The following is a 57671-nucleotide window of genomic DNA, read 5'->3' on the forward strand; positions in this document are numbered from 1 at the left end:
GGGGGACCCTGTGGGAGAGTAGGACACCGCCGGACTTCCTTTAACGAAATGGCCACCCAACGCTGGGTGGCCATTTCGCATTTACGGGCACATTCTCCCGGGGAGGACGATCATGTCGACCGACGATTCCAGCGAGCGCAGGAGTAACGACGGGCGCTCGAGCGACCGTGGATTCGACCGTGGTCGGTCTGCGCGCGGCGACGGTTCGCCGTCTCGCGGAGAGCGGCCTCCCCGCCGTGACGGCGATAGCGCCGGACGTCCTCGGCGCGACGGCGACCGTCCGTTCCGTCGTGACGGCGATCGACCCGTCCGCCGAGATGGCGAGTCGCGTCCGTTCCGTCGTGACGGCGAGCGTCCCGTGCGTCGTGACGGCGACCGACCTGTCCGTCGTGACGGGGAGGCGCGTCCGTACCGGAACGACGGTGACCGCCCGTTCCGGCGTGACGGCGACCGTCCTGTGCGTCGTGACGGCGACCGACCTGTGCGTCGTGACGGGGAGGCGCGTCCGTACCGGAACGACGGTGACCGCCCGTTCCGTCGTGACGGCGACCGTCCTGTGCGTCGTGACGGCGACCGACCTGTGCGTCGTGACGGCGACCGTCCCGTGCGTCGTGATGGCGACCGTCCTGTCCGTCGTGACGGCGACCGTCCTGTCCGTCGTGACGGCGACCGTCCTGTCCGTCGTGACGGCGACCGACCTGTCCATCGTGACGGGGAGGCGCGTCCGTACCGGAACGACGGTGACCGTCCGTTCCGTCGTGACGGCGACCGTCCCGCGCGTCGTGACGGCGACCGTCCCGCGCGTCGTGACGGCGGTGAGCGTGGCTTCGGCGGCGGCGATCGGCGTCCGTCGCGCGACAGCCGCCCCGGCGCGGGAGCGCCCCGCCGCTTCGACCGGGACGATGCGCGCGCGACCCGCCCGCCGCAGGACCGGCGCGAACGTGGCCCCGAGCTGCCCGACGACATCACGGCCTTCGACCTGCCCGGCGCGGCGCGCAACGAGCTCAAGACCCTGAGCAAGGACAACGCCGACAACGTCGCCCGGCATCTGGCGATGGCGGCCCGCCTCATCGACGAGGACCCCGCGCTCGCCCACCAGCACGCCCTCGCCGCTTCGCGCAGCGCGGGTCGCGTGGGCGTCGTCCGGGAGACCGTCGCGATCACCGCCTACGCGGTGGGCGACTTCGCGCTCGCCCTGCGCGAGCTGCGCACGCACCGCCGCATCACGGGCTCCGACGAGCAGCTGCCGCTGATCGTCGACAGCGAACGCGGCGTCGGTCGTGCCGACCGCGCACTCGAGGAAGGCCGGGCGGTCGACCGTTCGACTCTGTCGGTGCCCGTGCGCGTCCAGCTGGCGATCGCCATGTCGGGTGCCCGCCTCGACCTCGGGCAGACGGATCGTGCCCTGCAGGAGCTGGAGATCCCCGAGGCCGATCCCGACCGCGCGTTCGAATGGAGCCCCGCTCTCTTCTCCGCGCGTGCGGCCGTCCTCGAGGAGTTGGGGCGCGACGCGGAGGCCGCGGAGTGGCAACGGCGCGCGGACATCGCCGCAGAGGCGCTGGACGCCGCTGCCGGAGTGGCCGATCGCGAGGTCATCGTCGTCGAGGAGATCGACCTGATCGATGACGACGGCGGAGTGGACGTGGCATCCGGTGTCATTCCCGTCGACGACGTCGACGACGACGACGCCTCGGAGGCGTCCGATGACACGGCCGGCGCCGAGCCCGACGAGCACTCCGCTGCGACGGACCCGGGCTCTGCCACCTCCGACGAGGAAGCATCCGCGTCGGACGAGGACGTCGTCCCGGATGACGAGGGGACCGCGTCGGACGACGAGGCCGAGGGGTCGCGATGATCTTCCGCCGCGCGGCCGCGCAGCCCACCCCGTTGGACGGGGTGGACGTCGTGCTCTCCGACCTCGACGGCGTGGTCTACGCGGGCCCGGGTGCACTCCCGCACGCGGTCGACAGCCTCAACCGCGCCCAGGCCGCGGGGCTCCGTCTCGGGTACATCACGAACAACGCTTCGCGCACCGACGCGTCGGTGGCGGAGCACCTGAGTTCGCTCGGGTTGAGCGTCGCGGCCGAGGACGTGACCACGAGCCCGCAGGCCGCGATGCGGCTGATGAAGGACCTCGTCCCGGCGGGCTCGACGCTCCTCGTCATCGGCGGGGAGGGACTCGTCGTCGAGGTGGAGAAGGCGGGCTTCGTCGTCACCCGCAGCGCCGACGATTCCCCGGCCGCGGTCGTGCAGGGCTTCGCGCCCGAGGTGGGGTGGAAGCACCTCGCCGAGGCCGCCTACGCGCTGGCGACGCCGGTGGAAGAGGGCGGCATCCCCTGGGTGGCCACGAACACCGACTGGACCATTCCTCAGGCGCGGGGCATCGCCCCGGGCAACGGCACGCTCGTGTCGGCCGTCCACACGGCGGTGGGGCGCCTGGCGACCATCGCCGGCAAGCCGGAACGCCCCATCTTCGACGAAGCCGTGGCCCGCACGGGCGCGACGTCGCCGCTGTTCATCGGCGACCGTCTCGACACGGACATCCAGGGCGCGCGCGTCGCCGAGATGCCCTCGGTCCTCGTGCTGACCGGCATCGACCGGCCCAAGCAGGTGCTGGCGGCACCGCCCTCCCAGCGCCCTGATTACATCGTCGAAGACCTGCGTCAGCTGTTCGAGCCGTACCCGGCCACCGTCGTCAAGGGTGACCGCACGCGGGTCGGCGACGCGGTCGTCGAGATCGACGGCGTCGACCTGCGCATCGTGTCGACCGGCGACCGTCAGATCGACCTCCTGCGCGCGGGAGCAGCCGCCATCTGGAACTCGGGCCGGGCTATCTTCGGGTTCCGCGTGCCGGAGCAGCTGTACGCGGACCCGTTCCGGGTGCGCTGACGTCGGTAGCATGGCATCCATGTCGGACGATGCCGCCCCGGATGCCCCGACCGATCTGATCGATCGGCTGCGCCTCATCGAGGAGCAGCCGCTGGACGTGCGCGCGGACGCCTACGCCGCCGTGCACGACGAACTGGCGCAGCGCCTCGCGTCGGCCCCCACCGACTCGTCGGCCGCGTCGCGCCCGTGACGACCCGCCTCGATGCGGCACTCGCCGCCCGCGGACTCGCCCGTTCGCGCTCGCACGCGGCGCAGCTCATCGCCTCGGGCGTCGTGAGCGTCGACGGGCGGCCGGTGGTCAAGCCGTCGACGCCGGTCGTGGACGACAACGAGATCTCCGTCGCCGGCGCCGACCATTACGTCAGCCGCGCGGCGCACAAGCTGATCGCGGGACTCGACGCCTTCCCGATCGAGGTGGAGGGGCGCACCGCCCTGGACCTCGGGGCATCGACGGGCGGGTTCACGCAGGTGCTGCGCGAGCGCGGTGCCCGACCGGTCATGGCGGTCGATGTCGGCCACGGGCAGTTGTCCACCGTTCTGGCCGGCGACCCCGACGTCGTGTCGGTCGAGGGGTATAACGTGCGGTTCATGACCGCCGACTCCCTTGCCGCCGCGACGGGAGTCGACGAGCGCCCGCGCGTGGTGACCGGCGATCTGTCGTTCATCTCCCTGCACCACGTGCTCCCGGCCGTCGCGGACACCGCGGCCCCCGACGCCGACGTGGTCCTGTTGATCAAACCGCAGTTCGAAGTGGGTCGCACGGCGGTGAAGGGCGGGCTGGTCACCGACCCCGCCCTGCGCTCCGACGCGGTGCACGGCGTGCTGTGGGCGGCGTGGGACACGGGACTGCGCACGGCCGGCCTGATCGCGTCGCCCCTCGTCGGAACGCACGGCAACCAGGAGTATGTCGCGTGGTTCTCGGCCGTCCGGGGCGGTGACCCCTCAGAATGGGAGAGCACCGTGACCGAACTGACCGGAAGCCGATGACCCCCAGCGATCGCCGAATCCTCCTCGTCGTGCACGCCCGTCGTGACGACACCGTCCAAGCCGCCGAACGCATCCTCACCGCCGTGCGCGCGGCGGGGGCGACCCCCGTCGTCTCGGCGGAGGACCGACCCGAACTGGCCGAGCGGCTCTCGCTCGAGGGCGTCGAGACTCTCGGCGTCGACGTCGACATCGCCGACGTGGAACTCGCGATCGTCCTCGGCGGCGACGGCACCATCTTGCGCGCCGCCGAGACCGTGCGCGGAGGGCGGGCGCCCATCCTCGGCATCAACATGGGGCACGTCGGGTTCCTCGCCGAGATCGAGCGCGACGACATGGACGACGCCGTCCGCCGCGTGATCGCGCGGGACTACACCGTCGAGGAACGTCTCGCCCTCGCCGTGCGGGTGCTGGATGCCGACGACAGCGTCATCTTCGAGACCTGGGCACTGAACGAGGCCACTGTCGAGAAGGCCAGCCGGGAGCGCATGCTCGAGGTGGTCATGGAGGTCGACGGCCGACCGCTGTCGTCATTCGGATGCGACGGGGTCGTCGTCGCGTCGCCCACCGGATCGACCGCGTACAACTTCTCGGCCGGGGGGCCGGTCATCTGGCCCACCGTCGAAGCCATCGCCGTGGTGCCGCTGTCAGCGCACGCGCTCTTCGCTCGCCCCCTCGTGGTGAGCCCAGACGCCACGGTCGCCGTCGAGGTGCTCGAGCGCACGAGCGGAAGCGGCATCCTGTGGTGCGACGGTCGTCGCTCTCACGAGCTGCCGCCCGGGGCGCGAGTCGTCGTGCGGCGATCGTCGCGGCCGGTGCGTCTCGCCCGCCTGCACCCGGCGGCCTTCACGGATCGACTGGTCCGCAAGTTCCGCCTTCCCGTCACCGGGTGGCGCGGCGCCACCGGAGGTGCGGCGTGATCGAGGAGATGCGGCTCAAAGACCTCGGCGTGATCGCCGACGCGACCCTGCCCATCGGGCGTGGGTTCACGGCGATCACGGGGGAGACCGGCGCGGGCAAGACGATGGTGGTCACGGGTCTCGGACTGCTGCTGGGGCAGCGGGCGGACTCGGGCGCGGTGCGCTCGGGCGCCGCTCAGGCCGCGGTCGAGGGCGTGTGGCTCGTACCGGAGGACGGCCCCGTGGCCGCTCGCGTGCGCGAGGCGGGCGGCGACGTCGAGCCGGTCGGCGAGGGGGCGGCGGAGCTGTACCTCGGGCGCACCGTGTCGAGCGAGGGCCGGGGTCGCGCCACCGTGGGCGGCCGGACCGCTCCCGCGGGAGTGCTCGCCGACCTCGCCGACGATCTCGTCGTGGTGCACGGGCAATCCGACCAGTTGCGGCTGCGGTCGGCCTCGGCGCAGCGCGATGCGCTCGACCGCTTCGGCGGAGACACCGTGACCGCGGCCCGGACGGCCTATCGCGCCGCGTGGGACGCCTGGCGCACCCTCGACGCCGAGCTGTCGGCGCTGACCGGCGACCGCGATGACCGGGCTCGCGAAGCCGAGCAGCTGCGTGCCGCGATTGCGGAGATCGAGGCGGCCGCTCCTCTCCCCGGCGAGGAGGACGAGCTCGCGCGCCGCGCCGAGCGCCTCGCGAACGCCGAGGAACTGCGCGTCGCCGCGGTGACCGCGCACGCGGCGCTGTCGAACGAGGACGGCGCGCCCGACGTCGTGTCACTCCTGGCGGAGGCCCGTCGCGCCCTCGAACGCATCTCCGGAAGCGACGCCGCCCTGGCGGCGATCGGCGAGCAGGTCGCCGATCTGGGGTACCGCGCGACCGATGCCTCCGTCGCGCTGTCGGGCTATCTCGCCGACCTCGACGAGTCCGGTCCCCACGAGCTCGCGGCGGTCGACGAGCGCCGCGGCGTGCTCGCGGCGCTGGCGCGCACCCACGGCTCCGTGGACGCCGCGATCGAGCTTCTGGCGACGGGATCGGCCCGCCTCGTCGAACTGGACGACGACGGCGATCGCGTCGAGCGTCTCACCGCTCAGCGCGACGCCGCCGCCTGCGAACTCGACGCGGCCGCCGACGCCCTGACCGCGGCCCGCCGGGACGCGGCGGAGCGGCTCGGTGCGGCGGTGACCGAGGAGCTGCACGCCCTCGCCCTTCCCGATGCGCGCTTGACCGTCGACGTGGCTGCCGCCGCACCCGCGGCGCACGGCCGCGACGACGTCTCGATCCTCCTCGCTCCGCACCCCGGAGCCGACCCGCGGCCGGTGTCGCGCGGGGCGTCGGGAGGAGAGCTCAGCCGTGTGATGCTCGCCATCGAGGTGGTCATCGCCGGCGTCGACCCGGTGCCGACGTTCGTCTTCGACGAAGTGGATGCCGGGATCGGCGGCGCCGCGGCCATCGAGGTCGGACGACGTCTGGCGCGCCTGGCCGAATCCTCGCAGGTGATCGCGGTCACGCACCTCGCGCAGGTCGCCGCGTTCGCGGGCAACCACCTCACCGTCGTCAAGGGGAACGACGGCGCGGTCACGGCATCCAGCGTCCGTCGGCTCGACGGAGCGGAGCGCGAAGCGGAGATGGCGCGGCTGCTGTCGGGACTCTCCGACTCGGATGCCGCTCTGACGCACGCGCGGGAACTGCTCGAGACCGGCCGGACGCGCTGATCCGAGTGCTTCGACCCCCGATCGACACGCGGGCGTGACGTGGATGTCGGAAGGGGCTGCCAGACTCTGAGGCGAACCCCCACACCCGACTGATAGGATCGAAGCCCGTGATGCAGACTTCGGACGCGGGACATTCAGACAGCACGACCTTCACGACGAAGCACATCTTCGTGACCGGAGGGGTCGTCTCCTCCCTGGGTAAAGGCCTGACGGCGGCAAGCCTCGGCAACCTCCTCACGGCCCGCGGACTCCGCGTGGTCATGCAGAAGCTCGATCCTTATCTCAACGTGGATCCGGGCACCATGAACCCGTTCCAGCACGGCGAGGTCTTCGTGACCGACGACGGCGCGGAGACCGATCTCGACATCGGCCACTACGAGCGTTTCCTCGACATCGAGCTCAGCCAGGCGGCCAACGTCACGACGGGCCAGATCTACTCGCAGGTCATCGCGCGCGAGCGTCGCGGCGAGTACCTCGGCGACACCGTGCAGGTCATCCCGCACATCACCGACGAGATCAAGCGCCGCATGCGCCTGCAGGCGAGCGAGAGCCCGCAGCCCGACGTCATCATCACCGAGATCGGCGGCACGGTCGGCGACATCGAGTCGCAGCCGTTCATCGAGTCGGCGCGGCAGATCCGTCACGAGCTCGGTCGCAAGAACGTCTTCTTCGTGCACGTCTCGCTCGTTCCCTTCATGGGCGCCTCGGGCGAGCAGAAGACCAAGCCGACGCAGCACTCCGTCGCGACCCTGCGCTCCATCGGCATCCAGCCCGACGCCCTCGTGCTGCGCAGCGACCGACCCGTCACCGAGTCGAACAAGCGCAAGATCGCACTCATGTGCGACGTCGACGAGGACGCGGTCGTCAACGCCATCGATGTGCCGAGCATCTACGACATCCCGTCGATGATGCACGACCAGGGTCTCGACGCGTACATCGTCGACGCTCTCGAGATCTCCAAGGCCGCCGACGTGGACTGGTCGCGCTGGAACCGCGTGCTGCAGGCGGTGCACAACCCCAAGCACGAGGTCACGATCGGTCTCGTCGGGAAGTACATCGACCTCCCCGACGCGTACCTGTCGGTCACCGAGGCCATCAAGGCCGGTGGCTTCGGGCAGGAGACCCACGTCAAGATCACGTGGATCCCGTCCGACCTGTGCGAGACGCCCGAGGGGGCGGCCAAGGCCCTCGGAGCCGTCGACGGCATCATCGTGCCGGGCGGGTTCGGCATCCGCGGCATCGAGGGCAAGCTCGGTGCGCTGCGCTTCGCTCGCGAGCAGGGCATCCCCACTCTCGGCATCTGCCTCGGCCTGCAATGCATGGTCATCGAGTACGCGCGTACCGTCGCCGGTCTCGAGGGCGCGTCGTCGAGCGAATTCGATCCCGACACCGCTCACCCCGTCGTGGCGACGATGGCCGAGCAGGTCGACATCCTCCAGAGCGGCGACCTGGGCGGCACGATGCGTCTGGGGCTGTACCCGGCCGCCCTCGCGGAGGGCTCGCTCGCCGCGGAGGTCTACGGAGCGAACAGCATCTCGGAGCGCCACCGCCACCGCTACGAGGTCAACAACGCCTACCGTCAGCAGCTCAGCGACGCGGGCCTGGTGTTCTCGGGACTCAACCCCGACCTCGACCTCGTGGAGTTCGTCGAGCTTCCGCGCGACGTGCACCCGTACTACATCGCCACGCAGGCGCATCCCGAGCTGCGCTCGCGTCCGACCGAGCCGCACCCGCTGTTCCGCGGGCTCGTCGGCGCGGCCCTCGAGCGTCACCGCTCGAGCGAACTGTTCGACGTCGAGGAGGACTGACGTGGAGCAGCTGCGCGACGAGCCGGTCGACCTCGAGGTCGTCTCGACCGAGGTGGTCTACGAGGGTGCCGTATGGGACGTCCGCAGCGACACCGTGCGCTACGGCGACGGGGAGATGACCCGCCAGTACGTCGAGCACCCGGGGGCCGCGGCCGTCGTGGCGATCGACGACGAGGGACGGGTCGTGCTCATCCAGCAGTACCGCCACCCCATCAAGGAGCGCGACTGGGAGATCCCGGCTGGCCTGCTCGATGTGGCGGGCGAGCCGCCGATCGAGACCGCGAAGCGCGAGCTGACCGAGGAGGTCGACCTCGAAGCCGACCGCTGGCAGCACCTGTTGTCGATGCACACCACGCCCGGGGGCAATGACGAGGTCGTGCATCTCTTCCTCGCGCGCGGCCTGCGCACGGTCGAGACCGACTACGAGCGCGAGCACGAGGAGTCCGACATGCGGGTGGAGCGCGTGCCGCTCGCCGACGTGATCGACGGGGTCATCGGCGGGCGCCTGCGCAACGGCATCCTGGCCGCGGGGGCGCTCGCCGCCGCCGAGGTCCTCCGCCGCGAGGCCGCGTCGGCCTGACGTGGAGCTCGAGCGCGCCGTCGAGACGTATCTGCGTCACATCGCGCTCGAGCGGGGCCTGTCGGATCACACCGTCGCCGCGTACCGCCGCGATCTGGACGTGTACGTGGAGTGGCTCCGCGCACGCGGGATCGTCGACGTCGACGCGGTGACGCCGGAACGGGTCTCCGACTTCGGCGCGGAGCGCGCCTCGGCCGAGCCTCCTCCCGCGGCATCGTCCCTGGCGCGGATGCAGTCGTCCGTGCGGGGACTCCACCGCTTCCTCGTGCGCGAGGGGCGGTCCGAGGCCGATCCCAGCGGACGCCTGCGGCCGCCGAAGGCGCCCCGGCGTCTGCCGAAGGCACTGACGATCCAGCAGGTCGACGCCCTGCTGGATGCCGCGGGACCGGTGCCCGGATCCGCGGACGCCACGGCCGCGGACCCCGCTGCGGTGCGCGATCGGGCGCTGCTCGAACTGCTCTACGCGACGGGAGCCCGCGTGTCGGAGATCGTCCACCTCGACGTCGACGACGTCGCTCAGGGGGACCTGCTGCGCGTGCGGGGCAAGGGCGACAAGGAGCGCATCGTGCCGGTCGGCTCGTACGCCCGGGCTGCCCTCGATGCCTACCTGACGCGCGTGCGACCCGCCCTCGCCGCGAAGGGGCGCGCGACGCCGCGCCTCTTCCTCGGCGTGCGCGGCGCCCCGCTGTCGCGTCAGAGCGCTTGGCTGATCATCCAGGCCGCGGCCGACGGCGCGGGGCTCACCGCCCACGTCTCACCGCACACCCTGCGGCACTCGTTCGCGACGCATCTGCTGCAGGGCGGCGCCGACGTGCGGGTCGTGCAGGAGCTGTTGGGCCACGCCTCGGTCGCGACGACCCAGATCTACACGCACGTCTCGGTCGACGCGCTGCGCGACGTGTACGCGACCTCTCATCCGCGGGCGCGGTGAGGCGCGGGACGCGCCGGTCGTGCCGGCGGTGCGCACCGCGGTCGTCGCCAGGGCCCTCCCGGTCGCCGGTCTCGGCATCCTGGGGCTCATCGTCGTCGTGGTCGAGCGACGTGACCGACGCGGAGCGCCGGCGGGGCCTTCGGCCCACCGGTGACGGCGCAGTGCGTGGCGGCCGGCCTGGGAGGATAGGGGGATGACCGCCACCCTCGTCGCCCAGAACCTCGCCGGGGGATACGGCCACCGCACGCTCTTCGAGGGCGTCGACCTCACGGTCGCGCCCGGCGACGTGGTCGGGCTCGTCGGGGCCAACGGGGCCGGCAAGTCGACCCTGCTGCGGCTGCTCGCCGGGGCCGACGAGCCCCTCGCCGGAACCGTCAGCCTCGCGCCCGCCGATGCGTTCGTCGGGTGGCTGCCGCAGGAGCACGAGCGCGTCGCGGGTGAGACGGTCGCGCAGTACATCGCTCGTCGCACCGGGTGCGCGGAGGCGACCCGCGAAATGGATGCCACGGCGGCGGCCCTCGGCGACCCCACGGCCGTGGGCGCTGACGACGCCTACGCCACGGCCCTCGAGCGGTGGCTCGCGAGCGGCGCCGCCGACCTCGACGAGCGGATGCCGCAGGTTCTGGCCGACCTCGGGCTGGAGGTGGGACCGGATGCCGGGATGACCGGGCTCTCCGGGGGTCAGGCGGCGCGCGTGGGGCTCGCGGCGCTGCTGCTGTCGCGCTTCGACATCGCGCTCCTCGACGAGCCCACGAACGACCTCGACCTCGACGGCCTCGAGCGGCTCGAAGACTTCGTGCGGGGCCTGCGCGGCGGCGTGGTGCTGGTCAGCCATGACCGCGAGTTCCTCGCCAGATCGGTGACTCGGGTGCTCGAGCTCGACCTGGCGCAGAACACGCACCGCGTCTACGGCGGAGGGTACGACGCCTACCTCGAGGAGCGCGCGACGCTGCGGCGACAGGCGCGGGAGAAGTACGAGGAGTACGCCGAGACGAAGGCCGATCTCGTTTCTCGAGCCCGGACGCAGCGCGAGTGGTCGAGCCAGGGCGTGCGCAACGCGATGAAGAAGTCACCCGACAACGACAAGATCCGCCGCAAGGCCGCTACCGAGTCGAGTGAGAAGCAGGCGCAGAAGGTGCGGCAGATGGAGAGCCGCATCGCGCGACTCGACGAGGTCGAGGAGCCCCGTAAGGAGTGGCAGCTCGAATTCACGATCGGGTCGGCCCCGCGGTCGAGCTCGGTCGTGTCGACGCTCTCCGGGGCCGTGTTCCGACAGGGCGACTTCACCCTCGGACCCGTCTCGGTCCAGATCAACGCCGGCGAGCGCATCGGCATCACCGGGCCGAACGGTGCCGGGAAGTCGACGCTGCTGCGCGGCATCCTGGGTCGACAGTCGCCCGACGAGGGCACGGCGTCGCTCGGGACGAGCGTCGCGATCGGCGAGATCGACCAGGCGCGGTCGCTGCTGGTGGGGGAGCGGCCGCTCGCGGAGACGTTCGAAGCGCTCGTGCCGGAGCTGAACGCCGGGGAGGTCCGCACTCTGCTGGCGAAGTTCGGCCTCAAGGCCGATCACGTCACCCGGCCGGTCGACGGTCTGTCGCCGGGGGAGCGGACGCGCGCGGGGCTCGCGCTGCTGCAGGCGCGCGGGGTCAACGTGCTCGTGCTCGACGAGCCGACGAACCACCTCGACCTTCCCGCGATCGAGCAGTTGGAGCAGGCGTTGGGCTCGTACACCGGGACGCTGCTGCTGGTCACCCACGACCGGCGCATGCTCGCGGCCGTCGAGACCGATCGTCGCTGGCACGTGGAGGCCGGGCGGGTCTCGGAGCTCTAGATCCGGTCGCCAGGGGCCCGCCGTTCGTCGAGCTGCAAGGCCGCTGTCCTCCCGCCCGTGACGAGGAATGCCGTGTGAGCAGTGTTCCTGGGTGCAGGCAGCGGTGAGCGTCGGGTCGACCCGAAGATCGATCAGCCGCGGAAGGGGCGAAGGAGGGGTCCGCGGGTCAGCGGCCCTGGCGCTTCTTGTAGGGCTTGGGCTGACCCTTCACGATCGGCGCGCGACCCTTGCCCTTGTTGGCCTTGGCCTTGCCACCGCCGGGAGCCTTCTGCTTCGGCGCGGGCGGAGGCGCATCGGCGATGCGCCGGTGGGCCTCTTCGAGCAGCAGGGCGCCCGCGGGGAGCAGGCGCGTGGGCGCCGTGCGTTGCACCAGCGGCTGGCCCACCTCCTCCTCGAGCTTGTCGAGCGTCGTGTAGAGCGAGGCGAGGGGGATGCCGAGCTTGTCGGCCGCGCGCGGGAAGTGCAGCTCCTCGGCGAGGGCGGCGAACCGGACGAGGTGCTCGAGCTTCATGGCATCCATTCTCCCGTGCGGAGCCACGTGGTGGTGAGTGTCCAGGACACGCCGCGTCGCGAGGGGTGCGTACGGCGTGTCCTGGACACTCGGCAAGGAGGGGTCAGGCGGCGGCGGATGCCAGGAACCGGTCGGCGGTGCGCAGGGACAGCGCCATGATCGTCAGGGCGGGGTTCGCGGCGATCGCCGAAGGGAAGACGGAGTTGTCGCAGATCCACAGGTTGGGGATCTCGTGGGAGCGGCCGTCGGCATCCACCACGCCGTCCGAGGGATCGCTCGACATGCGGCACGTGCCGATCGTGTGGGCCGTCCGGGCCAGCACCATCGTCTCGCGCGCGCCGGCGGCCTCCATCACCCGCAACATGAACGCCGTCGCGTGCTTGTCGATCGCCTTCTCGTTCTCTCCGGCGGTGAAACTCACGCGCGCCCGCGGGATGCCGAATTCGTCGGTCTCGTCGCTCAGCACCAACCGGTTGTCGTCGGCCGGCAGGCAGTCGGCGTTGATGCCGATGCCCGCCATGAAGCGCGCCTGCTCGAGCCGCTGCATGAGCTCGGGACCCCACAGGCCCCCGCCGCGCACGAGCGTCGTCGAGAAGGTCACGGGCATGACACCGAGGCTCTGGACGAGGTAGCCGCCCGCGAAATCCGCGTCCGCCGGGCGCATCATGTCTTCGGAGATGAGTGACGACGGATAGCCGCGGTGTCCGCGCACCGGCTCGTCGAAGCGTCCCCACACCTGGGTCGCGCCGTGCGCGAGGAAGTTGCGGCCCACCTGACCGTTGTCGTTGGCCAGTCCCGTGTGCAGCAGCAGACGCGGGGTCTCGACCCCGCCGCCCGCGAGCACGAGCGCCCGGCAGCGCTGACGGCGATCCACGCCGTCCTTGCGGTACACGACCGCGGAGACGTGGCCGCGGTCGTCGAGCTCGATGCCGTGCACCATCGACTCGCTGCGGATCTCGGCGCCGGCCGCGACCGCCGCCGGCAGGTAGGTGTTCGCGGTGGAGGCTTTGGCATCCACCCGGCATCCCTGATGGCACTCTCCGCAGTTGACGCAGGCGCTGCGCTCGCCGTGGTGGTCCTGCAGGCGTGCACGCGTGAGCACCGCGGCGGGGGCATCGGCCCACCGCACGCCCAGGGCGTCGCAGCCCTTGGCCACGAGGTTCGCGGGCGCGTTGCGCTTGGCGGGGGCGTAGGCGTAGGTGCGGCCGGGGTCCCACGGGTAGGGACTCGGGCCCGAGACGCCGATGTCGCCCTCGACGCGCTCGACGTACGACAACAGTTCGTCGGGGTCGACCGGCCAGTCGCGGCCCACGCCCGACTCCGTGCGGAGGGCGAGATCACGGCGGTCGGGACGCGGCGTGAAGGCGCCCCAGTGCAGCATCGAGCCGCCGACGCCGCGACCGCTGTTGTTCGGTCCGAACGCCGTGGGGTCGTCGCCGCCGCTCAGGCGTTCCGACATCCAGTTGATCTCGACCGCTTCGGTCTCGTCGGGGGTCAGGTCGTCGAGCGCGAAGTGGCGCCCGGCCTCCAGGGCGACGACGCTGAGCCCCTTGCGGGCCAGTTCGGCCGTGAGGGGCGCACCACCGGCGCCGGTCCCGACGACGACGACGTCGACCGTCTCGTCATCGGCGAACGTGCGCATGGCTTCGAGGTTCATGCGGCGTCTCCCGTCGCGATCGTGCCGCCGACTCCGGACGGCTCCCAGTCTTCTCGGCGTCCCAACCGCAGCTCCACGTAGCCGCGGATGGGCGAGCCGCCGGTGGCGAACCCGTCGTACCCGACGCGCGCCATGCTCGCGGGGTGCGCGAGCCACTGACGGACGAGGTCGTTGCGCACATCCTCGAGCCACACCTTCAGGCGCGCCGCGTCGAACGGACCCTCGGCGGTGCTCTCGCCGTCGATCGCGGCGCGCAGGATGCTCTCGCGATCGACGGGGTCCGTCGGCCAGACGGCGGCGAGCGTGTCGAGTCCGGCGCGGTACGCCTCGGGGTCGGGCGGCAGGTCGGCGTTTCGCCATCCGTCCCCCTCTCCGCGCGCCAACTGTGCGTCGACGCGGGCCGCGATGTCGATCGCGAGGCCATCCTGCGGGACCACGAGGTCGGCGATCTCGCGCAGAAGAGTCAACTGCGCCAGGTCGAGCACCGCGGGCGCGTAGCCGCGGTCGTCGGGCAGTGCCCGGCGGGCCAGGATGCCGCGTACTCGGTCATCGACGCGGTCACCGGCGATGAGGCGGGCCCAGTCATCGGCGACGACAGGGCCGACCCGCACCTCCTCATCGACGAAGCGGGCGATCGCTTCGGCCGCCTCGGCGTCGCGCTCGAGGGGGACGAGGTGCCCCGTGTCGGGCAGGGCGACGAAGCGGGCCCGCGGGTAGACCGAGGCCAGCAAGCCGGGCTGAGCCGCTGCGCCGAGATCGGCGTCGTCCTCACCGGCCAGCACGAGCGCCGGCAGGTCGAGCAGGCCCGCTTCGGCCGAGGCGTCGACGGTGCTGCCCGTCTCGAGCCACGCGCGCCACGCCGCGGGAGAGGTGCGGCGCAGGCCGTCGAGGGCCACCGCGTGCGCCTCGGCGTCGAGCGGCTCGGCGACGTTCTGGGCGAGGAAGGTTTCGGCATCCTCATCGGAGAGCGGTCCGTCGGCGACCCACGAGAGCATGCGCTGACGCCGCTCCTCGTCCATGGGCTCGGGGCGGGGCGGCGACGGGGCCATGAGGACGACGCCGGCCAGGCCGAACAGGGCCGCCTCTCCGCGGAGGACGCGGGAGGCCACGAGAGCCGTGATCTTGCCGCCCATGCTGTGGCCGCCCAGCAGCCATCGGCCGCCCTCGTGCGCCGCGAGCGCCTTCTCGACGTGTGCGACGGTGTGGGCGAGGTCGGTTTCAGTGAAGTGGGCCTCGGAGCCGAATCCGGGGAGGTCGATGCCGACGACGCGGACGCGTCCGGCCAGTCGCGCGGCCACACGGTCGAACGACCGGGCGCTCGCTCCGAGCGCGTGCAGCATGTACAGGGTGAGGGGCGCCTCGTCGGGAGCGGAGGCGGTGTCTTCGGACATGTCTTCACCGTTTCGTACCGCGCGGTCGGGGAAGGGTCGCTTGCGGATCCGAACGTTTTACGCAAGCGCGCGGCGAGGGCAGAACGTCGGACGTCGGGACGGGCGGCCTCACCGCGCCGGGCGCCGTCGTCGCCCGACGAGACGGGATCTCCGCCGTGAGACGACGAACGCCCCGGCCGTCGGGTGAAGGACGGCCGGGGCGCGCATCGACGCCGGGTCAGGGGGTGACCATGCCGCCGTTGACGTTCAGCGTCTCGCCCGAGACGTAGCTGGATTCGGCGGATGCCAGGAAGACGAACGCGGGCGCGATCTCGGCGGGCTGCCCCGCGCGCTGGTACGTGCTCTCGTCGTCGAAGTGCTCCATTTGGTCGTCGGAGACCCCCTGGCTCACCTGCAGCGCCGACCAGGTCGGGCCGGGCGCGACCACGTTCACGCGGATGCCGCGCGAGGCGAGCTGCTGCGCGAGGCCCTTCGACAGGTTGTTGATCGCCGCCTTCGTGGCGGCGTAGTCGAGGCGGTCGGGTGCCGGGACATAGGCCTCGAGAGACGCGGTGTTGATGATCGAGCCGCCCTCCGGGAGGTGGGCGAGCGCGGCCTTGGTGATCCAGAACGGCGCGAAGACGTTCGTGCGGAACGTCTGCTCGAACTGCTCGTCGGAGAGGTCGTCGACCTTCTCGACCATGACCTGCTTTCCGGCGTTGTTCACGACGATGTCCAGTCCACCGAGCGCCTCGGCCGCGTGGGCGACGAGGTCGCGGCACGCGCCCGGGTCGGTGATGTCGGTCGCGATCGAGACGCCGGTGCGGCCGGCATCCCGGATCTGGTCGAGGATGTGGTCGGCGTCGCGCTGCTCGTCGGGCAGGTGCACGATCGCGACGTCGGCGCCCTCGCGTGCGAAGGCGATCGCGACGGCCCCGCCGATCCCCGAGTCGCCGCCGGTGATGAGGGCCTTGCGTCCGGTGAGGCGTCCGAGGCCGCGATAGGTCTTCTCGCCCAGGTCGGGCACGGGCGTCATATCGGCCTGCACCCCCGGCTCGGGCTGGTGCTGCACGGGCGGTTCGACGCGGGCGTAGCGCGTGACCGGGTTGTCGAAGGTGAACTGGTCGCGATCGTGGCTCATGGGACGACGGTAGACAGGGGCCGGCTGTCCTGGCCGGGCCTTGACGGCTCGGGGTGGCGGCGCCCACGGGTGCGTGTCACCCGGGCGGCGCCCGCTCGGAGCGGGACCGCACGCTCGCAGTGCGGTTCTACCGTCTCGGGGTGCTTCCCGCGATCGATCCGCCCCGCCCGCCTCGTGTCGTCCTCCATCTCGTGGACCGCACGACCGGTGGCGTGCCCGTCGCCGTCCGCAGCTACATCGCGAACACGCCCGCGGGTCTGACGCACGTCGTGGCCTCCCCGCATTTCGACGGCGCTCCGGCTCCGGTCTGGCGGGAGGGGAACGGGGTGGGGGAGATCCGCCATGCCGCCTGGGACGTCACCACATCGTTGCGCGCGCTGTCGTCTCTGCGCCGGATCGTCGCCGACGTGCGCCCTGACGTCGTACATGCGCACTCCAGCTTCCCCGGGGTCTACGCGCGGGTGCTCGGGACGGGACGAGCGCGGCTCGTGTACACCCCGCACTGCTTCGCCTTCGAGCGTCGCGACATCGGCGCCGCAGCCCGGATGCTGTACCGGGCGATCGAGAGGATCCTGCGCCCCCGCGCCGACGTCCTGGCGGCAGGCGGCCCCGGGGAGGCGCTCGCCGCCGCAGGCCTGGGCTATCCCGAGGATCGGCTCCTCGTCATCCCCAACGTGCCGTCGGTGAGTCGCGCTCCGTCCGCGCCGCCCCGGTCGGAGAGCGCGGCGGACACGGTGACCGTGGGGATGCTGGGGCGCTGGGCGCCGCAGAAGGATCCCGACGCGTTCGTCTCCGTCGTCCGCGGTCTGCGGGCCGAGCTGCCGGGGGTGAACGTGCGGGCGAAGTGGATCGGCGGGGGAGAGGGGGCCGAGGACGCGCCGGATGACGTCGAGGTCACCGGGTGGCAGTCGCCGGAAGGGGTCGCCGCCGAGCTCGCCGGCCTCGACGTCTACGTGCACACGGCGGCGTGGGAGGCGGCCGTGGCGATCGCCGTGCTCGATGCGTACGAATGCGGCATCCCCATCCTCGCCCGATCGATCCCGGCCATGCCCGAGCTGCCGCCGGCGGTGCGTCTGGACACCGGGATGCCCAGGCTCGTCGAGGCGGTGCGGGCGGGACGTCTGGACCACTGGGCGGCCGACAATCGCGCGCGGTGGGGGCGCTACCTCGCCGGTCGGTTCACACCGCTGTCTCAGCGCGTCGCGCTGGAGCGCGTCTGGGGGTGAGGGGCGACGTCGTCACCGCCGCGTCGTCATGACCCGGTCGATGACGTCGGAGACCCGGCGGGCGGAGGCCTCCCAGGAGAAGCGCGCCTCGTTCTCACGCCCCCGTCGCGCGAGGTCGGCGCGCAGAGCCGGATCGCCGTCGAGCGTCTCGAGCCCGCGGCGCATGTCGTCGATGTCGTGCGGGTCGACCCAGAGTGCGCTGTCGCCGAGCACGTCGGGCAGAGCGCTCGACCGGGCGGCCAGGACCGGGGTGCCCATGCGCTGCGCTTCGAGCGGGGGGATGCCGAAACCCTCGTACAACGAGGGGAAGGCGAACGCCGTGGCGCCGCGGTAGAGCCGCATGAGCTCGTCGTCGTCGACGCGGCCGAGCGCGCGCGTCCGCGGAGCGGCCGTCGTCGCCTGCGTGTGAAAGGCGCGCGCCTGCTGACCGACGATGAGCAGCCGGTGGATATGCGTGAGGTCGGCCGCCTCGAACGCCGCGACGAGGGCGTCGAAGTTCTTGTGGCGGTTCGGAGACGAGACGGCGAGGACGTACGGGACGCCCTCGTCGTGCGCCGGACCGTCGGCGTGGAACGCGGGCGAGACGGCGTTGGCGACCACGGTGATGCGGCGGGGGTCGATGCCGAACTCCCGGACGAGTTCGCCGCGCGAGAAGGGGCTCACGGTCAGCACGTGGGCGCTCCGGCGCAGAAGCAGCGGCGTCATCGTCGCGTACAGGAGGCGGAACGACCGGGCGAAGCTCTCGGGATGCCGCGCCCAGATGATGTCGTGACACGTCACCACCTGCGGGCGATAGGCGACAGGGCCGGTGTTCGCCAACCCCAGGAGGAGGGGGGACCCGCTGCGGCGGAGGTGGAGGGGCAGGGCGACCTGCTCCCACGCGTGTCCGCTCAGCCGGCCGACCTGCACGATCTCCGCGCCCAGATCGGCGTCGATGAGATCGCCCGGGGGTGCGACGACCGTGACGGGGCGCATCGTCGCGAGCGCCCGCGTGACCTCGCGGGCGAACCGCTGCACACCGGTCGGGGTGTGGGTGAGGAACCGCCCGTTGACGACGACGGTGCTGCTGGCGTTCAGGATTCCTTCTCCCTCTGGCTCGGTCGATCCGAGCCGGTGCCCGTCACGATCCCCGTCGGCTTCGCGCGCTCGGGGGTCATCGCCTCGTCCCGTCGGCCTCGGTGCCGGCGGGGGAACGCACCGTCCGCGCGAGATCGCTGATTCCCCGCTTCACGCGTCGATAACGGGCGCGAACGACGCTCGTCGTCGGCTCTCCCCGGCGGCGGGCCGAGGCGAGGGCGACGTCGTCGGGCGCCCACAGCGATCTCACCGCGCAGCGGAGCAGGACCAGCGGGGGCTCGTCGCGCAGAGCGATCCAGTACGCGCGCGCCCGTGTCGGCTGACGACGCCACTCCCAGTCGCGCGGCGTGCCCCCGGCATCCTGTGAGAAGTCCGTTCCTGGATCGATCTCGCGCAGCTCGTCGAGCAGCGCCGGGACGGCACCCATCTCCCGCGCGGCGGCGATCGATCCGGTCGCGCGGGTCAGCAGATCGACGGCGACGGCATGAGCTCCCGCGGGCCGCGGGCGACCGATCTCCGGACGGACGGCGTGCAGCGCCGCCAGCACCGCGTGCGCGTCGGCCCGGGGCACGAGCACCTCGGCACCCGCGAATCGCACGGCGACGGCATTCCTCATCAAGAGAGCGAAGGCATCGGCGTCGTCGAGGGTGAGCCCCGGCATGCGTCGATGGACGTCGATCTCGCAGCCCCAGCCCGTCGGTTTCATCGTGATGGTGTGGTGGGCCTGGGCGCCCCTCCAGGGGTGGGGCTCCCGCTCCCATCCCCACGCCTGCAGCGCGTCGGCGAGATCATCCCATCGGTCGGGCGCGCACCACAGGTCGACGTCGCCGGAGTGCTCGCGGGTCCGCAGTCCTTGCCGGTGCAGCGTCGGCCCCTTGATGAAGACGCACCGGATGCCGCGTTCGTCCGCGACGTGCGCCACCAGCGCGTGGACCAGCTCGTGGAAGGGCGACGACATCGTCGGTCGGTCGATCCGGTGCACGCGGGCGCGGTGCGTCGGATCGCGGGCGACGATCGCATGCTCCTCCATCTCTTCCAGGAGGGCTCTTTCCGCGGGAGAGACGTGGTGGGGGGCGAGCGGCCCGTCTTCGACGAGACGTCGCCACAGCGCCGCTCCGATCGAGGTGAGGCAGAACGCCTCGGCGGGCAGCGCGGGGAGGAGGAGGATCTCGGCCTCTGCGCCGAAGGTCGGCGACGCGCGGACGTCCAGGACGCCGGCGGCGATCGCCGTCCAGGCGATGACGGGCGAGGCGGTGGACGTCATGCTGCTCCGGGGCGAGGAAGGGAAACCCCCACTGTGGCGTCTTCAGGGAGGGGTCGAGGCGGGTATGCGCCCCAGGAGCAGTCGTCCGTCAGGGGGATCACCCGCCCCGTGGTCCTGTCTTGCGACGCACCTCACCCGCGGTCTCGTGACGCGCGGAGCCGTCACGGACGTCTGAGGCTCCCGGCGATGACGCGCAGGTCGCGACGGCCGGCGAGCAGGATCAGCGCTGTCACGACGACGCCCCAGACGCCGACGATGGCGCAGAGGCGGGCGAGGGCGACGAAGGAGGCCGAGAACAGCTGATCGACCAGGGTCGAGGCCGCCAGTGCCGTGGCGAAGATCGCGATGGGTCGCAGTCCGGCGCGAACGAGCGGCCACGACGGCACCCCCGTGCGCGGCAGGAAGACGACGGCCGCCGCGACCCACAACAGGAACTGCCCGGCCGCGACCGCCGTCGCCACCGCGAGGGGGCCGAGGGGCGCGAGCCCGATCGCCAGGGCGATCATGGCGAGGCGTCCCGCCGCCTCGGAGGCCAGGAGCAGGGCGGATCGACCGGTGGACACGAACGCCCAGTACTGGGGGTAGCCGAGGGTCTGGAACACCGCGCCGACGGCCAGCACCGGGACGAACGCCGCGGCCGGCGTCCACGCGGGCCCGAGCACCACCTCGATGGCGGGGGGCGCCGCGACGACGAACAGGCTGAGATAGGCGAAGGCGGGATAGCAGAGCACGACCTGGAACTTCGCGAGTCGCGTGCCCAGATCGGATGCCGAGGTCGCACCCGCGAGGTGAGGGATGACGACGCGCGTGAGAGGGGTGATCACTTGGTCGATCGGGAGGTTCACGAGCTGTGTCGCCCGGTTGTAGAAGCCGATCACCTGGTCGGAGGCGGACCGTGCGATCATCAGCGTGCCCACGTTGGTGGAGGCGTAGTTCAGGGCGTGCACGACGAAGGTGTTCCCGCCGAACGCGAGGAGCCCGCGCATGTCCGCTCCGCGACGGGGGAGACCCGGCCGCCACGTCGTGCACGCGAACGCCACCGCCAGGGTGACCGCGGCGGCCAGCGTTCCCTGCAGGGCGAGGGCGAGGTAGCCCCCGCCCAGCAGGGCCAGGACGACGGCGCCCGCGAGTCCCGACAGGTCGCCCGCGAGTTCTGACCCGGCGAGCCTTTCGAGTCGACCCGACCGGTTCAACTCCACGCGGAGCTGCGCGCTCGCCGAGCGCAGGAGGAACGCGGGCGCGAGCAGGAGGAGCACGACGACCAGCCGTGTGTCGTCGAAGACGGCGGCGAAGGCCGGGGCGACCCCGGCGACCAGACCCGCGGCCGCGGCACCGATGCCGGTGTTCATCCAGAACAGGTTCGTGCGCTGTCGGTCCGTGAGGGAGGGAGCGCGCAACGCCGCCATGCTGAGGCCGAAGTCCCCGAGCACGGCCGCGAGCCCCGCCACCGAGGCGCCGAGCGCCACGATGCCGAAATCGCCCGGGCCGACCAGCCGCGCGAGGATGACGATCCCGAGCACCTGCGAGAGGTACCGGCCCCACTGCGCCCCGAGCAGGACAAAGGCCCCTTTCCTCCGGGAAGCGACGACGTCGGTGGTGGTCACGGAGGGCTCCTTGCGCAATACGGTGGCGGCCGTGAGCACGCTAACCACCCCTCGAGCCGTTCCCGGGGGCGCCGACTTCCCGAAGCGGGGGTTAGCGGACTCCCTCCGTGCGCGCCGTCTGATGGTGATCGTGGTGGGGCTGTACTCCCTCGCCTCGCCGATCGTGGAGACCCTCCTGGGCGACCGACAGCACTACGTGGAGGGGAAGACCTCCACGGTCGCCGTGGCGGCGGCCCTCGACGACCTGGGTGCCGTCGTCGTCCCGGCGATCGCCATCGCGGCGACCTTCGTCGTCTTGCTCTTCTGGCGGGTCGAAGGGCCGCCCCTGCTTCTGGCGATCGCGCCCGGTCTGATGCTCGCGGCGAACGAGTTCGTCCACGGCCGGTCACCCACGCTCGGCCTGCTCATCACCTCGGCGGTGGGGGCCTTGTTGGTGAGTGTGCGGGTGAAAATGCCCGACCTGGCGATCCTCGGCCATGTCGGCGCCGTCGTGGCCGGCGCGTCGATCCTCGCGTTCGTCGTCGTCCCCTCGAAGGTGCTCGTCTCCGGCGGCATCGGCACGTTCGACAAGTCGCTGACGGGCGCGCCACTGCTCGCCGGGATCTTCTCGCACTCGAACACGTTCGGCATGTTCCTTGCGCTCTCCCTTCCGTGCGCGTTCCTCGCCCGCCGTCTCCTGGTGCGTCTGCTGCTCGTGGCGGTCATCTGCGCCGCGCTCGTGTTGTCGTCGTCGCGGACCGCGCTCGCCGGGGCGGGGGCGGTCCTGGCCGTCATGCTGCTCGCTCGACTGCTTCCCCGGGCGGCTTTCCTCCCCGTCGCCGTCGTCGGCTTCCTCACCTCGGTGTTCGCGGTCTTCTGGCTGCCCTTCACCGAGACCGATCCGGACGCCTACACCTACCGCGGCGCGATCTGGATCTTCGACCGCGGGCAGCTCGGTGGTCACGGGATGTTCGGGCTCGGCGCGCACTGGTTCGCCGACAACTACCCGTTGCTGCGCAACGTGCTCTCCAGCGCCGCCAGTCACGCGCACAATCTCGCGCTGACGACGATGGTGCAGGGCGGGGCGGTGGTCGCCCTCACCGGCGGCGTGCTGATCGTCGCAGCGTTCGTCTCGGCGCTGCGGCATCCGTCGGCTCGGGAACGCGCGGTCGGCATCGCCTTCGTCATCGGCCTGCTCGTGATCGGGGCGACGGAGACGCCGATGGAGCTCGTCGGGTGGAGTCCGCTGTCGGCATCCGTGCTGGTCCCGCTCGTCGTCGTGGCGGGCCGGCCCTGGATCGAACGGGAGGAGGAGGCGTTCGCCCGGTCTGCTGCCGCAGACGCCCCGGTCGCCCCGCTCACGCGCGCCGCTCTTCGCCGGCGCGCCCGCTGAGGCGGGTCACGCGCGCGCGGCTGTCAGCGGACGCCGCCCCGGTCGACCAGGTGCGTCGGCACGAGATGCGTGTGCGAGCCGGTCGCCGGGGCGTTGCGACGCGCGAGCAGGGTCTCGGCGGCGAGGCGACCGAGCCCGGAGACGTCGTAGTCGACGATGCGGATGCGGCGCGGAAGCAGATGGGACAGCTCGAAGTCGTCGAAGCCCGCGAGGGCGATGTCGGCGCCACGGGGGAGGATCGCCTCGAGGACACCGATCGTGACGCGGTTGTTGGCGCAGAACACGGCGGTCGGCGGGGCGTCGGAGTCGAGCAGGCGGAGCATGGCGTCGCGCGCGACGGCCGGGGTGTGGAGGCCGTCGACGACGAGGGCGGGGTCGGCCGCGCGCCCGGCGGCGGCGAAGGCTTCTTCGACGCCGGCCCACCGCTCGGCCATCGTGAAGATGCTCCGCGCGTCGAGGAGGACGGCGACGCGCTGGTGCCCGGCCTCGAGCAGCTCGGCGACCGCGGCGCGCGCACCCCCGCGGTTGTCGAGGAGGATCGCATCGGCGGGGATGCCGCTGCCCGGGCGGTCGAGGAACACGACCGGGGTGCCGAGCTCGACCTCGCGCTGCAGGTAGGAGTGGTCATCGGCCGTCGGCACCACGATGAGACCGCCGACCTGGCGCTGGCAGAGGTCGAGAGCGAGGGTGCGCTCGGTCGCGGCATCCTCTTCGCTGGATGCCATCACCAGGTGCATGCGCTCGCGGGAGGCGACCGACGAGACGGCGGCGGCGACCGACATGTAGAACGTGTTCGACAGATCGGCGGCGATGAAGCCGACCGTGTCGCGGTCACCGGAGCGCAGACTGGCGGCGAGGGCGTTGCGGTGGTAGCCGAGGCGATCGACCGCGGCGAGCACGCGCTCCGCCATCGCGGGGTCGACGTTGGGCTGGCCGTTGATGACCCGCGAGACCGTCTTGAAGCTGACGCCCGCCTCTGCCGCGACGTCGACCATCGTCGGCCGGCCGGTCTTTCGCATGCGTCTCCTCGGGTGGATGCCGTCGGACGGCATCCTCCGAGCATAGGGATCCCGGCCGCCGACGCGGAGGCGACCGACTGTCGAGTGTCCACGACGCGCCGCGTCGCGGGGAGGGAGGCGGCGTGTCGTGGACACTCGAGGGGGTCAAGCGGTGGGGGCCACCAGCGTGCCGGTCTCGTGCGAGGCGATGGCCGCGGCGAACAGGCGGTGGGTGAGCGCCGCCTCTTCGGGGCGGACGCAGCCGAACCCGTCGCCGAGCTCGCCCACGTACTCGGCGAGGAAGGCCGCCCACATCTGCAGGATGGCATCCGAGAATCCGGATTCGAAGTTCGGACCCGTCACCGTGGGCCACACCGACTGGCTGCCGGCGTCGACGCTCTGCCAGCTCTGCTCGCGGCCGACGCCGGGCACGTCGACGAAGGCGAACACCTCGACCTGCTTCGGGTTCTTCGTGCTGAAGCGGACGCCGCCGGACATGCCGATGGCTTCGAACTCCCAGGTGTTCTTCTGGCCCGGCGCGATGCGCTTGGTCTCGGTTGTGAGGGGGAAGGGTGCGCCCTCGTGGCGGGCCCAGGAGTGGACGACGGCGTTGTCCCACGTGTCGCAGGGCTGCGGCGAGCCGTCGGGACCGGGGCGCTCGGTGACGATGTCCTGCAGGATGCCGACGACTCTCTCGGGCGTCCAGCCCAGGCGCAGAGGGACGTGCCACGTGTGCATGCCCAGGTCGTTGAGCACTCCCGCGTCGCCGCAGAACTGCTTCTGCCGCTTCCAGTTGAGGCGCTTGTTCACGTCGATGTCGCTGGAGTGCAGGAAGGTGCATTTCGCCTCGACGATGCGGCCGAGGGCGCCGGACCGCACGTAGTCGACGGCCCACTGCGCGCCGGGGAAGAACGGCATCTCGCTCGACACGCGGACGAAGGACTCCGGGGTCTCGGCGATGGCCGCGACGACGGCGTCGGCTGCGGCCTGATCGATGCCGAACGGCTTCTCGGCCAGCAGCGCCTTGCCCGCGCGCACGGTGTCGACGTAGAGACGCTCATGCAGGTCGTGCCGGACGGCGATGTAGACGACGTCGACGCGTGGGTCGGCGAGCAGCTCGTGGTGGTCGGTCGTCGTGAGCTGCACGGTGTCGATGCGTTCGAAGAATTCGAGCGCCGCGGGGTTGATGTCGCACACCGCGACGAGCTCGGGCTCTGCCGGGTGGTCGACGAGGGCGGGCCAGCGGCGGAGCGCCGCGGCGATCTCACGCCCCATGAGGCCGCCGCCGATGATGCCGACGCCGATCTTCTTGCCGGTCATGCCGCACCGCCGATCAGGGCGAGCGCCTCGTCGACCGAAGCGTTCTCGTGCACGACGGCCATGAGGGCGGCGGTGATGCCCGCCGGGTCGCGGTGCTGGATGACGTTGCGGCCGTAGACGATGCCGCGGGCGCCCTGCTCGAGGACCGCCTGCGTGCGCTCGAGCAGCGTGCGGTCGTCGACGCGCCCGCCGCCGCGCACGAGTACGGGGGTGTCGCCGGCGGCCTGGATGACGCGGTGGTAGTCGCCGATGTCGTCGGTGGGGTCGGCCTTGATGAGGTCGGCGCCGAGTTCGCGCGCCTGACGGACGAGGGTGACGACCTTGGCGGTGTCGCCGTCGACGCCGTATCCGCCGCTGCCGGGCTTGGTCTGCATCACGAGGGGCTCGATCATCAGCGGCATCCCGTACTTCTCGGCGTCGGTGCGCAGCGCCAGGATCGAGCGGATGCACTGTTCGCGCACCTGGGGCTCTCCGGGCAGGTCGAGCAGGTTGACGCACACGGCCACGGCGTCCAGGCGGACCGCCACTTCGATGGCGTCGGGCACGTGGATGCTGTGCAGAGGCGCCTCGAGCGGGTCGTTGTAGACGTTCGCGATGTCGGTGCGCAGCACGAGCCCGGGCTTCTGCTTGCCGGGGACGGACTGCAGCAGCGGGGCCTGGCCGAGGGTGAGCTGCACCGCATCGGGGCCGGCGTCGACGAGGGTGGCGACGGTCTTCGCCATGTCTTCGATGCCGGTCAGGAACGAGGGTTCGTGGAACGCGCCGTGGTCGACGGCGACGTCGAACGCGCGACCGGAGCGCGCGTTGAAGAGGCGGTTGAGGCGGGGTTTCGACATGGGGTGTGGGTCTCCGAGACGTCGGGTCGGGGCGCGGCTCTGCGCTCGACGGTCAGTATGCGGGGGCAAGACAACGTTGTCAATCGCTGCTACCGTGAGGCGCAGCACGGCGAGGAAGGCGGAGCTCATGGGTGAGCTGTACGGACGATCGATCGACGAGGCGCTCCGGCGCGCGGGCTCAGCGGCGCAGGTCGCGTCGGTGGAGCAGTCGCTGCGCACCGACGGACCGGATGCCGGGACCCGGCGCCTCCGGGTCGTCGCCGGAGACCTCGACATCGAGCTGCTGCCCGACCGCGGGCTCGACATCGGGCAGGTGCGGTATCGCGGCGTCCCGCTCGCGTGGGTGTCTCCCACGGGGTGGCCGCGGCCGGGCGCGAGCGGCTTCGGCGCGTCGTTCGGGGGAGGGCTCGTCACGACGTGCGGCCTGCTCTCGTTCGGGCCGCCGTCGTCGGACGCCGAGGGCGACCACCCGCAGCACGGTCGCTACAGCGGGCTGTCGGCATCCGTCCGGCGAGCGGAAGTCGGCGCGGATGCCGTGGTCGTCGAAGTGACCGTGGTGGAGGCCACCGTGCTCGGCGCGCACCTGGAGCTGCGTCGCCGCGTGCGCGTGCCGCTCGGCGAGGCGCGGATCGAGCTGCGGGACGAGATCGTCAACCGCGGGGCGGGTCCCGTCGAGCCGATGGTGCTCTACCACGTGAACCTCGGCTGGCCCCTTGTGGACGAGGGGACGCTGTTGCGGTCTCCGGCGGGGCGCGTTCTTCCGCGCGACGCGGCCGCGGCGGCCGGGGCAGCGACCTGGGCGGAGTTCCCCGCGCCGGCGTCCGAGTATCCGGAGCAGGTGTTCCGCCATGATCTGCCGGCGGACCGGCGGGTGAGCGCGGAGGTCGTCGCGACGTCGGGGCTCGGCATCCGCATCGGTTTCGACACCGCCTCATTGCCGGCGATGTTCCAGTGGCGGGTGGCGCAGGACGACGGATCGGTGCTGGGGGTGGAGCCCGCCACCGCGGCGACGATCCTCGGTCGTGCCGACGCGCGCGCCGCGGGGCTGCTGCGCGCCCTCGCGCCGGGCGCCTCGTGGGAGCTGGGTCTCGACATCGATGTCATCCGTGACCGATCCGAGACTTGACAACGTTGTCCACGTAGTCGCAGGATGACTCCATCGAAGCCCGGCCCTGGGTTTCGCCCCGAATGACAACGATGTCGGAGATGCGATGACGCACGACGAGACGGTGGCCGCGACCACGGTCGGCGAGGCCCCGGCGCCCCGCCCCCGCGCTCGTCTCATCGACGTCGCCACCGCGGCGGGCGTCAGCCCCAAGACCGTCTCGCGCGTCATCAACGACGAGCCGGGCGTGCTGCCGCAGACCCGCGACCGCGTGCGGCAGACGGTGCGGGCGTTGGGCTTCGTGCCCGACCGGAGCGCCCGGGAGCTCAAGCGGCGTGCGGCCGACACCGTCGGCATCCTGATCGACGCCATCTCCGACCCGTTCTTCGCCGCCTTCGTGAGCGTCGTCGAGGAGCTCGCGGTCGCCGAGGGACTGAGCGTCATCTTCGCCAGCACCGGATACGACGCGGCGCGCGAGCGCACGCAGCTCGACCGCCTGACCGGTCACCGTCTGGCCGGACTCATCGTCGCCCCCGTCGAGGTGGAGGCGGAGACGCTCGCCGGTCTCGGCGCGCGCTTCCCCGTCGTGACCGTCGACCGGGCGCGGGAGGGAATCGACGCGGTCGTCATCGACGACGTCGGTGCGGCCGTCGAGGCCACCACCGCCCTGATCGCGCGCGGGCATCGTCGCGTGGCCTTCATGCGCGAGGACGTGTCGTACCCCACGGTGAGCGACCGGCTCGCCGGCTACCGGTCGGCTCTCGAGGCGGCGGGACTGCCCTTCGACCCGTCGCTCGTGGTGACGCACGAGCGGTTCGGCTCGGGCGACGCCGCCGAGGCCGCGCTCCTGCTCGAGCGCGACGACGCTCCCACCGCGCTGCTGTGCGCGACGAGCCTGGCGGCCATCGGCACGGTCCGCGCCATCCGCGCGCGGGGGCTGCGCATGCCGGCGCTCGTCTCGTTCGGCGACTTCACGCTCGCCGAGGTGCTCGAGCCCGGCATCACGTACGTCGACCACGACCCGCGTCTGCTCGGTGCCGCCGCGTTCCGGCGGCTGCGCGAGCGGGTTGAGCGGCCCGACGAGGGGCCGGTGCGCATCGTCGTGCCGACGCGGCTCGTGCCCCGGGGGTCGGGCGAGGTCGAACCACCGGCGGGCACCGCGGCGGACCCTTCGACGGGCTCAGGGGCCACGGCTGGGGTCGCGGTGCGCTCGGCGGGCTCGGAGGCATCCGCTGACGCCGCCGGCGTGGTCGCGGGAGATCCCTCGCCCGACGCCGCCCCTCTCCCCGTTCTCTCCGAACCCGCCGCCGCCCTCGCGGCGACGGCCCTCGCCCTCGTCCACCCCCAGCCGGCCGGCGACGCCGACGTGTCGGCCGCAGCCCCCATCGGAGCCCCGTGATGAAGCCCGTCCTCCTGCCGCCCAACCCCGTGCAGCACTTCTACCGCGGCGGCGATCGCATCGCCGCCCTCCGCGGCATCGTGCCCCAGACCGACCGACAGCCCGAGGAGTGGCTCGGCTCGACCGTCTCGCGCTTCGGATCCGACGAGGTCGGCCTCGCGGTCACCGACGACGGCGATCTCCTGCGCGACCTCGTGGCGGGGGATCGTGCCGCGTGGGTGGGGGCGCGCGGAGGACGGGATGCCGCGGATCTCGGCATCCTGGTCAAGCTCCTCGACGCGCGTCAGCGCCTCCCCGTCCACGTGCACCCGGGCCGCGACTTCACCGCCGCCCACCTCGACTGCCCCTACGGCAAGACCGAGGCCTGGTACGTGCTCGAGACCGAGGACGACTGCGCCGTGCACGTCGGCTGGAACCAGTCCGTCGACCGCGACGAACTCGACCGCCGCCGCGACGCGCAGGACAGCGAGTGGATGCTCTCGCGGATGAACCGCGTCGTCGTGCGACCGGGGATGGGCGTGCTCGTGCCCGCCGGCACCGTGCACGCGATCGACGGCGGCATCTTCGTCGCCGAAGTGCAGGAACCCACCGACTTCTCGATCCTGCTGGAGTGGTCGGTCACGACCTCGACCCGCGAGGAGTCGCACCTCGACCTCGGCTTCGACGCCGTCATGCCCTCGGTGTCGACCGAGAAGCTGGATGCCGCTGCCCTCGACGCCCTGACCAGCACCGCCGGGACGACCCCGGCGGGGGCGGACTTCCGCTCGCTGCTCCCCGCGGTCGCCGACCCGTACTTCCGCCTCTTCGACGCCGCGGGAGAGACCGCGGCGCGCGAGGCCGGTTTCGCCGTCGTGCTCGTGCGCGAGGGGTCGGGGGCGCTCGTGTCGGATACGGCGTCGGTCGATGTCGAGCGCGGCCAGGTCTACGCCGTGCCCCACGCCTTCGGGGCGTGGCGTCTGACCGGCGAGGCCGAGGTGCTCGTCGCCGCCCCCGGCGCCGGGTGGCCCGGAACCCTGCGCGGGGGTGGGGTGCGATGACCGACTACGTCGTCGGCGTCGACATGGGCTCGACCAGCACCAAGCTGCTGGTGGCCACGCCCGACGGACGCCAGGTGCTCGTGGTGAGCCGCCGGTCGCCCTGGACGAACCTCGACCACGGTCGAGCCGAGATGACCGCCGCGCAGGCCATCGCGGTCGTGCGCGACCTCGCCGCCGAGGCGGACGCGCGGCTGGAGGGCGGATACCGCATCCTGGCGCTCGGAGTGTCGGGAATGGCCGAGGCGGGAGTGCTGGTCGATGCCGACGGCACCGCGCTCGCGCCGATCATGGCGTGGTTCGACCCGCGCGGGGCTGCGCAGATCATGGCGACGCCCGACGCGTTCCGCGCCGAGTTCCTCGGGCGAACCGGCCTGCCCGTCGGGCCCCTGGCATCCCTCTCGAAACTCCTCCACCTGCGCGACGAGGGTGTGGAGCTGCGGGGGACCACCTTCCTGAACGTGCCCGAGTACGTCGTGCACGCCCTGGGCGGACCGCGCGTGGCCGAGTACTCGCTCGTGTCGCGCACCGGGCTCATCGACCAGGACGACAGCACCCCCTGGCAGGCGGCGCTGGATGTGCTCGGCGTCGACGAGGCGATCCTCGGGACTCTCGTCAGTGCGGGCGAAGCGGTGGGGACGATCACCGACCCGCTGCTGCCCGCGGGCTTCCGGGGCGCGGCCCTCACCGTCGCGGGGCACGACCACCTCGTCTCGGCGGTCGCCGCCGGCGCCACGCACACGGGGCAGTTGTACGACTCGATGGGCACCGCCGAAGCCCTCGTGCGCGTGCTCGACGACACCCTCGCATTCGACGCCCGCGAGCGCCTCGCGCGCGCCGGAATCAACTGCGTCCGCCACGTCATCCCCGGCAAGTACGTGCTGCTGGCCGGGACCAAGTCGGGTCTGCTCATGCGCCGTGTGCTGCAGCTGCTCGGGATCACGGATGCCGTGGGCCGCGCGCGCATCGACGACGAGACCATGGGGCTGCCCGTCGCCGGCACCGTCTCGGATGCCGGACTCGCCGTCTCGGGCGCCCGCAACGACGACGGCGTGCTGAAGATCGTCGCGCAGAGCGACGGGCTCAGTCCCGCCGAGCTGTTCGCGGCGTCGCTGCGCCACGGCAACGACATGCTCGCCGAATGCATGGCCGTGATGGACCGCGAGGTGGCCCCGCCCACGTCCACGGTGCTCACCGGCGGCTGGTCGTCGATGGCATCCGTCGTGCGCTCGCGCTCGGCGCTGCTGCCCGCGGTCACGGTGTCCACCCACGACGAGGGCACCGCGTACGGCGCCGCGCTCTTCGCCGCGTTCGCCGTCGACCCCCGCTCTTTCGAGGACGTCGCCGAGACGTTCCTCTCCTCCCCTCTTCTCACCACGGAAAGGAGCTGACGATGTCGTCAGTCACCACGGCGGTCCCCGTGCTCCAGGCACGCGGTCTGTCGCGTCAGTTCGGTCATGTCCGCGCCCTCAGCAATGTCGACTTCGAGGTCTACCCCGGCGAGGTCACCGCCCTCATCGGTGACAACGGCGCGGGGAAGTCGACTCTCGTGAAGGCCCTGTCGGGCAACCTCGCCATCGACGAGGGAGAGATCCTCTTCGACGGCAAGCCGATCGAGATGTCGAACCCCCAGGTCGCCTCGTCGCTCGGCATCGAGACGGTCTACCAGGACCTCGCGCTCGCCCCGCATCTCGACCCGGTGCAGAACATGTACCTGGGCCGCGAGATCCGTCGCCCGGGGCTCGCAGGCGCGCTCGGGTTCATGAAGACCAAGGAGATGGCCGTCGCCTCCCGCGCGGCGTTCGACGAGCTCGGCGCCACGGTGCGCTCGCTCACCTCGCCCGTCGGCGAGATGTCGGGCGGCCAGCGTCAGGCGATCGCGATCGCCCGTGCGGTGCACTGGGCCGGTCGCCTCGTCTTCCTCGACGAACCGACGGCAGCCCTCGGCGTGCGTCAGACGAAGAACGTGCTCGAGACGATCCGCCGTGTGCGCGACAAGGGCATCGCCGTCGTGCTCATCTCGCACTCCATGCCGCACGTCATGGAGGTGTGCGACCGCGTGCAGGTGCTGCGTCTGGGCACGCGCGTCGCCAACGTCTCCGCGAAGGACACCTCCATGGAAGAACTCGTCGGGCTCATGACCGGCGCCGTCACGAAGGACGACCAGAAGTGAGCACCACGACCCCTCCCACCGAGACGGTGGCCATCGGCACGTTCGAAGACACCAAGCCGAACTTCTTCGTCGGACTGCTGAAGGCGCAGGCCTTCCAGATCCTGCTCATCCTCATCGTCATCGTGCTGATCTTCAGCGCGCTCGCGCCGGACTCGTTCGCACAGTGGTCGAACTTCCGCCTGATCATCCAGAACGCCTCGATCCTCGCGGTGCTCGGCGTCGGCATGACGTACATCATCATCACCTCGGGCATCGACCTCTCGATCGGCTCGGTCCTGGTGTTCTCGGGCGTCGTCTCGGCCCTGACGATGCGCGCGCTCGGCGGCGAGGGCTGGGGAGTGGCCACCATCGGCATCCTCGTGTCCATCCTCAGCGGCGTGTGCTGGGGGCTGCTGAACGGGTTCCTCATCGCCAAGGCGAAGATCCCGCCGCTCATCGTCACCCTGGGTTCCCTGGGCATGGCCCTCGGTCTCGCGCAGATCCTCACCGGCGGTGTCGACATCCGCGATGTGCCGACCGTGCTGACGGTGTCGATCGGCTACGGCAACGTCTTCGGGTCGCTGCCGATCATCAGCGTCATCGCCCTCGTGGTCGTCGTGATCGGCGCCGTGGTGCTGCACTTCACCAAATTCGGCCTCTACACCTACGCCGTCGGCTCGAGCGAACTCGCCGCCCGTCGCGTCGGCGTCAAGGTCGACCGCCACCTCATCTCGGTCTACACGCTGTCGGGGGCGCTCGCCGGGCTCGCCGGCATCCTGGCCCTGTCGCAGTTCTCGACCACTGCGATCGCGGGGCAGTCGCAGACCAACCTCAACGTCATCGCGGCCGTGGTCATCGGTGGCACGTCGCTCTTCGGCGGCGTCGGCACGATCTTCGGCACGGTGGTCGGCCTCTTCATCCCGGCGGTGCTGCAGAACGGCTTCGTCATCACCGGCGTGCAGCCCTTCTGGCAGCAGGTCGCCGTCGGCGCGGTGCTCATCACCGCCGTCTACGTCGACCAGGTGCGCCGCACCGCCGCGACCCGCGGCAACACCCAGAGCCTCTGGCGGAAGTTCGTCAGCGGAGGACGCCGCGGCTGAGGCCCGGCATCCGACACCCCCAAGAGAGAACGGTCATCACAATGCAGTGGAACAAGAAGGTTCTCGCGTTCGCCACCCTCGGCGCCGCAGCCACCCTCGTCCTCGCCGGGTGCTCCGGCGGCTCGTCGTCGGGATCCGCCTCAGGCGGCTCCGACGGCGGCTACAAGATCGCGTTCGTGCAGGGCGTCGCCGGAGATGAGTTCTACATCTCCATGCAGTGCGGCATCCAGGACGAAGCTGCCAAAGAAGGCGCCACCGTCACGACCCAGGGCCCGGAGAAGTTCGACCCGACCCTGCAGAAGCCGATCGTCGACGCCGTGGTCGCCTCCAAGCCCGACGCGCTGTTGATCGCGCCGACCGACGTGTCGGCCATGCAGGCGCCGATCGCGGCGGCGGAGGCCGCGGGCATCAAGGTCGTCCTCGTCGACACGACGCTCGAGGACCCGTCCGCTGCGGTGTCGCAGATCTCCAGCGACAACGAAGGCGGCGGGGCTGCCGCGTTCAAGGCGATCCAGGATGCCAACCCCAATGGCGGCAAGGTGCTCGTCGTGTCGGTCGATCCCGGCATCTCCACCACCGACGCCCGCGCGAAGGGCTTCGAAGACGCCGTCGCCGAGGACTCGAAGTTCGAGTCGGTGGGTGTGCAGTACTCGCACAACGAGCCCTCGACCGCGGCCGAGATCGTCACCGCCGCGCTGCAGAAGGACCCCGACATCGTCGGCATCTTCGCCGCCAACCTGTTCGCCGCCGAGGGCTCGGCCACCGGTGTGCAACAGGCGGGCAAGCAGGGCGCCGTGACGATCGTCGGCTTCGACGCGGGCCCCGCCCAGGTCAAGGCCCTGCAGGCCGGCACGGTGCAGGCGCTCGTCGCGCAGGAGCCCGCCACCATCGGCTCCGACGGCGTCAAGCAGGCCATCGCCGCACTGAAGGGCGAGTCCACCGAGGAGAAGATCCAGACCGGCTTCACCATCCTCACCAAGGACAACATCAACGGCGACGGCAAGGACGCGGTCTACAAGTCGTCCTGCTGACACCCGGATGCCGGGACCCCCGCACACGCGAGGTCCCGGCATCCACCCCCCTTCCCTTCCCGGTTCGGGGCGGGTTCCGCGCCGTGGGGCGAAAACCTCACGCCCCGAACGACGAAACACGCCCCGAACCCGGACGCGCCCCGCGCCCCGGTGAGACAGACACGGCCCCACCCCGGGGATGCGCCCGCGCGGCGTACTCGTCACGGGGCCGTACCCGACGAGAAAGACACCGCCGTGCCCCTGGCAGACATGCCCGCCCTCCTCGCCGCGCACCGCGCGGTCGGGGCCTTCAACTTCATCACCCTCGAGGTCGCCGAGGCCATCGTCACCGGCGCCGAGGCGGCCGGCACCGGTGTGATCCTCCAGCTGTCGCAGAACGCCATCGCGTTCCACGGGGGTCTCGCCCCGGCCGCCGGCGCCGCGTTGCGCCTGGCCGACGCCGCGCACGTCGACGTCGTGGTGCACCTCGACCACGCGACCGACGAGCCGCTCGTCGACGAGGCGCTGGCCGTCGGCATCCGCTCGGTGATGTTCGACGCCGCCCACCTGACGGATGCCGAGAACCTCGAGCGCACCGCCGCCGTCGCGGCCCACGTCCACGACGCGGGAGCCTGGATCGAAGCCGAGCTGGGGGAGATCGGCGGCAAGGGCGCCCACGCGCCGGGCGTGCGCACCGACGTCGCCGAGGCGGTGCGCTTCGTCGAAGCCACGGGCGTCGACGCCCTCGCCGTCGCCGTGGGCAGCGAGCATGCCATGCGCGAGCGCAGCGCCCGGCTCGACGAAACGCTCATCGCCGAGCTCGCCGCGGCCGTGTCCGTGCCCCTCGTGCTGCACGGCTCCAGCGGAGTCGCCGACGCCGGGATCGACGGCGCCGTGCGCGCGGGCATGCGCAAGATCAATATCGGCACGCACCTGAATACCGTGCTCACGGCGGCCGTGCGCGCCGAGCTCGATCGGGATCCGGATGCCATCGATCCGCGCCGCTGGCTCGCCCCCGGGCGCTCCGCGGTCGCGGCCGAGGTGCACCGTCTGCTCGACGTCGTCACCGGCCGGGTCGCGACGGAGGTCCGCGCGTGACCGGGGTCGTCACCCTCACCGCCGCCGGGGCGATCGACGCCACGTACCGCGTCGGCGCGCTGCGGCGCGGAGCGTTCACGCGCGCCGAGAGCTACACGCGCGAGGTGAGCGGCAAGGGCGTGAACGTCTCGGCCGCCCTCGCCGCCGGGGGTGCCGACACCGCGGCGGTGGTCGTGCTGGGCGCCGACGACGTGCGTTTCGCGCGCTGCGGGCTCACCGCTCCGCTGCTGCGGATCGTCGAGGTGCCCGGGTCGACCCGTGTGAACACCTCGATCATCGACGCCGACGGTGCCACCACCAAGGTGAACGCCCCCACCCCGCCGCTGTCACCGGAGGCATGGGATGCCACCGTCGCGACGCTGCGCGCGGAGCTCGCCGCGCGCACGGAGCCGTGGCTCGTGATCTCGGGGAGCCTCCCCGACCTCGCGGGCGCCGGCGCGCCGGTCGATCTCGACGCGGTCCGCGCGGTGGCCCAGGAGCACGGCGCGCGCGTCGCCGTCGACACCAGCGGAACGGCTCTCGACGCACTGCTCGCCGACCCCGCAGGCATCGACCTGCTGACCCCCAACGCCGACGAGCTGGCGGCCGCGGTCGGTCGCCCCCTCACGAGCCTCGGCGACGTCGTCTCCGCCGCGCGCGAGATCGTCGAGCGGGGCGTGGGCACGGTGCTCGCGAGCCTCGGCGCCGACGGCCTCGTCGCCGTGACGGCGGAGCGCGCGGTGTTCGCGCGGGCGGACGCCCCCTTCGTCGCCAACACCGCCGGGGCGGGAGACGCCGCCCTCGCCGGTTACCTCCTCGGCGTGACCCGCGAACCCGCGGCCGTCGCAGCCGGAGCGGATGCCCTCGTCCTCGCCGCGGCGTCGGCCGCCGAGTGGGGAGCGCACGCCGTCGCGCACGCCTCGACGCTGGTCGCGGGACCGCCGCACGGCATCCGGGCTCTCGTGGAGACCGAACCGGATCTGACACGGGCGCTCAGCCCCGAGGGGGAGGCATGACCCCGCTCGCCCCGGAGGTCGCCGCGGCCGTCGCCGATTCCTCGCGCATCCGCACGCGCGCGATCGACCGCGTCGCCTACGCGAACGATGCGTCGCACTACCTGCTCACTCCGGATGCCGTGGTCGTCGCGGCCGACGCCGCGGAGGTCGGCGCGATCCTGCGCGCCGCCTCCGCCTCGCGCACCCCGGTGACCTTCCGCTCGGGCGGCACGAGCCTGTCGGGCCAGTCGTCGGGGGCGGGACTGCTCGTCGACGTGCGCCAGGGGTTCGGACGCATCGACGTGCTCGACGGCGGACGCCGCGTGCGCACGCAACCGGGCGCCACGGTGCGGCAGGTCAACGCGCGGCTCGCGCGCCACGGGCATCGCCTCGGCCCCGACCCCGCGAGCGAGGCCGCGTGCACGATCGGCGGTGTCGTGGCGAACAACTCCAGCGGCATGGCGTGCGGCACGGTGGAGAACTCGTACCGCACCCTCGAATCGCTCGTGCTGGTGCTGGCATCCGGGACCGTCGTCGACACGGCCGACCCGGATGCCGACCGGCTGCTGCACGAGCGCGAGCCCGCCCTCGTCGAGGGACTGCTGCGGCTGCGCGAGCGCGTCGTGGGGGACCCCGCGAGCGTCGCCCTCATCGAGCGGCAGTTCGCGATGAAGAACACGATGGGCTACGCCCTGAACGCGTTCCTCGACTTCGACAGCCCCGCGGCGCTGCTCGCGCACCTCGTCGTCGGGTCGGAGGGGACGCTCGCCTTCGTCGCGGAGGCGACCTTCCGCACGGTGCCGATCCGTTCGGCGATCGCGACCACCCTCGCCGTCTTCCCGACCCTCGACGCGGCCACCCGCTCGCTCCCGGCTCTGGTGGCCACGGGCGCGGCGACGCTCGAGCTGATGGATGCCACCTCCCTGCGCGTCGGACAGCGTCTGGCCGGCACGCCCGCCGCCATCCACGGCTTCGAGGCCACGACGCAGGCGGCGCTGCTCGTCGAGTACCACGCCGACGACGCCCCCGCGCTGCACGATCTCGCCGCCGCCGGCGCCCGTGTGCTCGGGCAGCAACCGCTGCGCGAGCCCGCGGTGTTCTCGAGCGACCCGGCGCAGCGCGCCGCCGCGTGGACGTTCCGAAAGGGCCTCTACGCCTCGGTCGCGGGTGCCCGGCCGAGCGGCACGACCGCACTGCTCGAGGACGTTGTGGTGCCGGTCGAGCGCCTCGCCGATACGTGCGAGGGTCTGCAGGAGCTGTTCGAACGCTTCGGTTATGGCGACAGTGTGATCTTCGGCCACGCCAAGGACGGCAACATCCACTTCATGCTCACCGATCGCTTCGAGGGCGCGCAGGCACTCGGGCGCTTCGAGGGTTTCACCGACGCGATGGTCGACCTCGTCCTCGACGCCGGCGGGAATCTCAAGGCCGAGCACGGCACGGGCCGCGCCATGGCGCCGTACGTGCGGCGGCAGTACGGCGACGAACTGTACGACGTGATGGTGCGACTGAAGCGGCTGCTCGACCCGGGCGGCATTCTGAATCCGGGCGTCATCATCGACGACGACCCGGCCGCGCACATGCGGAACCTCAAGACCCCGGTGTCGATCGAGCCCGAGGCCGACCGGTGCGTCGAATGCGGGTACTGCGAGCCGGTGTGTCCGAGTCGGTCGCTGACGCTGACCCCCCGCCAGCGCATCGTCGTTCGGCGCGCCTCGACCGCCGCCCGCGAACGCGGCGACGGCGCCCTCGTCGCGGAGCTCGAGAAGGACTACGACTACGACGGCGTGCAGACCTGCGCCGTCGACGGCATGTGCCAGACGGCGTGCCCCGTGCAGATCAACACCGGGGCGCTCATGAAGCGCTTCCGCCGCGATGAGGCGAACCCGGTGCTCGCTGCGGGCTGGTCCGCCGCGGCGACCGGGTGGGGTGCGGTGACACGGGCGGGGGCCGCCGCGTTGAGCGTCGCATCGGCCCTCCCCACTCCCGTCGTGCGCGCGGTGACGGATGCCGCTCGCGCGGTGCTCGGCACCGACACGGTGCCCCGGTACGCGGCGGAGCTGCCCGCGGGTGGGGCGTCCCGTCGATCGCTCGGGACCGTCGTCGGGGCTCCCGGAGTGGAGCCGGTCGCGGTGTTCCTCCCCGCGTGCGTGGGCAGCATGTTCGGGCCCGCCGAGGGCATCGGTGCGGCCGCGGCGTTCACCCGCCTGCTGGAACGTGCGGGGGTCTCAGCCGTCGTGCCGGACGGCATCGACGCGTTCTGCTGCGGGACGCCGTGGTCGTCGAAGGGCTACGCGAAGGGACACGCCACGATGACCTCCCGCGTGCGCGCCGCGGTGCGCGCGGCGTCGCGCGACGGGGCCCTCCCGGTCGTCTGCGACGCGTCCAGCTGCACCGAGGGCTTCGCCGCGACCCTGCGCGACGAGGGCGTGGAGGTCGTGGATGCCGTGGCCTTCGCGGCATCCACTCTTCTTCCGCGTCTCACGCCGACGCCGGTGGCGCAGCTGCTGGCCCTGCATCCGACCTGCTCGTCGACGCAGTTGGGGATCGATCCGGCGCTGCGGGCGGTGGGGGAGGCCGTGGCGTCGGAGGTGCGCGTGCCGGACGCATGGGGATGCTGCGCGTACGCGGGCGACCGGGGGATGCTGCACCCCGAGCTGACCGAGGCGGCGACCGCCCCTGAGGCGGCCGAGGTCGCCGGGTTCGGCGCTGATGCCTTCGCGTCGTGCAACCGCACCTGCGAGCTCGGGATGACGAAGGCGACGGGGGAGTCGTACGTGCACGTGCTGGAGCTGTTGGAGGAGGCGACGCGACCCCTCGGCTGAGGGGCCGCGTCGTGGCGCGGGGCGCCCGGCTGCACCGCGGGAGCGGCGGCGGGAGGCGTGCTCCGGCGGGCGGGGATGCGTGCCCGGGTCAGAACCGCCGGGCGTTGGCGAGGACCGGGATCTTCGCGCGCACCTCGGCGACCGCGGACAGGGCCTCGGACACGTCGACGACCCGCGTCTGCGGGGCCTCGCCGAGGCGGACCAGGTCCGCACCGTCGGCGGCGACCACCGCGCTGTAGCCGATGCCGGTGGGCGCTCCGACGCCGTCGTCGCGTCCGGTGGCGCGGGGGTCGGCCTGGCCGACCGCGACCACCACGGTCGTCGTGTCGAGGGCGCGGGCACGGGTGAGCAGTTCCCAGTGCTCGCGCTTGCCGGGTCCCGACCCCCAGGAGGCGGCCACCAGCACGAGGTGGGCGCCGTCGTCGGCCAGAGCGCGGAACAGGGCGGGGAAGCGGACGTCGTAGCAGGTGGCCAGTCCGATGCGGACGCCGTTCAGATCGAAGAGCACGGGCTGCAGGCCGGGTTCGACGGCATCCGATTCGCGATAGCCGAACGCGTCGTAGAGGTGGATCTTGTCGTAGGCGGTCTCGGCCGCCCCGGCGACGAGGAGCGTGTTGCGCACCCGCCCGGGGGTGTCGGCCGGGGTGAACATGCCGACGACGATCGTCACACCCGCCTCGCGGGCGATGCGGCGCACCTCGTCGGCCCACGCGCCGTCGAGCGGTTGCGCGACCTCGGCGAGGTCGGGGCCGGCGAAGCGGCACATGACCGCCTCGGGGAAGACGACGAGTGCGGCGCCGTCCTCGGCGGCGCGCGCGGCCTCGCGGGCGATGATCGAGAGGTTCTCGAGGGGGTCGGAACCGGCGACGACCTGAGCCAGGGCGATGCGCATGTGAGTCTCCTTCGTACGGGTATCCCCGTGTTGTATACCTGTCGTATGCCTTCTGTCGCGCCCCCCTCGGGCCGAGACCGTGCTCTCGGACACCTCCGCTCGCTGCTGACCGACCCACAGGTCGAGGGGGGCTTCATCAACGAGCAGGACGTGGCCGACGCCGTGGGGGTCTCGCGCACCCCGGTGCGCGAAGCGCTGCTGATCCTGGCGTCGGAGGGCCTGGTCGACCTCGAGCCCCGCCGGGGAGCCCGCGTCGCCGCGCTCACCCCGCGCGAGACGGCCGAGCTGATGGAGATGCGCGGGCTGATCGAGCGGTTCGCCGTCCAGCGCGCCCTGGCCCAGCGGCTCTCGCCGCACGACGCACTCGCCGAGGTCATGCGACGTCAGGACGCGGTGACCGCGGGACTCGACCGCCTGACCTTCGAGCAGGCCCGCGAGTGCATCGAGCTCGACCGGGAGTTCCACCAGACCCTGGTCGACGCCGCGGGCAACGCGCTGATCTCGCGCAACTACGCGGCTCTGCGCGAGAAGCAGGTGCGGGTCGGGATCTCCGCGCTGAGCATCGGCCCCTCGCGGTGGAACGCCGTGACGCACGAGCACGGCGCGATCGTCGAGGCCCTGCGCGCGGGAGATCAGGCGGCCGCCGAGAAGGCCATCGACGACCACCTGAGCATCACGCTCCGGACGATCCTGACGGGGGCGTGAGGCGCGGCCCTCGGCCGGGGCGCGGGCAGCGCTCCGACCGAGGGGACCGGATGCCGTCGGTCGTCACGACGTGGCCCGTGCTCCGGTCAGCACGTCGAGGTACTCCTCGTCTTCGGCGTGCTGCGGGTTGCGGCCGAGCAGCAGTCCGACGATGGTGAGCACGGCCGCGACGCCGAGGTAGATCGCCGGGGCGACCCAGCTGCCGGTCGCGCTGAGCAGCGCCGTGAAGATCACGGGAGCCAGAGCGCCGCCGAAGACGCCGGCGATCGTGTAGGCGAGGGACGATCCGGTGTAGCGCAGGCGCGGGCTGAACTGCTCGGTGATGAAGGCGGCCTGCGGTCCGTACATGAACGAGTGGATGGCGAGACCGACGACGACGCCCAGGATGAACAGCGGCTGGGAGCCGCCGCCGATCATGAGGAAGAACACGAACGGCCATCCTGCGGCCGCCACGGCGGCGATCGCGTACAGCAGGCGGCGGTTGACCATGTCGCTGATCCACCCGGCGAGGGGGATGAGCGCCAGCTGGAAGGCGGAGCCGATCAGGGTGGCCGTGAGCACCTGCGAGCGCTCCATGCCGAGCTGCGTGAGTCCGTAGGTGAGGGTGAAGACGGTGAACATCGCGTACAGGATGTCGGGTGCGAGGCGGCACAGGATGGCGGCGAGGAGTCCGCGGCCCTCGAGGCGGAACACGTCCTTGATGGGGGCCTCGGGTCGGTCGCCGGACTGCTCGATGGCGCGGAAGATCGGGGTGTCCTCCAGGGCGAGGCGGATCCACAGGCCGAAGGCGACGAGCACCGCGGACAGGAGGAAGGCGACGCGCCATCCCCACGCGAGGAACTGCTCGTCGGAGAGGGCGAGGGTCAGGACAGCGAGCACGCCGTTGGCCAGCAGGTTTCCGGCGGGCGGGCCGACCTGGGCGGCGGAGGCCCAGAAGCCGCGGCGCCGCGGAGTTCCGAACTCGCTCGAGAGGAGGACGGCCCCGCCCCATTCGCCGCCGACGCCGACGCCCTGGGCGAAGCGCAGCAGCACGAGGATGACGGCCGCGAGCGGGCCGATGGCGCCGTAGGTGGGAAGGACGCCGATGAGGAAGGTCGCGATGCCCACCAGGAGGAGGGTGATGACGAGGACCCTCTTGCGGCCGATCTTGTCGCCGAGGCGGCCGAACACGATGCCGCCGACCGGGCGCGACAGGTACCCCACGGCGTAGGTGGAGAACGCCAGCAGCGCGCCCGTGAGCGGGTCGTTCTCGGGGAAGAACAGCGCCGGGAACACGACGGCGGCGGCAGCGGAGTAGACGGCGAAGTCGTACCACTCCAGGGCGGTGCCGGTGAGGCTGGCGGTGTACGCCTTGGCGAGCGAGCGCGTGCGCTCCCGGCCGCCCGGTACAGCGTTTCGAACGTTCGTCATGAGAGTCCCATCTGATGTCGGCGAGGAGGACCGCCGCGTTTTCGTTTCCCTCATACTTCCTGTATACAAAACGTATACGCAACCGATACGGGGAAATTTTCCCGCGTCGTAACAATGGGAAGAGGCGACGTGACCGCTCTGGAATTCGAGATCATCGGCGAGGGCACCCTCGTCTCCGTCGACGTGACGCACATGTACAACGCCGGCTACGCCGGTCGCGACCAGGCGGCCGTGAAGCACCACATCGACGAACTGGCCGAGCTGGGAGTCCCGGCGCCCACCACCACCCCCTCGCTGTACCCCGTCTCGTCGTATCTGGCCCGGCAGGGCGACCGGGTCGAGGCGCAGCACGAGCGCACTTCCGGCGAGGCCGAGTGGGGCATCGTCGTCATCGGCCCCGGCGAGGACGACGTGCTGCTCACCGTCGCCTGCGACCACACCGATCGGGCCCTCGAGGTGCACGGCGTCGCCTGGAGCAAGAACGCCGGTCCCGACATGCTCGGTCGCCGGGCCTGGCGTCTGTCGTCTCTGGCCGATCGCGCCGACGACCTGCGCCTCCGGGCGTGGGTGGGCGACGAGCGCGCCCTCATCCAGGACGGCCGCGTCGGCGAGCTGCTCTCGCCGCAGTACTGGCTCGACGTTCTGGCCGAGCGGGGCGAGCGCCAGGAGGGCGTCGCCCTCATCTCGGGAACGATCCCGATGGTCGCGGGCGTCGACCAGTTCAGCGACCGCTGGGAGGTCGAGCTGCTCGACGAGAGCACCGGGGAGGCGAGCGTCGTCCGCTACGACGTCGAGCGGATGCCGACGCCCATCGGCTGAGCGAGCGTTCGCGCCGCGGTCCACCGGCCGTGGGCGACGACGGCCCGGACCGAACGGTCCGGGCTTTCGTCGTCGCTCGGGCTCTCGTCTCGCCCGCGCCTTCAGAGGAGGTCGCGGGCGAAGAGCACGAGGGTGCCGCGTCGCCCGGTCTCGTGGAGCCCGGCCTTCTCCAGCACACGGCGCGAGGCGCCGTTGTCGGTCTCGGTGTCGGCGACCGCCCGGCGGGCGCCCCAGTGCTGGGCGTGCGCGAGGGCGAGGGTGACGGCGGCACTCGCGAGCCCCCGTCCTCGTGCCGCGGGGATGAGGCCGTAGCCGAATTCGACGGTTCCGCTCGCGTCGGGTGGGCCGAAGAAGCCGAGGCCGCCGACGGCGAGCCGCGTCGCCGGCTCACGGATGGCGTACATCGTGAACGGTGACGCGCTCGACTCGGACGCCGCGAGGGCTTCGAGCGGGTCGAGCTCGTCGACGAACGGATAGTCCGGATGCCAGTCGTCTCCGGGTTCCTCGTCACGCGCGACGATTCGTCGTGCCATCGCCGGCGTGATGCGGGTGAGAAGGACAGGGCTGCTTGAGAGGGTCATCCCCTCCATCATCGCCCCGCGGGGCCGCCCGCCTCCGGGGAGGTGGATCCTCCGCATCCCGGTCGCGGATGGTCAGCCGACGGAGCCCCGCAACCGCAGCGCCCCGGATGCCGTGACCTCGAGCCGAACGGCATCCAGTCCGTCCACCACCAGATCGGCGCCCAACTCCTCGTCGGCGGTCGTTCCGGTCAGCGCCATCACGGCGCAGCCGGCCGCGCGGGCCGCAGCGATGCCGGCCGGGGCGTCCTCGACGACGAGGCAGCGCGAGGGGTCGACGCCGAAACGCTCGGCCGCGAGAAGGAAGGGTTCGGGGTCGGGCTTGCCGTTGACGACGTCGTCGACCGTGACGAACACGTCGGGGTGGGCGAACCCGGCCGCGGCCAGGCGGGCCGTGGCGATGGGGACGGACCCCGAGGTCACGATGGCGCGGCGGTCGGCCGGTACGGAGGCGAAGAAGTCGGCGGCGCCGCGGATGGGGGCGAGACCCGCGGCATCCGCCACCTCGAGGTCGGTGACGTGCGCGAGCGCCTCGGCATGCCGCTCGGCGGGCAGCAGCAGGCTCACGAGCGTGCGCGCGGGCTGACCGTGGTTGGCGTGCAGGGCCTCCATCGACACGTCGAAGTGCTCGGCGAAGCGCCGCCAGGACCGGGCGACGGATGCCGTGGAGTCGACGAGGGTTCCGTCGAGGTCGAACAGCACGGCGTCGAACTCGCGCGCGAAGATCGCGGCTCCCGCGTCGAGGGGGCGGCGGATGCCGAGCGCGGGCAGGACGCGGGCGAGCTGCTGCCCGGTGGTGAGCTCGGCGTCGACGGCGATCACCGGGACGGCGGGTGCGACCGGCGTGACGTCCACGCGGTGCGCGTCGCGGGAGACGCCCCGCGCGGCGCGGCGGGACGCCAGGATCGCCGGGTCCCCGTCGACATGGATGACGACGGGCTCGAGGGGCAGGAGTGCCTCGCGCAGCGCCGTCCAGTCGTCCCCGCCCGCGAGCTCCGCGGTGAAGGGGGCGACGACGACCACGCGGCCCGACGTGGAGAGGGCATCGGCGGCCGTTGCGCGCAGTGCCGCGTAGCGACCGGCGCGGATGGCCCCGGCGTGCGGGGAGGCGAGCCAGTGTCCGCCGAGGGCGTCGGCGGGAAGGGCGTCGAGCAGCGGGGTGGTCACGCTGTCGAGGTCGACGAGGGGTGCGCGCAGCGCGGTGGCGAGGGCGCGTCCGAGCGTGCTCTTGCCGCTGCCGGCGGGACCGGCGACGAGGACGGCGAGCGATTCGGGTATTTGACACGACGACGGCATACCTCCACCATAGACGTAGCAAGTCACCGGTGTCATGCTCGTCATTCCGGGACTCGAAGAAGTTCCGGAGAGGACGGCCGCTCATGCAAGACACCGGTGACATGAATGTCGAGCAGTCGCGCCTCCACGGCGGCCTCGACCTGGGCAGCACGGGCATCAAGATGCTCGTCGTCGACGACGCCGGCACCGAGATCGCGGGGGCCCAGGCGCCCACCCCGTGGCGGGTCGGCCCGGGCGGCACGACCGACATCGACGCGGACGACCTGCGGTCATCCGTCCGCGCGCTCATCGATCTCGTCGACGCCGAGCTCGCCCCTGTCACGTCCGTTGCGCTGACGTCCCTGGCCGTGGCGGGTATGGGCGAGACCGGCATCCTGATCGACGTCGACGGTCGAGCCGCAGCACCCGGCTTCGCGTGGTTCGACCCGCGCGGGTGGGAGCAGCTCGCCGCCCTCCCCGCCGAGGTGCGCGACGAGTTCGCCGGCCGCACCGGCCTGCCGCTCGGCGCCCAGGTGAGCGTCGCGAAGCTCGCATGGCTGCGCGACCAGGGCACCGACCTCACGGGCCTGCGCTGGCTCGACCTGCCCGAGTTCGTCGTAGCCGCCCTCGGCGGAGACGTGGCTCTCGAGCTCTCGCTCGCCTCGCGCACCGGCCTCATCGACCAGGATTCCGGCGCCGCCTGGCCGGCGATGCTCGAGGCGCTCGGCGTCGACGACGCGCTGCTGCCGCCGTTGCGGGGAGGCGGGACGGCCTGGGGCACGGCATCCGCCGCCTTCGGACCCCGCGTCGCGGGGGCCGCGCTCACCGTCGCCGGGCACGACCACCTCGTCGCCGCTCAGGCCAACGGCACCCTGGATGCCGACGGCTACCACGTCTCTCTCGGCACGGCCGAGGTGCTGCTGAGGGTGCTCGATGCGCCTCTCGGCTTCGCGGCGCGCCGACGACTGGCCGACGCGCTCATCAACGAGGTCCGCCACGTCGTCCCGGGCAAGCACGTGCTCGTCGCCGGGGTGAAGACCGGTCTCCTGCTGCGCCGCGCGCTGCACGCCGCCGGGGTCAGCGACCGCGCGGGCCGTGATGCGCTCGACGACGCGGTCATGGCGCTCCCGTACGAGGGCGAGCTGCCGGCCGGGGCGATCGAGGTCACCGGCGCCCGCAACGACGACGGCGTGCTGCGGCTGACGCTGCACACGGAGGCGAGCCCCGCCGAGATCTTCGGCGCGGTGCTGCGGCACAGCAACGACGAGGTCGCCGCGCTCATCGCGGCGATGGACCGCGAGGTGGCTCCCGCCACCCACTCCACCCTCACCGGCGGGTGGGCGGGAATGGCTTCCGTCCGTCGCGCCCGCGCCGAGGTGCTCCCCGATCCGTCCCTGTCCACCCGCGAGCAGGACGTCGCGTGGGGAGCCGCCGACATGGCGCGGCGCCTCGTCTCGGCATCCGTCCCCTCCTGAACAGACCACCCGCGCCCACCCGCGCGCGAGAACCCCAGAGAAGAGAGATCATGAACGCACTCACCACGATCGAGCGCCGCGCGCTGCAGTCGATCAGCACGCCCGACGGTCACATGCTCATCGTCGCCGCCGACCAGCGCAACGGCATGAAGGCCGCCATCAAGGACGCCCCCAACGGCTCCGACGGGATCTCGCGCGAGGAGCTCGCCGAGGTGAAGGCCGACCTCGTCCGCCACCTCGCCAACCACGCGCCGGCGATCCTGCTCGACCCCGAGGTCGCGCTGCCGCAGATCGTCGACGACGGCGTGCTCGCCCGTGACACCGCGCTCGTCGTCGGTCTCGACGCCTCGGGTGCCGAGACGGTCGACGGTCTGAAGTACACGCGCTTCGTTCCCGGCACCACGCCGCACTCCATCCGCGAGCAGGGCGCCGACGTGGCCAAGATGCTCTGGTACACGCGTCCCGACAAGCAGGATGCCGACTCCCGCGTCGCGCAGGAGATCCGCGACCTGGTGAAGGCGTGCGACGAGGAGGGCCTGCTGCTCATCGTCGAGCTGCTCACGTACCAGCTCGAGGGCGAGAGCGACGAGGAGTACGCGGAGAAGTTCGCCGACCTCGTCGTCGACGGAGCCGCCCTCGCCGTCGCGTGCGGCGCGAAGATCCTCAAGCTGCAGTACCCCGGCTCGGCCGAGGCGAGCGCGCGCGTGACCGAGGCCGCCCAGGGCGTGCCGTGGGCCGTGCTGTCGGCCGGTGTCGACCACGAGACGTTCATCGAGCAGGTGCGCACGGCCGTCGCCAACGGCGCCTCGGGCGCGATGGCCGGCCGGTCGCTGTGGAAGGACAGCCTCTCGATCGACGCCGACCGCCGCGAGGAGCTGCTCTCGGGCCGCGCCCTGCCGCGCCTGCGCGAGCTCGCCGACGCCGTCGACGGCCGCTGACATGAGCCCGTCCGCCCGGCACCGGTTGCGTCGTCCGGTCGCGTCCGACTCCCCTCGGACCGGCTCCCCGCGGGTGCACGCGGAAGACGGATGCCGCCGTGCCGGGCGGGCACTCGGGTCGATCCGCGACGCCGGTCGCGCGGCGCCCACCCCCGCGGCGCGCGGGGGTTCGGCGCCCGTCGTCCGTGCCGCCGTGCGGGGCGCGCGGTCGGTCCGGCGGATAGGGTGGCACGTCGAAGCCCCCACTTGCCCGAACCCCGGAGGTGCCTCGTGACCACGATGCGCGACGTCGCTCAGCGCGCCGGGGTGAGCACGAAGACCGTGTCGCGCGTCTTCAACGACGATCCGCACGTGCTCCCCGACACGCGAGCCCTCGTCGAGGCCGCGATGCGCGAGCTCAACTACGTCCCCAACGCCCTGGCGACGACGTTCCGCGCCGGCCGCGCCTCGGTCATCGGGGTCGCCGTCCCCGACGTGGTCGATCCGTTCTTCGCCGCCATCGCCCGCGCGGTCGAGGACACCGCGCGCCGCCATGGCCTGTCGACCCTCGTCACGAGCCTGGGCGAGAACCCCGACGACGAGAGGCCCGCGCTCGAGTCGCTGCTGGGTCGCCAGCTCACGGGACTGGTCATCGCCCCCGTCGGCACCGACCACTCATGGCTCGAGCGGTGGCGCGGGCACACGCCGATCGTGTTCGTCGACCGTGCGCCGGCGGGACTGCTGACCGACACGTTCACCGAGAACGATGAAGCCGGCGCGCACCTGGCCACCACCCACCTGCTCTCGCACGGGCACCGCCGCATCGCCTACGTCGGCGACATGGTGCACCTCTCGACCGAGACCAAGCGCGTCGAGGGCTGGAGGCGGGCGCTGCGCGATGCGGGCGTCGACGTCGACGAGCGACTCGTCGCCTCGCAGGTCTCCGACCGCGCATCGGCGGCATCCGCTCTCGAGCGTCTTCGCGGCCTCGACGAGCCCCCCACGGCCCTGTTCTCCGCCAACGCCCGGTCGTCGATGGCGCTCGCCCACGTGCTGCGCGGCGATCCGCTGCCGTTCGTCGGCTTCGGCGACTTCCCCATGGCCGACACGCTCACCCCCTCCGTCACGGTGATCGACCAGGACCCGCGCCGCATCGGCGCGCTCGCCGCCGAGCGGGTGTTCGCGCGGCTGCAGCCCGATGCCGGCCTGGGTCTCGACGAGCTGACGGTGATCGACGTGTCGCTGGTCGAGCGGGAGTCCTGCGCGCTCTGACCCCCTCCGCTTCTCGCGAGGCGGCTGAGCTCGTCGAAGCCACCGGGGCACGCGGCCACCGGTCCCTTCGGCGGGCGCAGGGACCCGTGTTCGGGGTGCGAGGAATGGCGCGGACGCGTCGACGCACAATGGCCGGGCCGGGGCAAGAGCCCGTCCACGATCGGGCGGGCGCGATAGGAAAGGCAGTCAGAGAACGCCACCGCTCCCGAGAAGAGGGCTCCGATGACGACCTTCCCGCGCTCCGAACGCCGCACCGCCGCTCGGACGGAGGTGACGTCGTGAGGCTCACCGACACCAGCGACCTGTGGTGGAAGACCGCCGTCTTCTACAACCTCGACGTCAAGACCTATCTGGATGCCGACGGCGACGGCGTGGGCGACCTGCGCGGCCTCGCGCAGCGGCTCGACCACCTCGCCGAACTCGGGGTGACGTGCCTGTGGCTCGCGCCGTTCTACCCTTCGCCGCAGCGCGACAACGGCTACGACATCGAGGACTACTACGGCGTCGATGCGCGGTACGGCTCGCCCGGCGACATGGTCGAGGTGCTGCGCACCGCCCACGACCGCGGCATGCGGGTGATCGTCGACCTCGTCGTGAACCACACCTCCGACCGGCATCCGTGGTTCCAGCAGGCGCGGCAGAGCCCCGACAGCCGCTACCGCCACTTCTACCAGTGGCGCGACGAGGTGCCCGACGACGCTCCGGCGAGCATGTTCCCCGACGTCGAGGACGGGGTGTGGTTCTTCGACGACACCGCCGGGCAGTACTACAAGCACTCGTTCTACCGGCACCAGCCCGACCTCGCCACCGACCATCCGGAGGTGCGCGAGGAGATCGCCAAGGTCATCGGCTTCTGGCTCGAGCTCGGCATCGACGGCTTCCGCGTGGATGCCGTGCCCCACCTCATCGACGGCGACGAGGGCCCCGAGCACGACTTCCTCCGCGCGCTGCGGGGCTACGTCTCGCGCCGCAGCGGTCACGCCATGATGCTCGGCGAGGTCAACCTCCCCTACGACGAGCAGCTGCGCTTCTTCGGCGACGCCGACGGCGACGAGCTGACGATGCAGTTCGACTTCGTCGCCAATCAGCGGCTCTACCTCGCCCTCGCGCGTCAGGACGCCGCGCCGCTGCGGGAGGCGCTGGAGTCGCGGCCCGAGATCGCCCGGGGAAACCAGTGGGGCAACTTCGTGCGCAACCACGACGAACTCACCCTCGATCAGCTGTCGGAGGCCGAGCGCGAAGAGGTCTTCACCGCCTTCGCCCCGGAGCCGGGGCAGCGCATCCACGGGCGGGGGATCACGCGGCGGCTGCCGGCGATGCTCGAGGGCGATCCGCGCCGCATCCGCATGGTCTACAGCCTCATGTTCTCGCTGCCGGGAGCGCCCGTGCTGTACTACGGCGAGGAGATCGGCATGGGAGAGAACCCCGAGATCGAGGGCAGTCGCGCCGCTGTCCGCACGCCCATGCAATGGACGGGCGCCCCCGACGCCGGCTTCTCGACGGCCGACGACCTCATCGCCGACATCGTTCCGGGCGGGTTCGGGCCGCAGCACGTCAACGTCGCCCAGCAGCGTCACGATCCCGACTCGATGCTCAGATTCGTGCAGAACCTCGTGCGTCACTACCGCGCCTCGCCCGAGATCGGATGGGGGGAGTTCGGCCTCCTGGATCAACCCCACAGCTGCGTGCTCGCGCACTCGCTCACCAGTGAGCTGGGCCTGTTCGTCGCGGCGCACAACTTCGCACCCGACGGGCGCACGTTCCGCCTCGAGATCGAGGGGGCGGATGCCGAGCAATGGCGTGTGGTGAACCTGCTCGACGATGCGGAGGGGGCGGAGACGCTCGACGGATCCGGATTCGACGTGTCGCTCGACGGGTACGGCTACCGGTGGTGGCGGGTGATCCGGCCGGGGGAGCGGCGCATCGCCTGACGCACGCGGGGGCAGGCGGAAGTGATCGGGCGCGGCACCCCCCAATGGTGCCGCGCCCGTCACCGACCGGATCGGGAAGCCTCTCCCGATCGCTCGCGCGCAGGGGTTCCCCCACGTCCGCCCCGCGCGCGGTCTGATCCATACAAGCACAGCGTGTCGTAATTAGCACCCGAGGGGTGATCGTAAATACGACCGTAGGTGAAACGGAGGGTCGTCTACGATCGGACTGTGGGTCGCGGCGCAGTCGGACCACCCTCCCGGTACTCCCGTCGAGTGGTGGCGAACGTGGATCGCCTGCGGAGGGCCAAGGGGCTCACCGTCGGCGAGCTGCTCAGCCGCGCCGGAATGACGAAGAGCTACTACCAGTCGCGCGCCGGCCTGTCGCTGCCGTACAACACCAACGATCTGGAAGCCCTCGCGGTGGCGCTCGGCGTCACGCCCGAGGACCTCGCCAGCCCCGACACGGCGCCGCGGGTCGAGATGCGCGTGCCGGCCGGGCCCCTGGCATCCCGCGTCCGACGACTCATCTCCGCGCAGACCGCCACCGCCGACGACCTGCTCGCGCACCTCGACGACATCGACCCGCAGGCCGCGGACGGAGCGCGCGCGCTGCTCGCGGAGGGCGCGACGAGCGTCGTGCTCGACGAAGAGGTCCTGCGGCTCATCACCCACTGGGGCGACGTGCCCACCGAGTACCTCACCGACTACACCGATGCCGCGGTGACGGATCGAACGGATGCCGAGCTCGACCTGCGCGACGCGATGCGCGAGGCCGGAGCCAGCAGCATCCAGTTCCGGGCTCTCGGCGAGATGTCGCCCGACGCCCTGCGCGCCATCGCCCAGTCGCTGCGAAGCAGGCCGCCGGCGACATGAGCGACCGCGACGGGGGGAGAGCGGTGGCTGCGGAGGACATGCAGGCGAGAGTGCGGGCGCGAGCCGATCGGGCGATCGCCCGCGCGCGATTGACGGCCGATATGGGGTTCGACGACGTGGTGCGAGCGGTCGAGCGAGCCGTCGGCATCCGTCTCCGGGTGATCCGCGAGACCGACACGAGCGGATGGGGGACCCTCACCGGCTACCTCACCTTGTTCGCCGACAGGGGAGAGGCGAGCATCCACGTGCGCGCATCGGATGCGGCGCTGTACAGCCAGTTCGCCGCCTCGCATGAGCTCGGCCACTTGCTCGACGACGCGCACTGCACCGGCGCCCTCCATGAGCGGGGTGCACGCGAACGCTCCTCGATCACGCCGTACGACGATCCGACGCTGACGACGCCGGAAGTCGAGGCCGAACTCGTCGCCGAGCACGTCGCCCACCGCATCTCCCGCCTGCTGTACGCGAGCCCCCGGGTGGCCGAGTCATCGTGGTGACCGTTCTCCTCATCGACGCGGCCCTCGTCGCGCTGCTGCTGCTCGTGGTGGGCCGCGCGCGCGCCGCTCGGCGTCAGCCGCGGGCGCGCATCGCATGGCTCGCCGGCCTGGTCGGCGCCATCGCACTGCTGACCCAGGGCACGGTCATCCCGCTCGGTGTGCTCGACGGCGTGCTCGGGGGCACGAACATCCTCAAGCTCGTGCAGGGCGTGCTCACGATGGTGGCGCTGTGGCTCGGCATCCAGGCCGGGATCGCCCCCGTGACGGCGCGCGTCTCGACACTGCGCTGGCGCTTCCCGGCGCTGCTCGCGGGAGTGTTCGCCGTCGTGTTCTTCGTCGCCCTGCCCGAGCGCGGGCCGACGTCGTTCCGCTTCATCGAGGACGCCGCCGCCACTTCGACGGGCGCGTGGGTCTACGGGGTGGTCCACATGGCGGGCATCGCCCTGGTCGGGGTGCTGCTGTGCGTCTCGGCCCACGTCTCGCTCCCGGGTGTGCGCTGGTTCTTCCGGGCCGGGGCGATCGGGATCGTGCTGGGCTGCGTGAGCGAGATCGCCGATCTCACCCTGACGCGCTTCTTCGCCCCCGTTCCGATCGTGAGCGCGCTCTTCGACCCGCTCTTCTACCTCGGCGTGCTCGCCTTCGTCATCGGCATCTTCCGCGCCTCGCGCGTGACCGGCCGCATCCGTCGGCGGGGCGAGGCGCTGCTGGAGGATCTCGGCGCCGTGGCCCGGCGGCGCGGTGTCGCGGGCCTGCCGGGCCTCGCCGACGACCCCCTCGTCGACACGCGCCTGCACGCGCTGCGCGTGGCCGTCGAGGACGACGCCATCGCCACCTCGTCGCCGTTGAGCGCTCAGGAGCGCGAGCTCCTCGACGACGTCGACGCCCACCTCACCCGCCGATCCACGGGAGCCCGCCCATGATCCGCCCCCTCGCCCTCGGCACGGGCATCGCCGTCGCCACCGTGGCGCTCGCCCACACCGCGCTCGCCGGCTACGTCGCGCGAAGACTCATCGCCCCGCGCGCCGCCAAGGTCTACGCACCCGTGACCTTCGCGGGCGGCACGGTCACCGTGCCGGCCACGCTCGAGAGCCGCGAGCCGGGCACCTACGGCCTGTGGCTCGACGACGGTCGGCACGTGGTCGTCGGCGAACCGCTGCGCGTCGGGAAGGACCGGGTCGTGCGCGAGCTCGCGTCGCGTCCCGACGGACTCGTCGACGGTGAGGCCGTGGCGACCTGGACCTCGCAGAGCATCGGTTCCCCCGAAGACGTCGGGCCCACGCGGCACGTCTCCGTGCCGCTGCGGCGCGGCGGCGTCGCCGAGGCGTGGGAGATCGGCGACCCCGACACCGCCGACGGCCGCTGGACCATCCATGTGCACGGGCTGCGCTCCAGTCGCAACGGAGCGCTTCGCTCGGCGCCGGCGGCGGTGGATGCCGGATGGATGGCGCTCGTGGTGTCGTACGCCGGCGACGAGGAGTGCGCCCCCGCCGACGCCCTGCCCTCGACCCTGGGAACGCGCGAGTGGCGCGACGTCGACGACGCGATCGCGTACGCCCTCGCGCGCGGTGCCCGGGAGATCGTGCTCGTGGCCTGGTCGATGGGCGGCACGATCGCGATGCTCGCGCTCGAGCACTCGGCGCACCGCGAGGCGATCGCCGGACTCGTCCTCGTCGCGCCGGCGCTGGACTGGCCCCGGGTGGTCGACAACGCCGTCGCGAACGCGCACCTGCCCCGCACGGTCGCCGCCGCGTCGATGCGCGTGCTCGCGAGCCGCATCGGGGCGCGGGCCCTCGGCCTCGTCGAGTCGGTCGACGCGCGCGCCCTCACGTGGGTGGGCGAGGGCCGGCCCGGGCCGGGGGTGCCGACCATCATCCTGCACAGCCGCGTCGATCCGGTCGTGCCGTTCTCGGGATCGGTGGCGTTCGTCGAACGGCATCCGGATGCCGAGCTGGTCGCCTTCGACGCCACCGGTCACTGCAACGAGGCCAACCAGGAGCCCGAGCGCTTCCACGACGCGATCGCCCGCTGGCTCCGCGCCCGCTGAGCCGCAAAAGGTCCCCGAGCTTGTCGAAGGGACCGGGGGCGTGGCGGGTTCCGGTGGCTTCGACGGGCTCAGCGACCTCGGTTCGACCGGGTCGCGGCCGCCGCAGCACTCAGGCGTCGACGACCGCCGCGATCGCACCGCGCGCGCCGCGCTCGGCCAGCAGCGCGCGGGCGGCGAGATAGGCCTCGCGCAGCCGCGCGTCCTGCCCGAGGTCGCCGAAGACGGGCGCGTAGTCGAGCAGCACCGCCGGGTCGTCGGCCACGATGGCCCGCAGCTCGTCGAGCCGACTGTCGACCGCGGGGGTCTCCTCGCCCGATTCGGTGCGCCCCTCGAGGAACACGCTCCACCCCGCGAGCACGAGGGCCGCGTGGTCGATCCGGCCCCCGGCGGCGAGCTGCTCTCGGACGACGGGCAACAAGAACTTGGGGAGCCGGTCGGAGCCGTCGACGACCTGACGCGCGAGCGTGTCGCGGATGGCCTCGCTGCCGAAGCGCGCGATGAGCTCGTCGCAGTAGGCGTCGAGGTCGATCCCGGGCACCGGTCGCAGCGTCGGAATCGCCTCGGCGTGCATGTAGCCCTGCAGGAACGCGACGAACAGCTCGTCGGTGCACACCTCGTGCACGTAGTGCGCGCCCGACAGGATGCCGAGGTAGCTCATCGCCTGGTGCGACGCGTTCAGCAGCCGCAGCTTCATGAGCTCGTACGGCTCGACATCCTGGACCAGCTGCACGCCGACCTCGTCGAAGGCCGGACGCCCCAGGGGGAAGGCGTCTTCGAGCACCCACTGGGCGAACGACTCCGAGCGCACGGGCCAGCGGTCGTCGACGCCGAACTCCTCGGCGATGGACGCGCGCGTCTCGTCGGTGGTGACCGGGGTGATGCGGTCCACCATGGAGGTGGGGAACGACACGTTCTGCGCGATCCAGGCGGCGAGTTCCGGGTCGAGACGCTCGGCGAACCCGAGCAGGGAGGCGCGCGCGACGTGGCCGTTGCCCTGGATGTTGTCGCACGACATGACCGTGAAGGCCGGGATGTCGGCATCCCTCCGTCGGCGGAGCCCCTCGGTCAGCAGGCCCATCACGCTCCGCGGAGGCAGGGCCCCGTCGAGGTCGGCGAGGGTGGGTTCGTCGCGCGGAGCGTAGGCGCCGGTGGCGTCGTCGATGCCGTAGCCGCCCTCGGTGATCGTGAGCGAGACGATCGCGGTGTCGGGATCGGCGAGCTTGGCGACGACCGCCTCGGGGTCGTCGGGGACGAAGAGGTAGTCGACGATCGAGCCGACGACGCGGGCCGCGGACGACCCGTCGGGAGCGGTGGTGACGAGCGTGTAGAGCCGATCCTGGGCGGCGAGGGCGTCGCGCATCGCGGCGTCGAACGGCAGCACCCCGACCCCGCACAGTCCCCAGTCGCCGCGCCCGGCCTCCAGGAGCCTGTCGAGGTACATCGCCTCGTGGGCGCGGTGGAACCCGCCGACGCCGACGTGCACGATGCGCGAGCGCACGGCCGACCTGTCGTAGGTCGGAACGGAGACGTCCGCCGCGAGGGAGGGGAGGGCGGCGGCGGTGAGTTCGGTCATGCGGGGCTCCGTGTGGGTGGGGCGGGAGGCTCGGGGCGTGCTCGTCGCGTCGGGGGGTGCCCCGGGGTTTGGGACGTGTTTCATCACGTGGGGCGTGAGGTACGCGCCCCGCGGTGAGGAAGCCGCCCCGAACCGGGGAAGGGGAGGGGTGGATGCCGGGACCCTCACGCGTGTGCGGGGGTCCCGGCATCCGAGGTGGGTCAGCAGGAGGACTTGTAGACCGCGTCCTTGCCGTCGCCGTTGATGTTGTCCTTGGTGAGGATGGTGAAGCCGGTCTGGATCTTCTCCTCGGTGGACTCGCCCTTCAGTGCGGCGATGGCCTGCTTGACGCCGTCGGAGCCGATGGTGGCGGGCTCCTGCGCGACGAGGGCCTGGACGGTTCCGGCTTCGAGGGCCTTGACCTGGGCGGGACCGGCGTCGAAGCCGACGATCGTGACCGAACCCTGCTTGCCGGCCTGCTGCACACCCGTCGCGGAACCCTCGGCGGCGAACAGGTTGGCGGCGAAGATGCCGACGATGTCGGGGTCCTTCTGCAGCGCGGCGGTGACGATCTCGGCCGCGGTCGAGGGCTCGTTGTGCGAGTACTGCACACCCACCGACTCGAACTTGCTGTCCTTCGCGACGGCGTCTTCGAAGCCCTGGGCGCGGGCGTCGGTCGTGGACACGCCAGGGTCGGTCGAGACGACGAGCACCTTGCCGCCGTTGGGGTTCGCCTTCTGGATCGCCTCGAATGCGGCAGCTCCGCCGCCTTCGTTGTCGGAGGAGATCTGCGACACCGCACCGGACGGGTCCTCGAGCGTCGTGTCGACGAGCACGACCTTGATGCCCGCGGCCTCGGCTGCCGCGATGGGTGCCTGCATGGCCGACACGTCGGTCGGCGCGATCAGCAGCGCGTCGGGCTTCGACGCCACGACGGCGTCGACGATCGGCTTCTGCAGGGTCGGGTCGAACTTCTCCGGGCCCTGAGTGGTGACGGTGGCGCCCTCGGTCTTGGCTTCGGCTTCGATGCCGCACTGCATGGAGATGTAGAACTCATCTCCGGCGACGCCCTGCACGAACGCGATCTTGTAGCCGCCGTCGGAGCCGCCGGACGCACCGCCCGAGGCCGTGCCACCGGAGCAGCCCGCGAGAGTCAGGGTCGCGGCCATGCCGAAGACCGTCAGGGCGGTCGCCTTCTTGTTCCACTTCATCGTGATCACCGTTCTGTTGTGAGTTCTTGCTGTCGGGTTGGGTAAGGGGTGGAGAGGGAATGGATGCCGCCGCGGCTCAGCCGCGCCGACCTCCGCTGAGGAACTTGCGCCAGAGGCCCTGCGAGTTGCCGCGCGTGGCGGCGGTGCGGCGCACCTGGTCGACGTACACCGCCGTGATCAGCACCGCGCCGACGGCGACCTGCTGCCAGAACGGCTGGACACCGGTGATGACGAAGCCGTTCTGCAGCACCGCCGGGATGAACAGACCCACGACGGTGCCCATGATCGTGCCGACGCCGCCGAAGAGCGACGTGCCACCGATCACGACGGCCGCGATGACGTTGAGGTTGGTCTGCGATTGGCCGGCGATCGCGGTCGTGGAGAACTGCGAGAGCGACAGGATGCCGCCGAGCCCGGCCAGAGCGCCGGAGATCGTGTAGATCTTGATCAGCTGCGCGTCCACCTTGACGCCGACGCGACGGGCGGCGATCTCGCTCGACCCGACCGCCAGCGTGTAGAGGCCGAAGCGCGTGTAGTGCAGCACGATCGCACCGATCGCGACGACCACGAGGGCGATGACGCTGATGATCGGGACGCTGCCGAAGACGTTGCCGTAGCCGATCGAGACCGTGAGCACGGTCGGCACATCGCGGATGTCGACACCGCCGGTGAGGATCTGCGCGAGACCGAGGGCCATGCCCAGGGAACCCAGGGTGACGATGAGCGGCGGGATCTTCGCCTTGGCGATGAGGAAGCCGTTCAGCAGCCCCCAGCACACGCCGCTGAGGATCGCGACGAGGATGCCGACGATCGCGACGCCCCAGCCCTCGCCGCCCATCGCCCGCATGACGATGGCCGCGACGACGCCGGAGAAGACCAGGACCGACCCGACCGAGAGGTCGATGCCGGCGGTGATGATGACGTAGGTCATGCCGACGGCGAGCACCGCGAGGATCGAGGCGTTCTGGATGATGAGACGGAAGTTGGTCCACTGCGCGAACGAGTCGGGCGCGATGATGCTGAAGACGATGATGATCGCCAGCAGCACGAGGAGGATCTGGAAGGCCTGCGTACGCAGGATCCGGCGGACCGGGTTCACCTTCTGGTTGTCGTCGAACGTGCCGATCGCGACGGTCTCGGTGGGAGGGGTCTTGACGCTCACTTCTGGTCGTCCTTCGTGACGGCGCCGGTCATGAGCCCGACGAGTTCTTCCATGGAGGTGTCCGCGGCCTGGATGTTCGCGACGCGGGTCCCGAGTCGCAGCACCTGGATGCGGTCGGAGACGTCGATGACGTGCGGCATCGAGTGCGAGATGAAGACCACGGCGATGCCCTTGTCGCGCACGCGGCGGATCGTCTCGAGCACGTTCTTCGTCTGGCGCACGCCGAGGGCCGCGGTGGGCTCGTCGAGGAAGACGACGCGCGACGCCCAGTGGACGGCGCGGGCGATCGCGATCGCCTGACGCTGGCCGCCCGACATCTCGCCGACGGGCGAGGTCAGGCTGCGCACC

General features: G+C 72.0%; 51 protein-coding genes (1 of these 51 running past the window's edge). 32 read left to right on the forward strand and 19 right to left on the reverse strand.

The window, feature by feature from the left end:
- Positions 1-40: 40 nt before the first annotated feature.
- Entirely contained in the window at positions 41-1048 is a 1008-nt protein-coding gene (locus AB0N80_RS06095; RefSeq protein ID WP_363578193.1) for a hypothetical protein, read from the reverse strand.
- 6 nt (positions 1049-1054) lie between these two features.
- Here AB0N80_RS06095 and AB0N80_RS06100 point away from each other — a divergent pair, with 6 nt between their 5' ends.
- From AB0N80_RS06100 to AB0N80_RS06145, 10 genes are all read left to right on the forward strand, one after another.
- The gene (locus AB0N80_RS06100; protein WP_363578194.1) at positions 1055-1855 is read left to right on the forward strand and encodes a hypothetical protein; all 801 of its coding nucleotides are present in this window, start codon (positions 1055-1057) and stop codon (positions 1853-1855) included.
- Entirely contained in the window at positions 1852-2889 is a 1038-nt protein-coding gene (locus AB0N80_RS06105) for an HAD-IIA family hydrolase (RefSeq protein WP_315995253.1), read from the forward strand. Before AB0N80_RS06100 ends, AB0N80_RS06105 begins: the two co-directional genes overlap by 4 nt.
- 19 nt (positions 2890-2908) lie before the next feature.
- Entirely contained in the window at positions 2909-3079 is a 171-nt protein-coding gene (locus AB0N80_RS06110; RefSeq protein ID WP_363391152.1) for a hypothetical protein, read from the forward strand.
- The gene (locus AB0N80_RS06115) at positions 3076-3876 is read left to right on the forward strand and encodes a TlyA family RNA methyltransferase (RefSeq protein ID WP_363391149.1); all 801 of its coding nucleotides are present in this window, start codon (positions 3076-3078) and stop codon (positions 3874-3876) included. Before AB0N80_RS06110 ends, AB0N80_RS06115 begins: the two co-directional genes overlap by 4 nt.
- Positions 3873-4793 (forward strand): NAD kinase, encoded by a 921-nt coding sequence (locus AB0N80_RS06120; protein ID WP_363391146.1) that lies wholly within the window; start codon positions 3873-3875, stop codon positions 4791-4793. The genes AB0N80_RS06115 and AB0N80_RS06120 overlap by 4 nt, the downstream gene beginning before the upstream one ends.
- The gene (gene recN, locus AB0N80_RS06125; protein WP_363578195.1) at positions 4790-6484 is read left to right on the forward strand and encodes a DNA repair protein RecN; all 1695 of its coding nucleotides are present in this window, start codon (positions 4790-4792) and stop codon (positions 6482-6484) included. Before AB0N80_RS06120 ends, recN begins: the two co-directional genes overlap by 4 nt.
- A 110-nt stretch (positions 6485-6594) precedes the next feature.
- On the forward strand, positions 6595-8292 hold the full coding sequence (locus AB0N80_RS06130; protein WP_315995279.1) for a CTP synthase: 1698 nt from the start codon (positions 6595-6597) through the stop codon (positions 8290-8292).
- 1 nt (position 8293) lies between these two features.
- Positions 8294-8872: an NUDIX hydrolase gene (locus AB0N80_RS06135; RefSeq protein ID WP_363391142.1), complete on the forward strand. Its 579-nt coding sequence runs from the start codon at positions 8294-8296 to the stop codon at positions 8870-8872.
- 1 nt (position 8873) lies between these two features.
- On the forward strand, positions 8874-9803 hold the full coding sequence (xerD, locus tag AB0N80_RS06140) for a site-specific tyrosine recombinase XerD (RefSeq protein WP_363578196.1): 930 nt from the start codon (positions 8874-8876) through the stop codon (positions 9801-9803).
- Between the two features lie 193 nt (positions 9804-9996).
- On the forward strand, positions 9997-11637 hold the full coding sequence (locus tag AB0N80_RS06145; protein WP_315995246.1) for an ABC-F family ATP-binding cassette domain-containing protein: 1641 nt from the start codon (positions 9997-9999) through the stop codon (positions 11635-11637).
- Positions 11638-11803: 166 nt separating this feature from the next.
- On the opposite strand, the gene AB0N80_RS06150 is transcribed toward AB0N80_RS06145, so the two are convergent.
- From AB0N80_RS06150 to AB0N80_RS06165, 4 genes are all read right to left on the reverse strand, one after another.
- Positions 11804-12148 (reverse strand): LysR family transcriptional regulator, encoded by a 345-nt coding sequence (locus AB0N80_RS06150; protein WP_315995245.1) that lies wholly within the window; start codon positions 12146-12148, stop codon positions 11804-11806.
- Positions 12149-12251: 103 nt separating this feature from the next.
- Positions 12252-13805 carry a GMC family oxidoreductase gene (locus tag AB0N80_RS06155; RefSeq protein WP_363578197.1) on the reverse strand — a complete coding sequence of 518 codons (1554 nt, stop codon included), beginning with the start codon at positions 13803-13805 and terminating at the stop codon, positions 12252-12254.
- A complete protein-coding gene (locus AB0N80_RS06160; protein WP_363578198.1) occupies positions 13802-15196 on the reverse strand; it encodes an alpha/beta fold hydrolase in 1395 nt (464 codons plus the stop codon). Before AB0N80_RS06160 ends, AB0N80_RS06155 begins: the two co-directional genes overlap by 4 nt.
- A gap of 217 nt (positions 15197-15413) precedes the next feature.
- The gene (locus tag AB0N80_RS06165; RefSeq protein WP_315995242.1) at positions 15414-16316 is read right to left on the reverse strand and encodes an SDR family oxidoreductase; all 903 of its coding nucleotides are present in this window, start codon (positions 16314-16316) and stop codon (positions 15414-15416) included.
- Between the two features lie 140 nt (positions 16317-16456).
- Here AB0N80_RS06165 and AB0N80_RS06170 point away from each other — a divergent pair, with 140 nt between their 5' ends.
- The gene (locus tag AB0N80_RS06170; protein WP_363578199.1) at positions 16457-17542 is read left to right on the forward strand and encodes a glycosyltransferase family 4 protein; all 1086 of its coding nucleotides are present in this window, start codon (positions 16457-16459) and stop codon (positions 17540-17542) included.
- Positions 17543-17554: 12 nt separating this feature from the next.
- Here AB0N80_RS06170 and AB0N80_RS06175 read toward each other — a convergent pair whose 3' ends face one another.
- The 3 genes from AB0N80_RS06175 to AB0N80_RS06185 form a co-directional block, all read right to left on the reverse strand.
- Positions 17555-18559 carry a glycosyltransferase family 1 protein gene (locus AB0N80_RS06175; RefSeq protein WP_315995240.1) on the reverse strand — a complete coding sequence of 335 codons (1005 nt, stop codon included), beginning with the start codon at positions 18557-18559 and terminating at the stop codon, positions 17555-17557.
- 136 nt (positions 18560-18695) lie between these two features.
- Positions 18696-19883 carry a nucleotidyltransferase family protein gene (locus tag AB0N80_RS06180; RefSeq protein ID WP_363578200.1) on the reverse strand — a complete coding sequence of 396 codons (1188 nt, stop codon included), beginning with the start codon at positions 19881-19883 and terminating at the stop codon, positions 18696-18698.
- Positions 19884-20044: 161 nt separating this feature from the next.
- Complete coding sequence (locus tag AB0N80_RS06185; protein WP_363578201.1) at positions 20045-21487, reverse strand: oligosaccharide flippase family protein; 1443 nt, start codon at positions 21485-21487, stop codon at positions 20045-20047.
- Between the two features lie 31 nt (positions 21488-21518).
- On the opposite strand from AB0N80_RS06185, the gene AB0N80_RS06190 reads away from it, so the two are divergent.
- Positions 21519-22859, forward strand: coding sequence for a hypothetical protein (locus AB0N80_RS06190; RefSeq protein WP_315995237.1), 1341 nt, complete (start codon positions 21519-21521; stop codon positions 22857-22859).
- Positions 22860-22882: 23 nt separating this feature from the next.
- On the opposite strand, the gene AB0N80_RS06195 is transcribed toward AB0N80_RS06190, so the two are convergent.
- From AB0N80_RS06195 to AB0N80_RS06205, 3 genes are all read right to left on the reverse strand, one after another.
- On the reverse strand, positions 22883-23878 hold the full coding sequence (locus AB0N80_RS06195; protein WP_315995236.1) for a LacI family DNA-binding transcriptional regulator: 996 nt from the start codon (positions 23876-23878) through the stop codon (positions 22883-22885).
- A gap of 144 nt (positions 23879-24022) precedes the next feature.
- Complete coding sequence (locus AB0N80_RS06200) at positions 24023-25177, reverse strand: Gfo/Idh/MocA family oxidoreductase (protein ID WP_363578202.1); 1155 nt, start codon at positions 25175-25177, stop codon at positions 24023-24025.
- Positions 25174-26013: an aldolase gene (locus tag AB0N80_RS06205; protein WP_363391112.1), complete on the reverse strand. Its 840-nt coding sequence runs from the start codon at positions 26011-26013 to the stop codon at positions 25174-25176. Before AB0N80_RS06205 ends, AB0N80_RS06200 begins: the two co-directional genes overlap by 4 nt.
- A gap of 94 nt (positions 26014-26107) precedes the next feature.
- Here AB0N80_RS06205 and AB0N80_RS06210 point away from each other — a divergent pair, with 94 nt between their 5' ends.
- From AB0N80_RS06210 to AB0N80_RS06255, 10 genes are all read left to right on the forward strand, one after another.
- Positions 26108-27139: a DUF4432 family protein gene (locus AB0N80_RS06210; RefSeq protein ID WP_363578203.1), complete on the forward strand. Its 1032-nt coding sequence runs from the start codon at positions 26108-26110 to the stop codon at positions 27137-27139.
- A gap of 85 nt (positions 27140-27224) precedes the next feature.
- Positions 27225-28517: a LacI family DNA-binding transcriptional regulator gene (locus AB0N80_RS06215; RefSeq protein ID WP_363578204.1), complete on the forward strand. Its 1293-nt coding sequence runs from the start codon at positions 27225-27227 to the stop codon at positions 28515-28517.
- Complete coding sequence (locus tag AB0N80_RS06220; protein WP_363578205.1) at positions 28517-29554, forward strand: class I mannose-6-phosphate isomerase; 1038 nt, start codon at positions 28517-28519, stop codon at positions 29552-29554. The genes AB0N80_RS06215 and AB0N80_RS06220 overlap by 1 nt, the downstream gene beginning before the upstream one ends.
- Positions 29551-30942: an FGGY family carbohydrate kinase gene (locus tag AB0N80_RS06225; RefSeq protein ID WP_363578206.1), complete on the forward strand. Its 1392-nt coding sequence runs from the start codon at positions 29551-29553 to the stop codon at positions 30940-30942. Before AB0N80_RS06220 ends, AB0N80_RS06225 begins: the two co-directional genes overlap by 4 nt.
- A gap of 2 nt (positions 30943-30944) precedes the next feature.
- Positions 30945-31724, forward strand: a complete 780-nt coding sequence (locus AB0N80_RS06230) for an ATP-binding cassette domain-containing protein (RefSeq protein ID WP_315995229.1) — start codon at positions 30945-30947, stop codon at positions 31722-31724.
- Complete coding sequence (locus AB0N80_RS06235; RefSeq protein ID WP_315995228.1) at positions 31721-32803, forward strand: ABC transporter permease; 1083 nt, start codon at positions 31721-31723, stop codon at positions 32801-32803. The genes AB0N80_RS06230 and AB0N80_RS06235 overlap by 4 nt, the downstream gene beginning before the upstream one ends.
- A 41-nt stretch (positions 32804-32844) precedes the next feature.
- Positions 32845-33834 (forward strand): ABC transporter substrate-binding protein, encoded by a 990-nt coding sequence (locus tag AB0N80_RS06240; protein ID WP_363578207.1) that lies wholly within the window; start codon positions 32845-32847, stop codon positions 33832-33834.
- 234 nt (positions 33835-34068) lie between these two features.
- A complete protein-coding gene (locus AB0N80_RS06245; protein WP_363578208.1) occupies positions 34069-34911 on the forward strand; it encodes a class II fructose-bisphosphate aldolase in 843 nt (280 codons plus the stop codon).
- On the forward strand, positions 34908-35906 hold the full coding sequence (locus AB0N80_RS06250) for a PfkB family carbohydrate kinase (protein WP_363578209.1): 999 nt from the start codon (positions 34908-34910) through the stop codon (positions 35904-35906). The genes AB0N80_RS06245 and AB0N80_RS06250 overlap by 4 nt, the downstream gene beginning before the upstream one ends.
- Complete coding sequence (locus AB0N80_RS06255; protein ID WP_363578210.1) at positions 35903-38710, forward strand: FAD-binding and (Fe-S)-binding domain-containing protein; 2808 nt, start codon at positions 35903-35905, stop codon at positions 38708-38710. Before AB0N80_RS06250 ends, AB0N80_RS06255 begins: the two co-directional genes overlap by 4 nt.
- An 88-nt stretch (positions 38711-38798) precedes the next feature.
- Here the strand turns inward: AB0N80_RS06255 and AB0N80_RS06260 are convergent, their stop codons facing one another.
- Complete coding sequence (locus tag AB0N80_RS06260) at positions 38799-39602, reverse strand: carbon-nitrogen hydrolase family protein (protein ID WP_363578211.1); 804 nt, start codon at positions 39600-39602, stop codon at positions 38799-38801.
- Between the two features lie 45 nt (positions 39603-39647).
- Here AB0N80_RS06260 and AB0N80_RS06265 point away from each other — a divergent pair, with 45 nt between their 5' ends.
- Positions 39648-40307, forward strand: a complete 660-nt coding sequence (locus tag AB0N80_RS06265; protein ID WP_363391078.1) for a GntR family transcriptional regulator — start codon at positions 39648-39650, stop codon at positions 40305-40307.
- Between the two features lie 63 nt (positions 40308-40370).
- Here the strand turns inward: AB0N80_RS06265 and AB0N80_RS06270 are convergent, their stop codons facing one another.
- Positions 40371-41717, reverse strand: coding sequence for an MFS transporter (locus AB0N80_RS06270; protein WP_315995221.1), 1347 nt, complete (start codon positions 41715-41717; stop codon positions 40371-40373).
- 129 nt (positions 41718-41846) lie between these two features.
- Here AB0N80_RS06270 and AB0N80_RS06275 point away from each other — a divergent pair, with 129 nt between their 5' ends.
- The gene (locus tag AB0N80_RS06275) at positions 41847-42536 is read left to right on the forward strand and encodes a DUF2848 domain-containing protein (protein WP_363578212.1); all 690 of its coding nucleotides are present in this window, start codon (positions 41847-41849) and stop codon (positions 42534-42536) included.
- Positions 42537-42637: 101 nt separating this feature from the next.
- Here the strand turns inward: AB0N80_RS06275 and AB0N80_RS06280 are convergent, their stop codons facing one another.
- Positions 42638-43117 carry a GNAT family N-acetyltransferase gene (locus AB0N80_RS06280; RefSeq protein WP_363578213.1) on the reverse strand — a complete coding sequence of 160 codons (480 nt, stop codon included), beginning with the start codon at positions 43115-43117 and terminating at the stop codon, positions 42638-42640.
- 72 nt (positions 43118-43189) lie between these two features.
- Positions 43190-44455 carry an HAD-IA family hydrolase gene (locus AB0N80_RS06285; RefSeq protein ID WP_363578214.1) on the reverse strand — a complete coding sequence of 422 codons (1266 nt, stop codon included), beginning with the start codon at positions 44453-44455 and terminating at the stop codon, positions 43190-43192.
- Between the two features lie 38 nt (positions 44456-44493).
- Between AB0N80_RS06285 and AB0N80_RS06290 the strand changes: the two genes are divergently transcribed.
- The 8 genes from AB0N80_RS06290 (at position 44494) to AB0N80_RS06325 (ending at position 53398) form a co-directional block, all read left to right on the forward strand.
- A complete protein-coding gene (locus AB0N80_RS06290; RefSeq protein WP_363578215.1) occupies positions 44494-45864 on the forward strand; it encodes an FGGY family carbohydrate kinase in 1371 nt (456 codons plus the stop codon).
- Between the two features lie 50 nt (positions 45865-45914).
- Positions 45915-46802 carry a hypothetical protein gene (locus AB0N80_RS06295; protein ID WP_315995216.1) on the forward strand — a complete coding sequence of 296 codons (888 nt, stop codon included), beginning with the start codon at positions 45915-45917 and terminating at the stop codon, positions 46800-46802.
- 279 nt (positions 46803-47081) lie between these two features.
- A complete protein-coding gene (locus AB0N80_RS06300; RefSeq protein ID WP_363578635.1) occupies positions 47082-48053 on the forward strand; it encodes a LacI family DNA-binding transcriptional regulator in 972 nt (323 codons plus the stop codon).
- A gap of 278 nt (positions 48054-48331) precedes the next feature.
- Positions 48332-49984 carry an alpha-amylase family protein gene (locus tag AB0N80_RS06305; protein WP_363578216.1) on the forward strand — a complete coding sequence of 551 codons (1653 nt, stop codon included), beginning with the start codon at positions 48332-48334 and terminating at the stop codon, positions 49982-49984.
- Between the two features lie 276 nt (positions 49985-50260).
- Complete coding sequence (locus tag AB0N80_RS06310; RefSeq protein WP_315995214.1) at positions 50261-50857, forward strand: helix-turn-helix transcriptional regulator; 597 nt, start codon at positions 50261-50263, stop codon at positions 50855-50857.
- Positions 50858-50880: 23 nt separating this feature from the next.
- Positions 50881-51354 carry a hypothetical protein gene (locus AB0N80_RS06315; protein ID WP_363578217.1) on the forward strand — a complete coding sequence of 158 codons (474 nt, stop codon included), beginning with the start codon at positions 50881-50883 and terminating at the stop codon, positions 51352-51354.
- The gene (locus AB0N80_RS06320; RefSeq protein ID WP_363578218.1) at positions 51348-52274 is read left to right on the forward strand and encodes a hypothetical protein; all 927 of its coding nucleotides are present in this window, start codon (positions 51348-51350) and stop codon (positions 52272-52274) included. The genes AB0N80_RS06315 and AB0N80_RS06320 overlap by 7 nt, the downstream gene beginning before the upstream one ends.
- Positions 52271-53398 carry an alpha/beta hydrolase gene (locus AB0N80_RS06325; RefSeq protein ID WP_363578219.1) on the forward strand — a complete coding sequence of 376 codons (1128 nt, stop codon included), beginning with the start codon at positions 52271-52273 and terminating at the stop codon, positions 53396-53398. The genes AB0N80_RS06320 and AB0N80_RS06325 overlap by 4 nt, the downstream gene beginning before the upstream one ends.
- Positions 53399-53507: 109 nt before the next feature.
- On the opposite strand, the gene AB0N80_RS06330 is transcribed toward AB0N80_RS06325, so the two are convergent.
- From AB0N80_RS06330 to AB0N80_RS06345, 4 genes are all read right to left on the reverse strand, one after another.
- Positions 53508-54971, reverse strand: coding sequence for a mannitol dehydrogenase family protein (locus AB0N80_RS06330; RefSeq protein WP_363578220.1), 1464 nt, complete (start codon positions 54969-54971; stop codon positions 53508-53510).
- Positions 54972-55171: 200 nt separating this feature from the next.
- Positions 55172-56161: an ABC transporter substrate-binding protein gene (locus AB0N80_RS06335; protein ID WP_315995209.1), complete on the reverse strand. Its 990-nt coding sequence runs from the start codon at positions 56159-56161 to the stop codon at positions 55172-55174.
- Positions 56162-56237: 76 nt separating this feature from the next.
- Positions 56238-57323, reverse strand: coding sequence for an ABC transporter permease (locus AB0N80_RS06340; protein WP_315995208.1), 1086 nt, complete (start codon positions 57321-57323; stop codon positions 56238-56240).
- Positions 57320-57671: the 3' portion of an ATP-binding cassette domain-containing protein gene (locus AB0N80_RS06345; RefSeq protein ID WP_363578221.1), read on the reverse strand. 425 nt of this gene lie beyond the right edge of the window; the window shows 352 of its 777 coding nt (coding positions 426-777); its start codon lies off the right edge, out of view; it ends in the stop codon at positions 57320-57322. Before AB0N80_RS06345 ends, AB0N80_RS06340 begins: the two co-directional genes overlap by 4 nt.

This window comes from Microbacterium sp. NPDC089188, from assembly GCF_040685155.1.
In the GTDB taxonomy this organism is placed as follows: Bacteria; Actinomycetota; Actinomycetes; order Actinomycetales; family Microbacteriaceae; genus Microbacterium; species Microbacterium galbum.

Coding starts and splice junctions, on each gene's coding strand:
- AB0N80_RS06095 (WP_363578193.1), bottom strand. CDS start 1,048: ATGCCGGGCGACGTTGTCGGCGTTGTCCTTGCTCAGGGTCTTGAGCTC.
- AB0N80_RS06100 (WP_363578194.1), top strand. CDS start 1,055: ATGGCGGCCCGCCTCATCGACGAGGACCCCGCGCTCGCCCACCAGCAC.
- AB0N80_RS06105 (WP_315995253.1), top strand. CDS start 1,852: ATGATCTTCCGCCGCGCGGCCGCGCAGCCCACCCCGTTGGACGGGGTG.
- AB0N80_RS06110 (WP_363391152.1), top strand. CDS start 2,909: ATGTCGGACGATGCCGCCCCGGATGCCCCGACCGATCTGATCGATCGG.
- AB0N80_RS06120 (WP_363391146.1), top strand. CDS start 3,873: ATGACCCCCAGCGATCGCCGAATCCTCCTCGTCGTGCACGCCCGTCGT.
- AB0N80_RS06130 (WP_315995279.1), top strand. CDS start 6,595: ATGCAGACTTCGGACGCGGGACATTCAGACAGCACGACCTTCACGACG.
- AB0N80_RS06145 (WP_315995246.1), top strand. CDS start 9,997: ATGACCGCCACCCTCGTCGCCCAGAACCTCGCCGGGGGATACGGCCAC.
- AB0N80_RS06150 (WP_315995245.1), bottom strand. CDS start 12,148: ATGAAGCTCGAGCACCTCGTCCGGTTCGCCGCCCTCGCCGAGGAGCTG.
- AB0N80_RS06155 (WP_363578197.1), bottom strand. CDS start 13,805: ATGAACCTCGAAGCCATGCGCACGTTCGCCGATGACGAGACGGTCGAC.
- AB0N80_RS06160 (WP_363578198.1), bottom strand. CDS start 15,196: ATGTCCGAAGACACCGCCTCCGCTCCCGACGAGGCGCCCCTCACCCTG.
- AB0N80_RS06165 (WP_315995242.1), bottom strand. CDS start 16,316: ATGAGCCACGATCGCGACCAGTTCACCTTCGACAACCCGGTCACGCGC.
- AB0N80_RS06180 (WP_363578200.1), bottom strand. CDS start 19,883: ATGACGTCCACCGCCTCGCCCGTCATCGCCTGGACGGCGATCGCCGCC.
- AB0N80_RS06195 (WP_315995236.1), bottom strand. CDS start 23,878: ATGCGAAAGACCGGCCGGCCGACGATGGTCGACGTCGCGGCAGAGGCG.
- AB0N80_RS06200 (WP_363578202.1), bottom strand. CDS start 25,177: ATGACCGGCAAGAAGATCGGCGTCGGCATCATCGGCGGCGGCCTCATG.
- AB0N80_RS06205 (WP_363391112.1), bottom strand. CDS start 26,013: ATGTCGAAACCCCGCCTCAACCGCCTCTTCAACGCGCGCTCCGGTCGC.
- AB0N80_RS06215 (WP_363578204.1), top strand. CDS start 27,225: ATGACGCACGACGAGACGGTGGCCGCGACCACGGTCGGCGAGGCCCCG.
- AB0N80_RS06220 (WP_363578205.1), top strand. CDS start 28,517: ATGAAGCCCGTCCTCCTGCCGCCCAACCCCGTGCAGCACTTCTACCGC.
- AB0N80_RS06225 (WP_363578206.1), top strand. CDS start 29,551: ATGACCGACTACGTCGTCGGCGTCGACATGGGCTCGACCAGCACCAAG.
- AB0N80_RS06230 (WP_315995229.1), top strand. CDS start 30,945: ATGTCGTCAGTCACCACGGCGGTCCCCGTGCTCCAGGCACGCGGTCTG.
- AB0N80_RS06240 (WP_363578207.1), top strand. CDS start 32,845: ATGCAGTGGAACAAGAAGGTTCTCGCGTTCGCCACCCTCGGCGCCGCA.
- AB0N80_RS06255 (WP_363578210.1), top strand. CDS start 35,903: ATGACCCCGCTCGCCCCGGAGGTCGCCGCGGCCGTCGCCGATTCCTCG.
- AB0N80_RS06260 (WP_363578211.1), bottom strand. CDS start 39,602: ATGCGCATCGCCCTGGCTCAGGTCGTCGCCGGTTCCGACCCCCTCGAG.
- AB0N80_RS06265 (WP_363391078.1), top strand. CDS start 39,648: ATGCCTTCTGTCGCGCCCCCCTCGGGCCGAGACCGTGCTCTCGGACAC.
- AB0N80_RS06270 (WP_315995221.1), bottom strand. CDS start 41,717: ATGACGAACGTTCGAAACGCTGTACCGGGCGGCCGGGAGCGCACGCGC.
- AB0N80_RS06280 (WP_363578213.1), bottom strand. CDS start 43,117: ATGACCCTCTCAAGCAGCCCTGTCCTTCTCACCCGCATCACGCCGGCG.
- AB0N80_RS06285 (WP_363578214.1), bottom strand. CDS start 44,455: ATGACGAGCATGACACCGGTGACTTGCTACGTCTATGGTGGAGGTATG.
- AB0N80_RS06290 (WP_363578215.1), top strand. CDS start 44,494: ATGCAAGACACCGGTGACATGAATGTCGAGCAGTCGCGCCTCCACGGC.
- AB0N80_RS06295 (WP_315995216.1), top strand. CDS start 45,915: ATGAACGCACTCACCACGATCGAGCGCCGCGCGCTGCAGTCGATCAGC.
- AB0N80_RS06300 (WP_363578635.1), top strand. CDS start 47,082: ATGCGCGACGTCGCTCAGCGCGCCGGGGTGAGCACGAAGACCGTGTCG.
- AB0N80_RS06325 (WP_363578219.1), top strand. CDS start 52,271: ATGATCCGCCCCCTCGCCCTCGGCACGGGCATCGCCGTCGCCACCGTG.
- AB0N80_RS06330 (WP_363578220.1), bottom strand. CDS start 54,971: ATGACCGAACTCACCGCCGCCGCCCTCCCCTCCCTCGCGGCGGACGTC.
- AB0N80_RS06335 (WP_315995209.1), bottom strand. CDS start 56,161: ATGAAGTGGAACAAGAAGGCGACCGCCCTGACGGTCTTCGGCATGGCC.